Below are 57671 nucleotides of genomic sequence, written 5' to 3' on the forward strand. Positions count from 1 at the left end.
CCTGATACTTCGATATCGCTTATATTCCCCTGTACTGAAAACCCGCTCACAAAGACAGGAGAAGCCGGATCATTTATATTGAGGAGAATTACTTGCATGCCGCAACCGATCACAACATAATCGTTTCCGCCGATGTTGGCAACTGCCACAGCCTGGCAATTCCCGCTGGAAAGGTAGCTGCCCACCGTTCGCACGTTGGAACTGTCCTGGGCGGCCGCCAGGCCCCACAAACCCAGCAACAGAACCGACCCAACCAGCATTTTTTTGAACATGGCCGCCTCTTAAATAATCGTTTACCGCACCACCACCATTTTGGCAGTAGCCGCCTGCTCCCCGGCCTGGAGGCGCACCAGATAAACCCCGCTGGATACCCTGCGGTTGCCGGCATTGCGCCCGTCCCACTTGATCTGGTAACTGCCCTGCTGTTTGTTATCGTGCATTAGATTCCGCACCTCCTGCCCCAGCAGGTTGTATACCTTCAAAGTAGCCCGTCCGCTTTGCGGGAGAGCGTATTTTATGGTATTTCCGTGAACCCGCAACGCTAAATTCTGAATTAATAATTCTGAATTCTGAATTTGGTCATTAGTCACCCCGGCCGGACCGTAGCCCTGCAGTATCCTAAGGCCAAACTTATTTCCGGCCAAATAAATATAATCATTAACAGCCACGACTTCCTCGGATGGGAATGGGGGGATAAAATAACCGACTTCAGTCGGAGCAGCGGGGTTGCTGATGTTTATTACCCGAAGACCCGAAGCACTATCGGAAACGTAAACATTATTCCTTGATACCGCAACATTAATGGCATTGCCGGGGGTATCGTATGAACCAACCCCGATCGGAGCGGCGGGATTGCTGATATCAATCATCCGCAGGCCAGACGTTCCATCAGCCACAAAAGCGTAATTGCCGGATACCGTCACATCCTTGGCCAGACCCGGGGTGTCAAAATAACCTACCTCACTGGTGCTGGCGGGATCGCTGACGTCAATTATCCTTAATCCTGCATCCCAATCAGCAATATAGACATAATTACCGGCCACCGCTACGTCAGCAGCCAAACTTGGCGTTATATACTCGCCAACTTTCACCGGATTAGTTGGATTGGTTATATCGATTATTTGCAGGCAACCGTTCCAATCTGCCAGGTAGGCATAGCTCCCGGAAACGGCAACGCCCCGGGCAGAGCCGGAGGAATTATAGGTGCTGACCAAAACCGGCAGAAAGGGCATGCTGATGTCAAAAATACACAGGCCTATATCCCAATTGGCCAAATAGGCATAATTACCGGAAACAGCGATATTATCAGAAGAGGCGTTTATGGTATCAAAAGCTCCCACCCAGGCCGGATTTGCAGGGTCGCTTACATTGATAACGCAAAACCTGTCCTTCCAGGTCACGTAGGCATAACCGCCATCTACCGCCAGCCCCCGGCAGTCATATCCGTCGTAAGGATGCGTCGGCGGGATTTCATATTGCCCGGATAATGTCGGCGTTTGGCTTTGCGTGACTCTGAGCTTGACTATGTGCAATCCATCCCCGCTATCGGCCAGGTAGGCATAATCATTTAGAATTGCCAGGCCTGAAGCATAGGCTGTGGTATCGGTGAAATAGAACACCGTTGGGTTGGAGGGATTGCTGATATTTATGACCCGTAGCCCCCCGTCGCCGTCGGCCACATAGGCGTAGCTGCCATCTACCATCACATCATTGGCTGACCCTGGCGTATCCAGGTTGCCGGCCAGGGTGGGGCTGGCCGGGTTGCTTATATTTATCACCTGCAGTCCATAATATTCATCCGCTACATAGGCATAACTACCCGAAACCGCCACGCTGCGGGCGCTTCCGGCGGTATTATAGCTTCCCGCCTGTATCGGGTTGGCTGGGTCGGTAAGGTTGATTATTACCAACCCCGAGGCGCCATCCGCCACATAGGCATAATTGCCCGATACTGTCACATTGAATCCGTCTCCGGGGGTATTGATGCTTCCGGTCCCGACCGGGTTTGAGGGGTCGGTTATATCAATGATCCGCAGGCCGGCGCTGCCGTCCGCCACATAAGCATAATTCCCGGAAACAGCCACGCCCAGTGCCGCGCCGGGCGTGTCATAAAAGCCGACCTCTACCGGGCTGCCGGGATCGCTGACGTTCATTATCCGCAGGCCGTAGCCGTATTCCACGATGTAGGCCAGGCTGTCCGACACGGCAACATCATAGGCGTTGCCCGGGGTGTTGATGAAACCAACCTCGCTGAAGTTTGCCGTATCGCTGACATCTATTATCCTTATGCCGGAAGTGTCATCGGCCACATAGGCATAATTGCCGGAGACGGCCACATTGCGGGCGTTACCCGGTGTGTCATACGGCCATATTTCGTCGGTAGGGGCCGGGGTATTATTGCACTTTATAACATACATACCATTAACACCTGCCGTATAAGCATATCCATCGGTTGCCGTAACGCAGCGTACTTGCCCGACTCCGCTGTATACTCCTATTCGTGTTACATTTGCCGGATTGCTAATATCGTATATATTCAAATAATCCAACTCGAAAGCCGAGCCCAATCCCGTAAGGTATGCATAATTACCCGATAGCGAAATCGCCCAAGGGTATCCCGATGCCTTGCTGGAGTCTACAAAAACCGGATTTGAATGGTTGCTGACATTTAGCACAAAGATATAACCCATTCCGTCAATATAGGCATAATTATCTTGAACAGCAACAGCAAAACAAGTACCAGCAGCCGTATAACTGCCGGTATTGGCCGGACTGGCCGGGTTGCTGACATCAAAGATCTGCAAACCATTTGAGCCGTCCGCCACATAGGCATAACTGCCTGAAACTGCCAGGGCATAACTGGTCCCTGATGTATTGTAGTATCCGGCTTCGAGGGGGGATGCCGGGTTGCTGATGTCTATGATACGCAAACCGGAAGACCCATCCGCCACATAGGCGTAATTACCTGATACCGCCACACCATAGGCCGTTCCCGGAGTGTCATATGACCCGGTCAGCAAGGGATTGGTCGGATCAGTCATATCAATTATAACAAAACCGGCCATGTTGTCCGCCACAAATATGTAATTGCCTGATATGGTCAAACCCATTACCGTACCCGAGGTGGATCTTTCCCCCACCTTGACCGGTGCGGTTTTATTGCTTACATTGATGATCATCACCCGGTTGGCATTGCCGATGACAGCATAATCAATGCTGTCTTTTTGGGTATATGCCACCGCACGGCACGGGCCGGTGGTAAAATATCCCACCATTTGCACGTTGGAACTGTCCTGGGCGGCCGCCAGGCCGCACAGGCCCAGCAACAGAACCGACCCAACCAGCATTCTTTTGAACATGGCTCCCTTTCAGATCACTACTTTTTGGGGCTCTTCTTTTTAATGACCGGTGTAGCTGTCACCTTTACGGTATCGATTATGCTTGAGTCCGGCCGGACCGCCGCATGGCCGGAATTCCCTGCCTGGCCCATGCCCAGCAGCGAATGGATCTTCATCCTGATGCTGTCGCCGTAGGCCGGGACGAACCCGGTGTGGTATTCTTTGAGTATGCCGTCCTTGTCTATCATCACCAGGGTGGGCAGTTCCTTGACCTGGTATTTCTTGGAGGCCACCTCGTACTGGTCCATCAGCACCGGCAGGGAGACCACGTTGTTGAAGACGTAATTCTCCACGGTGTCGCGGGACTGCCCGACGTTGACCAGGTAGAACTTTACCGGAAACCCGGCCATCTCCGAGGCCAATTGCTGGAGCACCGGGATCTCGGTCTTGCAGTTCTTGCACCAGGAGGTAAAAAAACTGAGGACCACCGCTTCCCGTTCCTGCTTGTGGCGCGGCCCCCGGACCTGCCCGCAATGGTCCCGCAGGTAGAAATCCTTTCCGTCCAGCGTTTTCAGGACCACGATCGGGGCCGGCTGGCCGCACAGGCCGGGGTCGGCCGTCCCGGCCGGCAGGGACGATGCCATGATAACCGTCAATAAAAGACCGCAGGCTGCAATGCGCGTCATTTGGAATGATCCTCCTCGTATTTTGTGATCTTGTCCAGGCGTCGCTGGTGGCGGCCCCCCTCGTACTCGGTCTCCAGCCACACCTTGACCATCTTGGGGACCATCTGGAGGTCCACGAAATCGGCCGGCAGCACCAGGATGTTGGCGTTGTTGTGCTGGCGCGACAGCCGGGCCATATCGGGGGTGAGGGCCAGCGCCGCCCGGATGCCCTTGACCTTGTTGGCCGCCATGGCCATGCCGTTGCCGGTGCTGCATATCAGGATGCCCTTGTCGGCCTGGCCGCTGGCCACCGCTTGGGCCACCGGGAAGGCGTGATCGGGAAAATCGCACGATTCCGCGCTCTTGGTGCCCAAATCGGAGAACTCTATATTATCGGGGGAAAAGGTGCTCTTGATCTGTTCCTTCAAGAGATAGCCCCGATGGTCGGACCCGATGGCAACTTTCATATAAACGCCTTCTTTAGATTAACAATAAATTATCGCTGCTGCATTGTCAAGGGAATGTTTAAAAACGTCCGACTGAGCGGCAGACAGTGCTTGAGAAGTTGCGCAAGGCTGCCAAACAATGTTTGAACTGTTTGAAACCGTTTCAAACGATTTAAACATTGCCCTGCTTTTATCATTGCTTCTCCAACGCCCCGGAGCATTGCTTCATGCGGATCATTTGGCCATCAGCACCGAAAGGATTATCGACATGAACTTGGTGTCGTCGGAGTCGGTGCGCGAGGTCAGGACCACCGGAGCGCTGGTGCCGATCACCATGGCCGCCAGTTCGGCCTTGGCCAGCTGGGTCAGGGTCTTGTACAGGATGTTGCCGGCCTGGATATCGGGGGTCAGCAGAATATCGGCATACCCGGCCACCGGGGATTTAAGCCCCTTGCCGGCCGCGCACTCCGGGCTGACCGCCGCGTCCATGGACAGCGGGCCGTCCACTATGCAGCCCTTGATCTGGCCCCGGTCGGCCATCTTGGCCAGCTGGGCCGCCTCCAGGCTGCAGGGCCATTTGGGATTGACCTTCTCGGTGGCCGTCAGCACCGCCACCTTGGGGGTTTCGACCCCCAATTTTTTGGCCACCGCCACGGCGTGGTTGATCATGTCCACCTTCTGGCCGAAATCAGGATACGGTATCTGGGCGGCGTCGGTAAGTATCAGCAGACGGGGGTAGTTGGGTACCTCGAACACTGCCACGTGGGAGACCGTGGCCCCGGTGGTCAGGCCGGTTTCCTTGTTCAGGTAGGCCCGGGCGTAGATCGCAGTGTCTATCAGCCCCTTCATCAGCACGTCGGCCTCCCCATTCTTGACCATCTCCACCGCCTGGGTGGCCGCTTTTTTATAATCGGTCTGGTCGATCAGGGTGAATATCCTGGGATCGATGTTGTTCTCTTTGGCCAAAGCCTCGGTCTTCTTCCGGTCGCCGATCAGGATGGCCTGAGCCAGCTTCTGGTTGACCGCCCGGGCCAGGGCCCCGATGATGTCCGGGTCCTGCCCGCAGGCCACCGCCACTTTCTTGAGGGGTCCGCCTTTTACCAGTTCCGCCATCTGCTTCAATGATGTCACTTGTGCCACTTTTTACTCTCCGATTTTTATATTTTATGTATTTTGGTTGTTTTTAACTCAAGTAAACCGCGTTGCGGCCGCCCTGCTTGGCCCGGTACAGGGCCTTGTCGGCCCGGTCTATCAGTGACACCATCGATTCGTCCCGGTTCAGCTCGGCCACCCCCAGGCTGATGGTGACCTTGAAGGGCCACAGCTTCTCCTGATGGATCAGCCTCCATCTTTCGATGGAGAGGCGCAGCCTCTCGGCTATCTCCACCGCGATCTCGGCCTTGGTCTGGGGCAGCATGATCAGGAACTCCTCACCGCCGTAGCGGGCCGCCCGGTCGTACTCCCGGATCCCGGCCTGCAGGTGCCGGGAGACCCCTTTTAAGACCTCGTCCCCCACCGGATGGCCGTACTGGTCGTTGATGTTCTTGAAATAATCCAGGTCGCAGAAGATCAGCGACAGCGGCAGGCCCAGCCGCCGGGATTTTTTCAGCTCCAGGTCCAGCTCCATCTCTATCTTGCGGCGGTTCAGCAGCTCGGTCAGGGGGTCCATGGCCGCCAGCCTGGACAGCAGCTCCGAGGCCTTGGCCTCCTCCTCGTAGATGCTGGCGTCCCGGAATATCTGCGCCGCCCCCAGGCGCCGGCCGCTGACATCGCTGATGGGCGAGGAGACCACATCCACCGGCACCCGGTGTCCGTCCTTGTGCTTCAGGTAGACCCGGGTCTGTCCGGTGGCCTGCCCGTGGTTGACCGCCCGGCTCAAGGGGCACAGCGGGCCGCACATCCCCCGGCCCCCGGTGTCGATGTGGCACAACAGATCATCGGAACAGCGAAAATTCAACACGTCCTTCAACTGGTATCCGGAGATGTTTTCGGCCCCCTTGTTCCAATAGGTGATCCGCCGGTCGTTGTCCACAAAATAGACCCCGTCATAGGTCTGGTCCAGAATGGCCTGATAGGTCTGGCAGGGCAGTCCCGGGGGATTATTTTCGGCTGGGGCGGCCATCAGCAGCTGACCACTCCCAGGGCGATGGAGTTCAGCTTCTGCTGCTTGGAGTCGGCCCGGGAGAGCATCACCACCGGCTTGGCCGCCCCGGCGATGATCCCGGCGGCCTGGGCCCCGCCCAGGTAGATCAGGCCTTTGACCAGCATGTTGCCGGAGGCGATCTCCGGCGTCAGAAAGATGTCCGCCTCGCCGGCCACCTGGCTCTTGATCTTTTTGTGGACGGCGGCCTCGGCCGAGACCGCCAGGTCCAGGGCCAGCGGCCCGTCCACCAGGCAGCCCTTGATCTGCCCCCGGTCGGCCATCTTGACCAGGTGCGAGGCGTCCATGGTTTCCGGCATCTCCGGGTTGAGCACTTCCACCGCCGCCAGCACCGCCACCCTGGGATTCTCCACTCCCAGCTTGTGGGCTATGGCCACCGCATTGTTGATGATGTCCACCTTGGCCATCAGGTCGGGCTTGACATTCATCCCGCCGTCGCTGACCAGGATCAGCTTGGGGTAGGACGAAGATTCCATCAGCGCCACGTGGGACAGCAGGCGCCCGGTGCGCAGGCCCACTTCCTTGTCCAAGACGGCCTTGAGGAAGGTGGCGGTGGCCACCAGGCCCTTCATCAAAAAGTCGGCCTTCCCGCTGGAGACGGCAGCCACCGCGGCCCGGCTGGCCTCGGCCATGTCCTTGATGTCGTGTAGCTCCCAGTCCTTGATGTCCACGCCAGCCTTCTGGGCGGCCTGTTCGATGGCCTTCTGGTCGCCGAACAGTATGGGGGTGGCGATCTTCTCTTTTAAAGCGTCATTTAAGGCCTCAAGGACCACCTCGTCCTGGGCCACCGCCACCGCCACCTTCTTGGGGCCGCTGGCCTGGGCCTGTTTCATCAGATCGGAAAATGATTTGATCATGTGCCAACCTTCGTATGATTATATGTAAATGTTTATATTATCTGGCCCACCCGCCCTCGTGATAAAGCGACCTTATTTCATCCAATGATAGAACACGGGAATATATTTTTACGTCGTCAATATTGCCCTCATAATACCAGGCGACATCATTGGGATGATACCTGGAACCGATGCTCAAGAGCAGATCGTTGTCCAACGAGATCGAAGGGTAATTTTGAACGATCCCGTTATTCTCTCCATCAACATAGGTTATCAGATTTGTATCCGATCTCAATAATACAACATGATGCCATTTGCCGTCGTTGAGCTTTCCTTTGCCGTTAAGCTGAATATGGCTTCCCAGCACGGTCTGGTTAATCTGGGCATTTACATAGCTGGGGGCATCGTAACCGCAAATTGAATTAACGTAGAAAGAGAAACCTGTCCAAGATGACCCCCAGCAGCCTTGTTGTATTATGGTGCCGGGGCGTGTTGTAGCAAATCTGATAAAAGCCGATACGGTAAAATATTTGCTTTGCAAAAACTCCTGCGAATAATTGCCGCATAAAATATAAGAATTTCGTCCGTTGAAATAGTACGACCGTTCAGGGTTACCGAACCTATCCCTGTCCAGAACGGCATTAACCACTTTGCCTTTTCTTTTATTGCCGCTTTCATCATCGGCGTTTCCATTGAAAGGGAAAAAGGCAACCATTTCTTTTTTTAGGTCAACCGGGCCGCGGGGCAATTCATATTTGGGGGAATTCTCGGATTTTTGAATAACCGGGCTGTTTCCAATCGTCTCCGGCGGTACCGCGTCTTCACCCGAAAACTTTATATCCGAAAAAGAGAACGAGGCTTCCTTCATCAGCCCCAGCAATTGAGACGGATCTCCGGAGCATTGACTGGAATAGACTTTTTCAACCTTGCCGGAAAGTACGTCCACCATTTGCAGCTCGACGGAATAAACAGAACCTATTTTACCAATACTGCCGCCGATTATCTTTTCCACTCCCAGTAATTTACCGGCCTCTACCAGACAGGATGTGGCATCACAGGCCCCGCTTTGTTGAAACCCTTGCTCCTTTAAAATTTCATCGCGCTTTTCGATATCAACCACATCGTATGAATTCCGTAAAACCAGTTCGTTGAGAAGCTTTTTGCTTAACTGCAAGGCTTCGGGCTCGGTAATTCCTGATGTGGTAGCAATATTCATTACTGAAATTACCCGCCGTTCCTGGCCGCTGTTCGCTTGGCCTAAACACATTAATACAACAGCAATGACAACGAAATAAGATATTTTCTTAATTTTACTCACGCGGTTTCAACATCGGTCAATGATTTGGTCATGTATGCTCCTGCATTTGTTCTCTCGTGTCATTCCTGCACTTCTTTGCTTCAGCGTAAACTCCAGCAGGTATCAAGAGTTTATAGGTTTTCGCCCCTCAATTATTACTAAAAGTTATTGGATACATCACCCAAACCCTTATCGGCTTATTATCTGTTCCAATTGCCGGATTAAACATCAAAGAATACCCCGATTTCATGGCTTCATAATCCAGGCAAAAAGCCCCGCTGCTTTTCGCCACAACTCCATCCATAATAGAACCATCAAGATCTATCAATAATTGCAAATAGACTTTTCCTTCCACGCCGTTTGCCTTTGCCAAACTGGGATAGAAGGCGTTCGATTTATCTTTGATCTCTGGCGGAACTTTTACTTCCACGAACTCATTCCGCCGGGGAATATCCCTTGATCCCTCGGCAATAGGATCTGTATTCAGTGAATCATTCTTAGCCTGGAGGGCGATCTTTCCCACCAGCCGCTTTCCGCTTTCAACCGTCATTTCAGTCAGCAGCGAGTCATACCCCTGATGTTTAAGCTTCAATTTATAGGTGCCCGGAACGATCATGACCGGCTTGAAAGGCGTTTTGCCAAAATGATAGCCGTCGACATACACATCGGCACTGTCGGGCACAGAGTTGATCACCGCCGATCCGAAATCCTGTCCGAAAACCGGAGAGATAAATAGACCCGTAAGCCAAAAATAGACCAGTACTTTATTCATATATATTATCACTTTACCGAGCGATTCGTGAATCGCCCCTACAATATCGTTTTATGATTTTTCCCCTCTCCCTTTGGGGGAGGGGCTGGGGAGGGGTCATTTGTACTCCCGGGCCTGCTCCTCGCCCTTCAGTATCCTCATCCCGGCCTCGGCCAGGGCCGTCATCTCGTCCTCCCCGGGGTACACCAAAACCTTGGCGATCCAGGCCACCCGCTCCTTGATCCAGTCGATGAATTCCGGGAAGTAGGCGAAGGAACCCGTCAGCACGATGGCGTCCACCTTGCCGTTCACCACCGTGGCCATCTCGCCGATGCACTTGGAGACCTGGTAGGCCATGGCCTGGATGATCAGGGTGGTCTTGGCATCGCCTTCCTTGACCCGCTTCTCCATTTCCCTTCCGTCGTTGGTGTCCAGATGTGAAACACAGCCGCCCTTGCCGGCCAGTTTTTTCATCATCTCGGCCTGGGTGTATTTGCCGGAGAAGCACATCTTCACCAGGTCACCGGTGGGCAGGCCGCCGGAGCGCTCCGGGGCGAACGGCCCGTCGCCGGTCAGGGCGTTGTTGACGTCCACCACTTTCCCCTTTTCATGGATGCCCACCGAAATGCCCCCGCCCAGGTGCACCATCACCAGGTTCAGCTCCTCATATCTTTTGCCCAGGTCCTTCGAGGCCCGGCGGGCCACCGCCTTCTGGTTGAGGGCATGGAAAATGCTGACCCGGGGGATCTCCGGCAGGCCGGAATAGCGGGCCAGGGGGTTCATCTCATCCACCACCACCGGGTCGACGATATAGGCCTTGACCCCGGCATCGCGGGCGATGTCATCGGCGATCAGGCAGCCCAGGTTGGAGGCATGGTCGCCTCCGGTGCCGGCCAGGATATAATCCTTCATGGTCTGGCTGACGGCATAGGTGCCCGAGGGAATGGGTTTGAAAAGCCCGCCCCGCCCGATGACGGCATGGAGTTCTTTGACATTGATGCCGGCCTTGCCCAGCACATCCTCTATGACCTTCTTGCGGAAATCGTACTGGTCGGTGATGCGCCTGAAGGGGGCCAGCTCCTCGGCGGAATGGCTCAGGGTCTGTTTGAAGGTCGGCTTGTCGTCCTCAAAGACCGCTATCTTGGTCGAGGTCGAGCCGGGATTGATGGCCAAAACTTTGAAGGGCAATGATGGTTCCTCCGGAAATTTTAATATTTGATATTAATATTTTACCTTCCCTATCCCAGCAGCCACTGCTCGGCCTCGCCCTGGTCCTCGAACACCCTCAGCAGGAACCCCCGGTTAAGGCTGACCGTCTCCACGAACTGATGGTCCTGTTTCTTGGGGTCGTCCTTGGTTATCAGGGTGGCTATCTTGGTGCGGCTGGTGAAATACTTGTTGTGCGACTGGGCGAACTCGAACCGCTCCATGGTGGTGGTGGTCAGATCGATGTTCCGCATGTCCACCAGGATCCTGGGCGATTCGTTATCCTGTATTATTTTCAGAGCTGCCAGACGGGCGTTCCACAGATCATCCTTGTCCACACGATCGGAATGTTTGATCACCACCAGTTTCTTTTCCAGGTCCTGCTTGACATCGTGAGCCATGTTGAAGAGTCCCCCTTTTGAGTTAATGTTTTTAAGCCTACTGCTGCCATTATGAACCCTGTGTTGTGACCTCCCCTTGTTCCCCTCCTTGATCAAGGAGGGGATGACAGGGGTGGTCTAATATTCCCTGGCCCTCTCCTCGCCCTTCAAAACCCTTAAGGCCCCGGCGGCCAGGGCCGGCATCTCGTCCTCGCCGGGATAGACCAGGAACCTGGGGCTGATGAACGACACCCGTTCCTTTATCCAGTCGGTGAAGATCTCATTGAAGGCCACTCCTCCGGTGACCACGATGGCGTCAACCCGCCCTTTAAGCACCGTGGCGCAGGCCCCGATCTCCTTGGCGATCTGATAGGCCATGGCCCTGAAGACCTCCTCGGCCTGCCTGTCCCCGGCCAGCACCCGGTCCTTGACCTGGTTGGCCATGTTGGTCCCCAGATAGGCCGACAGGCCCCCGCTGCGGGTCAGCTTTTTCTTGATCTCGTCAACGGTGTATTTGCCGGAGAAACACAGCTTGACCAGGGCCCCGGTGGGCACCCCGCCGGCCCTCTCCGGGGAGAACGGTCCGCCCTCGTTGGCATTATTGACGTCCACGAATTTACCATGATCCAGCGGGGAGATGGATATCCCTCCCCCCAGATGGGCCACTATCAGGTTCACTTCGGACAATTTTTTATTGAGCTCCTGGCAGGCCTGCAGGGCGGCCATCCGCATATTCAGGGCGTGCAATAGGGATTTCCGCTCGATCTCGGCCAGGCCGGAGATCCGGGCCAGCGGAGAGAACTCGTCCACCGAGACGGCGTCCACTATGAAGGCCTTGCATCCGGCGGCATCGGCCAGCTTCTTGGCGATGAAGGCCCCCACGTTGGAGATGTGCTCGCCGCGTTTGGCCTCCTTGAGGTCGTCCAGCATGGCCTGGCTGATCAAATAGGTGCCCGAGGAGATGGGCTTTAACAGCCCGCCCCGGTCCACCACCGCCGACAGCGACTTCAAATCGATTTTATTGCGGGACAGAAAATCAAGCACCACCGCCTGGCGCATGGGATACTGGTCCACTATCCTATCGAATTTTTCGATCTGGGCCTTGTCGTGCCCGATGGATTCGGCCACCAGCTGTTTTGGGCCCCGGTAAACCGCCACCTTGGTGGAGGTGGAGCCCGGGTTGAGCACCAGTATCAAAAAATCTTTTGCGGCCCTATCTGACTTAGGGACCTTTTTTACCGCCGGTGATTTTTTTATTGCCTTACTGGCGACGGTTGCCTTCTTTTTTGTTTTTTTCCGCGGAGCCGCCTGGGCCTTAAGCGGTTTTCTGACGGCCTTCCTTTTGGGAGGGGATTTTTTTACCGCTTTGACCTGAACTTTTTTCTTTTTGGCTATGGTCTTTTTGACAGCCTTCTTTTTGCCCGGCTTTTTCTTGGTCATGGATCTTCTCCTTAACAATGACCGGATATTTTATTCAGTGAAATTTTATTTGGCAATATTATAAAATTAAAATATGTATAAATAGGAACCATGCCTCAACTCTTATTTGTTTTCCTCCGCTTTCTCTTTAAAGAGAAAGCTACAAAGTCACGCCAAAGGCGGATCCGCCTATATGGATTTACCTGCGGTGGCGGAAGAACTGTCGCTGCACCGCTGCCCGAAGACCTATAACCAACCGCCTAAATGTCTTGATCACGAAACAAGGCAAACGCAGGCAAAACATTCTTAACGGCGGCTTTTTGCCAGGCAGCAGCGCTGATGCGACCCAACCAATCCCTGCCTGGCGGCCTCCCTACCCGCAACGGGGAGAGCCTGCACTAAAAAAGACAACTAATATCGCAAACGAAGTGGGCAGGGGTAAAATCCGGACCCCGCCTTCAGTGGAGCGGCTCACGCTTCAGCCCCGATCAAGCAGTCATTGCGTCATGTGCATCTTGCGTGTTCTGGTTCAATGAATGCCGGGGCGTAGGCCTTGCTATCCGTGGAACTGGGCAGTGAAGACTTCTTTGGTTACTTTCTTGGTCACAAGAAAGTAACGTTTAAGACATTTAAGATCTACTTTTGGGTAAAGCCGAGTACTGCTTCGTGATTTAGATATCTTACCATGAATTTCATTCCGGACGGCGATCTATACCAACAGCTTCTTAAGTTCGGGATTCTCCCACAATGCTTTGAAATCCTCGTCCTGGGTGACGTTCTCCTTGTAATCCTCGTCGTTCTCGATGGCCTTGGCCAGGCTCTGCAGGGAAGCATTGACATCCCCCTTGAACAGCTGGACCCGGGCCAGCTCGTACCAGGCATCGGCGTCGTCGGAGTATATCACCAGCGATTTTTTAAGGGCGATCAGGGCCTCGTCGTATTTCTGCATCAGACGCAAAGTGACGCCCTTGCTGTACCAGGCGTCGTTGAACTCGGCATCCAGCTTGATGGCCTGGTCGAACATCTTGATGGCCTCCTCGTAGCGCGCCAGGTCGCGCAGGGCCAGGCCCTTGTTGTACCAGGCGGCTATCATCTTGGGGTCCAGAGTTATGGCCTTGTCCAGGGCCGCCACCGCCTCCTGATCGCTGTCCAGCACCCCCAGCACGATGCCCTTGTTGCACCAGGCCTTGGCGAAATCGGGCTTTAGGGCGATGGCCTGGTCGTAGGCCTTGATGGCCTGGTCAAAGCTCTCCATCCGGCTCAGGATGCGGGCCTTGCTGAACCAGGCGTCGGCGTTGTCCGGCTCGGCCTGCAGGGCGCTCTCGAAGGCGTTCAGGGCCTGGTCCAGATGGCCGTGCTTCTCCAGCTTGTTCCCCAGATCGATGTAATCTTCCATATCTGATTCCGTTTATCGTTGTAAACTTATTTTCTCTCTGCAAACCGGCAGGACCAAATCCCTGATGATCTAAAATCAGCTGACTGGTATCTTGAACCTCATTCCCACTCGATGGTGGCCGGCGGCTTGTTGGAGATGTCGTAGACCACCCGGTTGATGCCCTTGACCTCGTTGACGATCCGGTTGGAGACCCGGGCCAGAAGATCCTCCGGCAGCCGGGTCCATTCGGCGGTCATGAAGTCGGTGGTGTTGACCGCCCGCAGGGCCAGCACGTTCTGGTAGGTCCGTTCGTCGCCCATCACCCCCACCGCCCGGATCGGCAGCAGCACCGCCAGGGCCTGGGAGATGCGGTCGTACCATCCGGCGTTCCTGATCTCCTCGATGAAGATGCGGTCGGCCGCCCGCAGGGTGTCGCAGCGTTCCTTGTTTACCTCCCCCAGCACCCGCACCGCCAGGCCGGGTCCCGGGAAGGGGTGGCGCATCACCATCTCCCGGGGCAGCCCCAGGGACAGCCCCACCTGCCTGACCTCGTCCTTGAACAGTTCCCGCAGGGGCTCGATCAGCTTAAGGCTGCGCATGTTCTTGGGAAGCCCGCCCACATTGTGATGGCTCTTGATGGTGGCCGAGGGCCCCTTGAAGGAGACCGACTCGATCACGTCCGGATAGATGGTGCCCTGGGCCAGAAACTCCACCTTCCCAATCCTCCGGGCCGACCCGGCGAAAACCTCTATGAATTCCCTTCCGATTATCTTGCGTTTTCTCTCGGGATCATGCACCCCCTTCAATTTGGCGTAGAAGATCCTGGAGGCATCCACCGTCATCAGCGGGATCCGGAACTGCTTTTTAAACACCTTCTCCACCTCCTGCCGCTCGTTCATCCTCAGCAGGCCGTTGTCCACGAAGATGCAGTGAAGCTGTTTCCCCAGGGCCCGGGAGATCAGCACCGCCGCCACCGAGGAATCCACCCCGCCGGAAAGGCCCAGCACCACTTTGGACTTGCCGGCCCGCTCCTGGATGCTTTGGACCGATTGTTCGATGATGGAGTCCATGGTCCAGTCGCCCTTGCAGCCGCAGACCTTGAACAGGAAGCCGGACAGCATCTTGTGGCCGTTCAGGGTGTGGGCCACTTCGGGATGGAACTGAAGCCCGTAGATCCGCCGCTGCTTGTCGGCCATGGCCGCTATCCGGCAGCTGTCGGTGGAGGCGATGATCTCGAAGCCCGGCGGGGCCTTGAGCACGCTGTCCCCGTGGCTCATCCACACCTGGGTGGCGTCCGGCATCCCGGAGAACAGCCAGCCGGCCGAATCATTGCGGGCCAGTTTTAAGATGGCGTGGCCGTATTCCCGCTCCCGGCTTCGCTGCACCTTCCCCCCCAGCAGCAGGGCGGTCAGCTGCATGCCGTAGCAGATGCCCAGGATGGGAACGCCGGCGGAGAATATTCCGGCGTCGATGGTGGGGGCGTTCTTGTCGAACAGGCTGGAGGGCCCGCCGGACAGGATCAGCCCGCGGGGACCCCCGGCCAGGATTTTTTCGGTCCCGGCATTGCAGGGGATGATCTGGCAATAGACCTTCTGCTCCCTGACCTTGCGGGCGATCAGCTGGGTATACTGCGAGCCGAAATCTATGATGTTTATCCTGTCCAAAAGGCCCTCCGATAATTTACGGTTGCGGTTTCATTTTTTTGAGCAGCCCCGCCAGGGCGGCCTGGGCGGTCCGGGCCAGATCCGGGTCGCGGTCCTTGGACACCTTCATCAGGAAACCGGCCGAGCTCTTCAGCTCTATCTGCCCCAGGGAGGCCAGGATCTGTCTTTTGACCTCCGGCGTCTCCCCCCGGCTCAGCAGGTCGCGTTTGGCATACAGCTCGGTCATGGCGTCCACCGAGGCCTCGTCCCCCACCTTGGCCAGGTGCTCGATGGCCAGCTTTTTGACCTCGGGCTCCTTGTCGCCCAGGGCCCGGATCAGCCAGGCCTCGGAATCCTTGCCGCTGATCTTGTAGATGGCCTTCAGGGCCTCGAGCCGCACCCTGACATCCTTGTCGTTGAGAGTCTCTCCCAGATGGGGGACGGAGTCTTCGGTGCCCATCAGGGCCAGCAGCACCGCCATGTTGCGGCGCACGAACCAGCGGTCCTCCCCCAAGGCCTTGATGGCCAGGGATTCCACGCCCTGCCCGATCTTGTTGAGCACATACATGCACTTGAACCGCATGTTGCTGTCCTCGCTCTCCTTGACCGTATCCATAAGATAGGGCAGGGCCTTTTCCTTGATGCCGGCCAGGGCGCTGGCGGCGGCCTCCAGAATGGGGTCCTTCAAAAGGCCCAGTATCAGGGAACGGATGGCCGCCTCGTCTCCGATCAGCGCCAGGATCTGTATCATGTCCCTGGCCACCGGCTTGTCGGCCATCAGCAGCATGATGTCCGAGATGTCCTTGCTGATGCGGGAGACCAGGGACAGGTGACGAGTACTCTTGATCTGGTCAGCCATCAGCTTGATCACCTCGATGGCCTGCTGGTAGATCCGGGCTTCGCTCTCCTGGCGCAGCCGGCTGGTGATATTGTCTATCACCAGCTCCACCAGGTCGAAGCGCTCGATGGCCAGCAGGTCGTTCTCCAGCGTCATCATTTTTGCCAGAGCACTTTCCCTGACCCCGGGGTCGGCCCCGCCCAGCAGTTTCAAAAAACCCTCCAGGGCCGGTCTGCAGTTCTCGTCGCGCCTTATTATCCAGCGCAGGGTTTTCACCTCGTCCTCCGAGGCCATCTCCGCCGCCGGGCGGGAGGACAGGTCGGCCAGATATCTCTCCAACACCGGCTGGGTGGATGATATCTGTCCGAAGACGAAGGCGCAATCCTCGGTGCTCAATCCGTAATGCTGCAGTTTGGCCTGGACCAGCGGCAAAAGGGTCTGCTTGCGGGAATTGTCGGCCGGAATGGAGGCCACCATCCCCCGCAGTTTTTCGGCCAGCACCACCGGATCGTTCTTGGTCTCCAGGGCCAGCACCTCGGTCTTGTCGATGATCAGCTTGGCCAGCTCCTGGTCGGAATACTTGGTCAGCAGCTCCCGCACCACGTCGGACCACTCCGGATTGTCCAGCTTTACCTGGGCCACCATCTGGCTGCTGCGCTGGTCCAGGCCCCCTATGACATTGGCCATCATCGAGGCATATTCTCCGCCGCCCTGGGTCTTGGCCATCAGGGCCAGCCGGTCCAGGTCGCTCACCAGTTTCTCCTGGCCCTCCGGGGTGTCGGCCATGGCCAGGGCCCCCTTCAAGAGCATCTCGGTCACCATGGAGGGGTCGCTTTTGAGCATGGCTATTACCTGCTCCGGCAGCAGGCTTTCCAGGGCGGCCCCGCCGCCCGGGCTGCCGCCGGACCCCGAACCTCCGCCGTAGGAGATCCCGGTGGCGACAATATTGGAGATGCCCCGCAGGGCCAGGGCCGCCGCCAGCCCGCCCTTGGCCTTTACCTGATCCACATCCATGGCCATGGTCTCAAAAAAACCCTGCAGCTGGTCGCGGTCGATGCCCTGCTTGAAGGTCAGCTGGCCCACGCTCCTCTTTCCCAGCTCGGAGATGAAATTGGCGAACACCTCCTTGCGGGAATCGGGCACCGGATTGTCGTTCAGCAGCAGGATGTTCCCGGCCAGGCTGAAGCTCAAAAAGCTGTCGGTGCCCATGGCCTCCTTGATCAGCTGGAGGCTGGCCTCGAAAAGTTTCTGGGAGGTGGGATGGCTGGCCGGATACATCTTCAGATTGCGCAGGGAGCCGGTCAACTGGCCCACCAGCCGGGTCATCAGCATGGGAGATATGTTGGCCATGATTATCTATATACCTTTTTTATAATGAATCCAGGAAATATCGTCAATCTAAGGCCCTCGGGAATTTTCATGGGTTCATGGTTTCCTTGTGAAATCTTCTAGTGCCGGAAATGCCGGTGGCCGGTGAGCAACATGGTGATATTCAGCTCCTGGGCCTTCTGGATGACGTCCGGGTCCTTGACCGAGCCGCCCGGCTGGATGATGGCCGCGATCCCTCCGGCCGCCGCCAGCTCGATGTTGTCGTGGAATGGGAAGAAGCCGTCGGAGGCCAGCACCGCCCCTGTGGCCCGGTCCCCGGCCTGCCTCAGGGCCAGCCGGACCGAGGCCAGCCGGTTCATCTGCCCGGCCCCGGCCCCTATCAGCTGCTGGTCCTTGGCTATGACGATGGCATTGGATTTAAGATGCTTGACCAGCCGGCAGGCGAAGGCCAGGTCCGTCATCAGGTCTTCGGTGGGGGCCGGGCCGGAGACATGCTGCAGGATCTTCTCGTCCAGCACCATATCATCGGGCCGCTGGATAAGGTATCCCCCGGCCGCCGATCTGGCCAGCCACCCCGTTTTGACCGCCTCCTTGTCCATCTTGACCAGCCGGACATTCTGGCCCCAGCCCTTGCGGCCGGCGAAGATGTCCCTGACCCCGGGGGCGAAGTCCGGCGCGGCGATCACCTCGTAGAAACTGCCCGGGGCCACGATCTGCATGGCGGTCTCGGCATCCAGCGGCCGGTTGAAGCTGATGATCCCGCCGAACCGCGAGATGGGCTCGGGCGGCAGCTCGCCCTGGCTGGCCAGCACATAGGCCTGGACCAGGGTCCCGGCGGTGGCGCAGCCGCAGGGGTTGGTGTGCTTGATGATGGCGCAGGACGGTTTTTTGAATTCCTGGATCAGCTCCCAGGCCGCCGACAGGTCCAGGATATTGTTGTACGAGATCTCCTTGCCGTGGATCTGCTGGAAAGGAATTTGGGCTCCGGAAGGGATGTAGAACCCGGCGCTCTGATGGGGATTCTCCCCGTATCTGAGCCCGATGGCCTTGTCGAGGGAAAGATTGATGCCGCCGGGCAGTTCCTGGCCGCCCGGTATGCGCCCGGAGAAATGATTATTTATGGCCAGGTCGTACCGGCCGGTCAGTTCGAAGGCCGAGACCGCCAGCTTTTTCCTGGTCTCCGGCGACACTTCCTTGTTTTGCCTGATCTCGTCCAGCACCGGCTGGTACTGCTCCGGCGAGGTCAGCACCGCCACCGCCTGGTAGTTCTTGGCCGCCGCCCTGATCAGCGAGGGCCCGCCGATGTCGATGTTCTCGATAGCCTGCTCCTCGGTGGCGCCGGGTTTGGCCACCGTCTGTTCGAAGGGGTACAGGTTGACCGCCACCAGGTCGATGGGGGCGATGTCGTTCTGCCTGAGCTTCTCCATGTGGGCCGGGATGTGGCGGCAGGCCAGGATCCCGGCATGGATCCGGGGATGGAGGGTCTTGACCCGGCCGTCCAGCATCTCGGGGAAGCCGGTGACGTCGGAGACGTCGATCACGGGGAGGCCCTTCTCCCGCAGGTGCCTGGCGGTCCCGCCGCTGGAGACTATCTCGTAGCCCAGGGCGGCCAGCTCCCGGGCGAACTTTTCCACCCCGGTCTTGTCGTAGACGCTTATCAGTGCGCGTTTGGTCGGTTTCAATACTATAATTCCTTCCGAATTATTTCAAGGTCAATATCACCAGTTTATTTTTCGCTGCCACTGCGGCCCGGGAGCCGGAACAGGATATTTGATAAGGCTCATCCACCTGGGTAGATTTAAAATGTTGTAAAGAGGTTATTGCGTTAATATTGCTGCCATCTCCAACACGGAAACCGTTAAAAGTGCTGGCAAATAATATCTTTGTGCCGTACCGGGCAACGTCTCTGCCTCCATTGCCGCCCGGCACCCATTGTGAAACATGTTGGGGATTATTGGATTGCAAATAAGAAATGATCTCAACCCCGTCATCGCATGCCAGATAGGCCCTGCTGTTGGTCGGATCAAGCACGGCATGCAATGGAAGCAAGGTACTGCCCATTTGACCTATCCTGGCGGGATTAGAGGGATCGCTATAATCGACAATTATTATTCCCGAATTCAAGCAACACCCTATCGCCAGCTTTCGACCGGTGTCCAAAGCAATCCCAAAACACCCTTGCCCGATGCCATCAATGGGGCTGGCCACCGCACCCAATCGACCGGGTGCGGCAGGGGCGGAAATATCCAGGAAAATAATCGAATCATTGGTCGATACCGCAAGGATATTGCCGTCGATGGCAAGGTCATTTGATCCGCCGCCTACCGTGACGCTAGTATCGACAAAAGGAGCGCTCATATTAGATGCGTCTATCACGGCAATTTTGCTTCCGTTGGTGGCGACATAGACAGTAGTGCCTTTTATTTTCACATCCTTGGGGACGCCGCTCACGGAAATCTGCCCTATTAGTCTATAACTGGCTTGGCTGGCGACGTTGAAGATCTGCAGTCCTTGGGCATCGCCTAAATAGACTATGGAGTCCTGCAGAATCACGCCATATGCTTCACCCGGTGTGCTGTAAATCGCAGCCACAGCTACCGTATCCCCGCTTATCGGTGCCGTCGGCTCATCCTTGCTGCATCCTTCAATAATTATCAAAGTAACCGACAAGGTCACCAAGCAGGCATGAAAGAACTTTTTATCCATTGTTGTTCCTTGTCCGAATGGATTTTATTAAAAAATTATTTTCTTGAAGTTTCAGGCTGATCTGTTTGCTTTTTTCAGGCATGGTCTTCATAAGAAATTCGTTGATCTTTTCCAGCATTTCCATCCTTTGGCCGTAACTCAGCTTTTGGGCGGATCGCAGATCGTCAAGGTTGTAATACTGGTCATCTTTGTTTATTTTATTTCTCATTTTTCCGGGCTTTCCTGGTACAGCATTTAGCCTTTTAAGTTTCCACCGTGACAACCAGGACCACTTTAATCGCTTTAAGCTCACCCGCCACCGGTCCGATTAATTGTCACGCTGAAAGCGTGTAGGCACATAGCCTGTGGCTTCAGTCACAGGTACCCGATGTAGGCCCCGACCCGCGCCCTGAAGGGGCGCAGAAAATCTAATCCCAAATGTAACGCTCGTCATATGTGATCCCCCGTTCTTTCAAAAACAATAGATATTCTTCCTTAAAACCTTTTACCCTGTGGTGTTCCTCCTGGTTTTCAATATAACGCGAGACCGTTTCAATCATGGATTCGCCCAGGGTGAAAGCGCCGTAGCCCCTCTGCCATTCAAAATGGATTTTTATGTTGCCGTTTTCGTTCACCCATTTGGAGGAGTTTCCCTTGATGCGACGCAGGGCTTCGGAAACAGACAGGGTTGGGGGCAGGGAAGCAAGAATATGAACGTGGTCGGCTGCCCCGCCGATTTTGAGCATCGCTCCCTTTTCACCGCGGATTATGCCGCCTATGTAAGGATACAAGATTTCTCGCAAGGCCGGGGCGACGATATTCTGTCGGCCCTTGGTCGAAAACACAATGTGATAGATCAGATGCGTCAAGGTGCTGCCCATCCAACCTCTTTTCCACCGCCCCTTCTGGGCGGATGATCCATTTATTCCAAGATCTGCGGCTAAAGCCGCAGTCTTGGCCCCTCCGCCCCTTAGGGCGAGTTATGGATGAATTCACATCCCCTTCCGGATCACCTTGCCCTCGGCCATCACGCAGTTGGGGTAGGCCGCCATCTGCAGCGGGTTCCGGTCCCACACCGTCAGGCTGGCCAGCTTGCCCGGCTCGACGCTGCCCAGGATGTCGTCGATCCCCAGGATCGCGGCATTCTTGTAGCTGATCAGCGAGACGGCCTCCTCCTCCTTCATCCCGAAGATCAGGAAGAACTTCAGGCTGTCCCTCAGGGTCGGGGTGGTTATCACCGGGTGGTCGGTCATCAGCCCGTACTGGGCCCTGGACTTGATCAGCAGTTCGGTGTTCCTGTAGCTCTCGTTCTTCAGTTCCACCTTGTAGGGCAGGGCCCCCAGCGGGCCGTAGACCACCGGTATGTCGTTGTTGGCCAGCTGGTCGAAGATCTCCCTGTGGTGCACGTCGCCCAGGTGGTCGGCGGTGACCTTGATCCTGTATTTCTTCGCCAGCTCGATCAGGTACAGCACGTCGTCCTCCTTGTGGACGTGGACCTTGGCGGTCTTCCTGCCCTCCAGCAGCTCCAGCAGGGCCCTCTCCTCGCAGTCGAATTCCAGCAGGTATTCCTTCTCGATGGTCTTCTTCTCGAACTCCACGTCCTCCCGGTTCATCTTCTTCTCGCCGCTCCGAACCTTGATGTCCAGCTCCTTGAGCTTTTTGTCCCGGGCCAGCTCGGTCTTCTGTTTCTTCAGCAGCACCGTGTCGAACTTCTTCTCCAGCATCCCGTAGATGCCCATCCGGGTGTTGGGCCTGGCCCCCTTCCAGTCGTGGGTGGAACGGGGGTTGTAGCCCAGGGCCATCTTGTAGCCGTAGTCCTTAAGCAGGGCCTCCTGGCGGTGGCGGGCATAATTCTTGATGATCATGGCCCGGCCCCCCAGCAGATTGCCGCTGCCGGGGACGATGCAGCTGTACAGCACCCCGAAATCCACCGCCTCCCGGAAGGCCAGATCGTCGAAGTAGACGCTGTTCAGTGGGTCGTTGATGGGCAGGAACTGGTCGGTGATGTCGTTGGCCTCGTCCTCGGCCCCCGGCTCGCCGAAGCGGGCCATCCCGATGTGGGAGTGGGCGTCGATGAAGGCCGGGGTGACCACCCCGGTGAAATCGGCCTTCTGCCTCTTCTTGCCGATCTCAATTATTTTGTCGTTCTCGATGACCACCGAGACGTTGTTCAGCTTCCTCTTTCCGTCGAACAGGGTCTCGGCGTTGATGATGATGTTCTTGGCCATGGTTCGATCCTTTTTCTGCAGTGGTTTGAGGATAGGTGAAACCCCGGTCCGCCCCGTCATTTTTTATAATGCTTCACGGCCTCCGGCAGCAGTTCCTTGATCTTGGCTATGCGGGACTCATCCGAGGGATGGGTGCTCAGGAATTCCGGGGGCTTGGCCCCGCCGGCCTGGCTCATCCTCTGCCAAAAGTCCAGGGCGGCATTGGGGTCGTAGCCGGCCAGGGCCATGAAGATCATGCCCAGCCGGTCGGCCTCGTATTCTTGCTGGCGGCTGTAGGGCAGCATCACCCCCAGCTGCGAGCCCAGCCCGAAGGCGGTCATCCACAGGGCCTGGGTCTCCTGCGGCTTGTCCTCCAGCGCCTTCTGCAGGGCCATGCCGCCCATCTGCTGCAGGAGGCCCTGGCTCATCCTCTCGCTGCCGTGCTTGGCCACCGCATGGGCCACCTCGTGGCCCATCACCACCGCCAGTCCGGCCTGGTCCCTGGTCAGCGGCAGGATCCCGGTGTAAAAGACCACCTTGCCGCCCGGCAGGCACCAGGCGTTTGCCTCCTGGCTCTCCACCAGGTTGAACTCCCAGGCGAAGCCGGCCAGGTCGGAGCTCATCTTATGCTGGGCAAAGTAACCCTCCACCGCCCGCTGGATGTTCAGCCCCACCCTGCGGACCAGCTCGGTCTGCCGCTGGTCGGAGCTGAGCCGGTTCTGCTTGATGAACTGGTCGTACTGCCGGAAGCTCATGGACATCATCTCTCCGGACGGGACCAGATTTAGCTGCTGGCGCCCGGTGATGGGCACCGTGGCGCAGGAAATAAACATGACCGCGCACAACAGCAGGGCAGCGGCAAAGGGGCGTACCATGTATATACCTCCTTGTATTTATTTAGATCTGTTTGATCCTGTATCCCACCGTGAACGACAGCACCCGGTTGCGGTGGTCCACATAGCGGTTGATGTCGTCGATCTCCGGTCTTACGATCCTGGGGAAACCCAGGCTGAAGCTGCCGCCCAGCTCCATCCGGCCCAGGGGGATGTTCCCGCCCATCACCAGTCCGTAATCATCCTTCCTGAAGGCGGACTCCGAAATAATGTAAACGCTGTCCATCTGGATGATGCCGGCCGAAGCGCTGGCGGTGGTGACCTGCCGGCCGGAGACAAGCCTAGCTCCGTAAACCCCGAAATACAAATTGAGCAGCGGCTGATGCGACCTCGCCAGGCTGAAGCACATCACCACCGGAACCTCGGCATAGTTCAGCCTGGTATCCGAGGTATTGTAATGATCGTAGGTGATGCCGGTGGTGGTATCGGTCTGCCGGAAGGCCTGCACCACCTCGGCCCCCTTCTGGTTGAACAGGATCCCGGACCGGAAGGAGACCAGCCGGTTGATCCGGTAATTCACATACCCGCCGCCGCCCAGCCCGATCTTCTCGTTGATCGAGGCGTTGGTGTTGGGGTTCCGGACGAACTTGGCCCCGTTCAAATTTCCCCACAGGCCCAAGGACAGGGATTGGGCCGCTGCGGGCCGGGGGAGCAATGCCAGTCCGGCGATCATAACGGCCAGATATGTCGAAATCTTTTTGGGAAGCATCGGTGTTAAATTGCTAGGCCCCGAATTTGCCCAGCTTCAGGGCGTTGGCCAGCATCAGGGGCATGGCCTCCACCGCCGGGAAGCAGCCCAGGCTGCCGTAGGCGCAGTTCCGCTCGTTGAAGCTGTCCAGGCCGTCCGGCCGGACATAGGGCGAGTGCAGCATGAAGGGGTTGGGGTGCCAGCTGTGGCCCTTCATCCGGGCCGGGGTGGAATGGTCCCCGGTTATCACCAGCACCTCCGGGTTCAGCTTGCTGACCATCGGCATGGCGTCGTCCAGTTCGGTGATCACCTGAACCTTGGCGTTGAAATTGCCGTCCTCGCCGTAGGAATCGGTCTTCTTGATGTGGATGTAGAAGAAATCGAAATCGTTGTAATACAGCCGCAGGGTCTCGAACTCGTCCTCGATGGTCTGGCCGGTGTCCAGCTCGGTCATCCCCACCAGCTTGGCCAGCCCCTTATACATGGGATAGGCGGCGATGGCCGCGGCTTTGAGGCCGAACCTCCTGTTAAGGGAGGGGATGTCGGGATGCTTGGCAAAGCCCCGCAACAAAAGGGTGTTGGCCGGGTGCTGGTCCTTGAGCACCTGGTTGGCCCGGGCGATGAATTTGGCCGCCACCCCGGCCAGCTTGAGGTCCTCCTCGAAGAAGGCCTTGGGCTCTATGGCCGGCAAACCCTCCCGCTGGGGATCGGTGTCGTGCAGGTTGCCGGAGAGCCCGTCGCCCCGGAACAGCACCACCAAGCGGTGCTCCTTGCCGTGCCGGATCACCACCTCCACCCCGTCGATGGCCGGGATGGCCGCCTGCAGTTTGGCGCACAGCTCCCTGTTCTTCTCGGTGGGGATCCGGCCGGCCCGGCGGTCGGTGATCAGCCCCTGGGGATCCATGGTGGCGAAGTTGGCCCGGGCCGCCACGTCCCGCGGGGTCATCTCCAGGCCGATGCCCAGGGCCTCCAGCACCCCCCGGCCGATCTGGTATTTGACCGGATCGTACCCGAACAGCGCCAGGTGGGCCGGGCCGCTGCCGGGGGTGATGCCGTGGGAAACGGGGACCGTCAGCCCGCAGACCGATTTGATGGCCAGGGCGTCGATATGCGGCTTGGCGGCCGCCTCCAGTTCGGTCTGGCCGTCCCTCTCCCGGGGCAGGCCGCCCAGGCCGTCGGCCACGATCAGCACTATCTTCTTATCATTGCTGACCAGCAGTTCCTGCAACAACGAATCGTCCAGCATATACCGCTCCCTTGGCTAGGCTTGCTTTTGTTTTTTATTGGCCAGATGCCGTTTCATCTCCTCCACCACGCTGTAGGGGACCTTTACCGAGCCGCCGCCGTTGTTCATCAGGTTGTCGCTGTGGCAGTCGGAGCCGCCGCAGACCAGAAGGTTCTTTTGCCGGGCGAGGTCCAGGTAGTTCTTCACCTGGCTGTTGGAGTGCTTGGAGTGCCACACCTCCAGCCCGTCCAGTCCCTGGGAGACGAACCGGTCTATCAGCCCGTCCCGGTTCTCGATCCCGGGGTGGGCGAAGAAGGCCAGCCCTCCCACCGAATGGACCAGGTCGAAGGACTCCCGGGGGGTCAGAAAATTCTTGGGCACATAGGCCGGGCATCCGTTGCCCAGATATCTGGTGAAGGCCTCGTCGGTGCCGCCTACGTAGCCCTCCTCGGCCAGGGCCCGGGCCACATGGGGCCGGCCCACCGAGCCCGAACCGGCGATCTCCAGCACCCGGGCGATCTCCAGGCGCACCCCCAGCTCGGCCAGCTTCTCCACCATCCGGTGGGCCCGTTCGATCCGGGCGTTCTTGAAATGCAGCACCCTCTCCTGGAATTGGCTCTGGGTGTAATCGATGAAATATCCCAGAATGTGGATCTCGGCCCCCTCGATGTTGGTGGACAGCTCTATCCCGGGGATGACCTCGATCCCCACCCTGAAGGCCAGGCTGGAGATCGGCTCGATGGCGTCCCAGGCGTCGTGGTCGGTGATGGCGATGGCCTTGAGCCCTTTCAGGGAGGCCTGCTTCACCAGCTCCTGCGGGGTGAATATTCCGTCGGAGGCCGCGGTATGGATATGCAGATCTACAAAATATTGCTGGCTGGTCATGGATCAAAACACCGGCTGTTTGTTCTTGCCGCCCGTCTCGTCGGCCTCGCTCTTGAGGCCCAGGTCGCTGACCACCGTCTCGATCAGCGATTCGTCTATCTGCTGGATGCCGCTCATGGAGCCCTCCAGCAGGGCGTTGTCGCAGATGGTGTTTATCAGGCGGGGCTTTCCGTCGGAGTAGAAATGGATGAACTCGTAGGCCGAATCGGTGAACAGCTCGTGCTGGCAGCCCACCACCGCCAGGCGGTACTGGATGTAGCCCCGGGTGGACTCCGAGGTCAGCGGCTCCAGCTTGTGCTTGACCGCGATCCGCTCCCTCAAGGGGGGATCCAAAGCCAGGCACTGCTCCAGATCGGGCAGCCCGAACAGCAGGAAGGTTATCAGCATGCTGCCGGAGACCTCCATGTTCAGCAGGCCCCGCATCTCCTCCATGATCTCCTTGTTCTTGAGCATGTTGGCCTCGTCGATGATGATCACCGCCTTGCGGCCCTCGTTGTAGATCTTCATCAGCTGTTCGTAAAGCTGTCCCACCATCCCGGCCTTGGTGTCGGCCGGCTTCTCCACCCCCATCTGCAGGGCGATCTTGGAGATCAGCCAGCCGGGGGTGACCTCGGAGTGAACGATCACCAGCAGGCCGGTCTCGAACTGGTCGTCCGGCAGGATCTCCAGCATCCGCCGGGAGATGGTGGTCTTTCCGGTGCCGATGTCGCCCAGCACCACCGCCAAACCCTTCATCATCTCGGCGGCATGGGACAACTTGAGAATGGCCTTGGAATGCTGGGGGCTGTCGTAGTAGAATCGGTTGTCGGGCGCGTTGGAGAACGGCTGGTCGGTCATCCCATAAAATTTTAGGTAGTCCATTATATTAACTCCTTGAAAAATAATCCAATTAGACTATAATATTAACTGAAAAAAAAGATATTTGCAAGCTTAAAATTAAGCATTTTTAAAGAAAAAAGGGCGGTTAAACACCGCCCTGATAATTCTGGATAAATATGGATAATGTTCTTATTTTATCAGCACCATTTTTTGTATTATTTGACCATTGTTTGATTCTAATTTACAGAAATAGGCCCCTTGGGTTGCTTTGCGGTTGTTTTTATCGTTTCCGTCCCAAATTGCTTTATATTTTCCGGCCATTTTATCTTCATTTACCAGGGTTCTTACCAATTGCCCGGCAACGTTGTAAATAGATAAGTTGACATGCCCCGATACCGGCAACTGATAACTGATGCTCGTATAATGACTGAAAGGATTGGGGAAATTCGGGGATAGACTTAAGATCGTTTTGAAGTCGTTGTTCTCCGGCTTTCCCGTAACGCCGGTTATCCTGCTGGATTTGTAAATATAGCTTATCCGTTCGGTATTGAACGGGTCATAAGTGACATAAATATTTTGCCCATCCCAGCTTATACAAGGAAATTCATACTCATAAGATCCATAATGAGGATACGGCACATAGTGCCCATAAAATATACATTCCCCCTGTTCTCCTGAGCCGATCTTATAATACCATACATTGCAGGTATCTGAGTCGTTTTGCGATCGGCTGAAAACAAAATCCGAATCGTTGGCCGCTATTGACGGTTCCTTTTCATCGAATGGTGTGTTGATCTCCGGTCCCATGTTGACCGGCTCCTGCCAGGCTCCCCCTGTTTTCTGGGACATCCAGATATCGTAACCGCCGTAACCACCCGGGCGGTTTGAATGAAAATATAGTCTTTGGCCATCCTGGGAAATAGCCGGACCACCGGCAGGCAACTTATTTATAGCGCTGTCCAACGGTTGCGGTGGCAACCAGTCCCCATTGGTATAATATGTCACCCAGAGACTGTCATTAAAATAGCCTCTGGTAAAATAGAGCGTGGTGTCGTCATACCCAATGCAGGGGGACGATTCGACATGTCCCGGTATCGTGTCGTTTACAATATTTCCCAGGAAGATAGGCTGACTCCATCCGCTGTCGGTAGATAATGAATAAAATATATAACCCGGGCCACCACCGATTGTACCAGTGTCGGAAGAAAAAAATAATTTCGTTCCATCATGATTTATCGACGGCATATCATGCGCATAAAAAGTAGAGTTGATGTTGACCCCTGTTGGCGTTGTCCAGCTATCGGCAAATGCCGCATTTGCCGTCAATGCTAATAAAACCGACATTGCTAGATTTCTCATACAACCTCCAAAAATAAAAAGCCCGGCAACCGCAAATTATCTGCGGTCGGGCTTGGTTTTATTTTTTTCGCCACTCCAAATAATGACATTAATAACTGCCATTTGAAATGACTCCTCACACTATTTACTTAGTTAGTATAGCACAGAATTAACACTTGTCAAGGACTATTTCCAAAGTGGGCAAGATCAATATACCCTCTCTATCTCCACCCCTTTGTAATAATGTTTTAAAATGCTCTTATAGCTTTTGCCGGCCCGGGCCATGCCGATGGCCCCCCACTGGCACAGGCCCACCCCGTGCCCGAAGCCCCGGCCGGTCAAAATTATCCTTTCGATATGCCCCTGGGCATTCCTCCGGTTCTCGATCTCGAACCAGGCGCTGAGCAGGGCGTTATCCTTCAGGCCATTGCGGATGGCCGCCTTGGTCAGAACCGTATCCCCGGCGCCGGTGGAGACCAGCAAAGAAATTATCCTTCCCGACCTTCCGACCTTCAGAACCTTTACCTCCTTTATAACCTCCTGTTTCCCCGGTAAAAGCCTTTCCGCCAGCTCCTCCGCCAGGATGGTGTCGCTCCAGGCGTATCTGGGCGAGATGCCGCACCACTTATCCTCCACCGGTTCCAGATAGGGAAAATCCTGGTCTTTGGCGTTCCAGACCTCGGAGGGCCGGGCGGTCCTGCCCCCGCAGGTGGAATGGAAATTGGGCGAGATCACCCGGCCCCGGAAGGTCAGCGCCTTACCTTTGGTATCGGCCACCGCCCGTTTGACGGCGGGTGAGGCCAGGTTGTCCAGGTCAAAGCACTGGTGCGAGGTCCCGGCTTCGATGTCATAATAGCTCTGGGGATTGGCGCCGATCCTGGCCCAGGCGTAGCTGCGGGAGATTATGGCCTGGGCCATGGCCGCCTGCGGCGTTTTGTCGGCCAAACCCCCGATCTCGCCGGCCAGCACCCCCGGCAGGTATTCCTCCAGCGGCATCTCGGCGATTATCAGCAGTCCCTGGTCGTTGTCGCGGCGGATCTCGATGGCCCCCTTCACCCGCTTGTGGTTGATGAAATATTCATCGGCCGACCACAGCCTGATCCGTCCCTCGATGTTTTCTATGGCCGTGCCCCGGTTGGTTCCGGCCGTCAACCCCGAACCGGCCGGCTGGATGCTCCAGCTTTCGCCCGGCAGGATGGTTCCTTTATGGCTCTGGTCCCAGACCGAGATATTGTATGACCCGAAAATCACCGCTTGGGGCTGCCGCCTCTGCAGGGCGATCCTTATCAGCACCACGCCCTCCGGCGGTTTCCGGCTGAGGTAGACCGGGGCGCAGCCCAATAAAATTATGGCCCAAAAATATAACAGAATATATGATCTGACGCGCTGCTGCAACTCTCTAGTTGTCCTTCATTTTCTTTTCGGCCTGGAGCATCACCTCCTGGGCCCGGCGCCGCTCGTTCACCAGCCGGCCGGCGGTCTCCTGGTCCAGCGGATAGCTGACGGCCTGCTGGGCGGCGCGGTAGGCGCTGTGGTATTTCCCGTTCTCCAAAAGACATTTGGCCAGCTTATAGGAGGCCACCACCTTGTTGTAATTGTTCAGGGCATTCTGACCTTCCAGCAGGTTCAGCAGTCTGCCGTAGGCGGCCTCGGCCTCCGGCCATCTTTTCTGCCGCCACAATACCTCCGGCACCGCCCAGTGGAAGAAGGGATTGTGGGGATACTGCTTTTCCAAAAGCCGGCCCAGCTCCAGGGCCTTTTTATCCCGGCCGTAATCGGTGTAGATCCACAGTAGGGCGTTCTGTCCCATCACCCGGGAGTAGCGCCCCTGCTCGACGGCGGTGATTATCTCCGAGACCCCCTGTTCCCGGGCATCCCCGATGAAGGGCAGCCACTTTAAAAGGCTGGTGGCCTTGGTCCGGAAATAATGATAGGAGCCTATTCCTATGTATGCATCATATAGCGTTGAGTCTATCTCCCGGGCCTTTTTGAAATCCGACACCGCCTTCAGCCCGTTCCGGAAGGCCGCCAGGTATTTGCCCTGCCGGGCGTCCCAGGCCGCGATGTAGGAAAAGCTTCCGCCCCTGACAAAATAGGCCCAGGCATCCCGGGGATCGTCATCCAGGGCCAGGTCGCAGAGCATGATGGCGCTGTCCACGGAATTCCGGTAGTACCGATGCCAGAAATCGCTCTCATAGGCCGACATCCTGGTCTGGTACAGCCCGGCCTTGAAGAAATACCCGGCCGGGTTCCGGGGGTGGTTCCGGATGAAGCCGTCGAATATCACCACCGCGCTGTCGTAGTCGCCCTGGTAAAGGATCTCCAGCCCCTGGTCTATCCGGCCGTCGAAGTCTTGGGAGATGCCGGCCCTCAGCTCCGCCGCCGGCGACAACAGACCGGCCAGGAATGCAATGATTATGATCTTGATCTTGCTCACAGCAGGTGCCTTCCCAATAATAAGATCCCCGGATCGGAGCTGATGACCGTCCGGGCCACGTGAATGGGATCGATCCGGGCCGGGTCCTTTCCGGCCAGGAGGTTCACCAGCAGCCGGGCGATCCGGTCCATCTCGGCATCGGACAGTTTCAAAAACACCTCCCGGACCTTGTGGTGGAATTTGAGGTCCTTCCAGGGCCCGGACCACCATTCTTTGGGATATTTTTTTAGCTGCGAGATGTCGTTGGTCTTAAGGTATTCGGCGGTCAGCCTTCCGGCCAGGGTCCCCGAGGCCATGGCGATGGCGATGCCGGCCCCCGACAGGGGATCGGTCAGCCGGGCGGCATCCCCGGCCAGCAGGATATTGCCTTTGACCATGGGGTGATCGGAGCCCAGGGCCGGAGTGCCTCCCGCCATTTTTTCGATGATCTTGGCCCCGGGCAGATTTTTGGCGATGAATTCATCCAGGTATTGCACCGGCTTTTTCTCCCCGGCCAGTGAGGCCACTATCCCCAGCCCCACGTTGGCCAGTCCGCCGCCCTTGGGAAAGATCCACAGATAGCCGCCCGGCGCGATATCCCGCCCCACCCAGAAGCGGACCATGTCCGGCGGGCCGTCCACCTTGGACATCAGGTACTGGGCGCAGCTGTGAAATTGTTCCGGCTCCAGCCGGGTGTCCATCCCGGCCCAGGCCCCCACCAGGGACTCCACCCCGTCGGCCCCGATGATCGCCCGGCATTTTATCTGCCTGGTCTCACGGCCGGATATCAATGTCACCGATTCGGCCAATTCGCCGTTCATTTTGACCGACACCGCCTCGGTGTTCACCATCACCTCGGCCCCGGCGGCTCCGGCCAGCCCGGCCAGGTGGCGGTCGAAGATCTTGCGCTCCAGCACCACCCCCACCCCGGCCCAGGGCACCGCCACCTCGGTCCCGTCCGGGGAATAGAGGACCGCCCCGTTGATGGGGGCCGCCACCCACTTGGGGTCGGGCTCCATGAACAGCCCCAGGCTCCGCAGGCTGGTGGCCTCGGCACAGCACAGGGGGACGCCGATCTCCCGGTGCTTTTCGGCCAGCAGGACGGAATGCCCGGCCCGGGCGATCTCCCTGGCGGCCAGGGACCCGGCCGGCCCCCCGCCCACCACTATCACGTCGTAAGAATCTGATCTGAACATAGCATTGTTATGTTATCACAAGTATGTTTTGATTTGCAATAGATAAAAGAAGCCGCCCCGCCTTTCGGCGGGGCGGGAACGGCCGGCTTGGCTTGGGAAAGGGGTATGACCACTGCCACACCATCGCCATGGTCCTACATCAGCCTTTCTGATCGCCCACACCAATATTGGTGTGCTCTTTTATCTGTTTTAACACCCAATCGCTTTTATTGACCACTTCTTCATTAGTAAAGCGAATGACTTTTATACCGTATCGATTTATTATCATATCCCGCAGGGTATCATAATCCTTTTGTTCCTCGTGAATCCCGCCGTCGATCTCCACCACCAGGTTAAGCTCTTCGCAATAGAAGTCAGCGATGAAGCCATGGATAATCTGCTGCCGTCTAAAATGGAGCCCCATGAATTTATCTGTTTTAACCTCATTCCAGAAGCATTTCTCGGCCAAAGTCATATTTCTTCGCATCCATTTGGCCAATTCTAATTTATTGGACTTAACCTTTTGTAAACGTATCAACCCGCTGGGCATTCTAACGCCTTTCGTTTTGACCTAACCCTAAATCCCTTCCCCACAAAGGAAGGGACTTCTAACACCCCTTCCCTATGGGGAAGGGGCAGGGGTTAGGTCATAACCGCCACGGGAAGGGAGGAACGTATTTTCATTTTTCATAACGCAAATAATACCAACCAACAAACCCTCTCTCCGTTGCGGGGAGAGGTAGGAGAGGGGTCAAAGGCACAGCATTACAAAAGCCTTTCGTGAGCGGTGGGCGCTGGTCAAACCTGGCGGCCAGGGACCCGGCCGGCCCCCCGCCCACCACTATCACGTCGTAAGAATCTGATTTGAACATAGCATCGTTATGTTATCACAAGTATGTTTTGATTTGCAATAGATAAAAGAAGAAGCCCCGCCTTTCGGCGGGGCGATTAGGCCTTAAAATGTTATCTGTTTTGCATAATTGTACGATATCTTATGCCCCGATGAAGTTTCCTTGTATCCCTTTTCTTCATGAGACCTTTTGGTCAACTCCGAAGCAGTTAGATGGCCCATTATTTTAAGGATATGATCAATATGCTTCTTCTCTTTGGCGCTTATCAGTTTAATTTCACTTTTGGCCTTAGCCTTGATAAATTCACCGGCAATATCTTTTTTATCATCAAAAGTTACTTCCTGGCTGCCGATCAATTTGTTTTGGTGCATCAGGCATAATAGGTATTCATACTTGTCAGGCACGGGGCCATATTGCAGATGCACGTAAACACAGCCGTTTATTGATTTTTCGCAAACCTTGAAATTGTAAAAATCAATATACCATAATAATTTATTAAGTTTGGTTTTAAAGGTGCCGCCCAGTTCGGATAAAACATACAGTACTACTTCGTTAAAGACATCTATGTTAAATGATTTATACCCGGTAAACTCATTTTCTTCATGCGCGATAGGAACAAAGGGCGTCCAGTTCTTTTCATCCAAAAGCAAAAACTCGTTTAGTTTTAATTCCAGTTTTTTGGCTATAGCTGGTTTGAGCTTGCTTTTATTTCTTTCAAACAATTCCATAACATTTGCCGGCCGGTCCAATAGCGCCAACAGGCCATTGTGCGCCTCGTCCGGCAGCATCCCTGTTTCGTAACGGTGAATGGTGATCTCTCCCCAACCCAGCAGAGCGCCCAAAGAGCGCTGGCTTAAACCGTATTTTTCGCGCAAAGCGATAATATCCTGGGGTGAAACCAAACCGTGTTTGCGGCGGTAAATATCATAAGCCTGTTCAAGGTTTTGACCGTCAAGTTTTTCGTCAAACAGGTCATTGCCGCAGCCAGTACAAACCATGACATTTGACGTTATGGTGACCGGGTCCTTTTTTACAGAAAATGTTTCCTGGCGGCGTTCAACTTTCAATTTTGTTGTTGTGCCGCAATAAGCGCAATATTTGTTCATTTTAAAGCCTCCATCTACCGATAGGGATAAACCATTTTTCCTCCGGCCTTATGAAACGATATGCAACGCGCCGTTCCGCCGGTGAAGTCATCGAATAGTTTAACGTATATTTCGTTTCCGTCCAATTCGAGGCCGAAAACCCAAACGTGATGGTGTTTAAAGGTGTGGTCGGTGGACGGGCCGGATACATAGTCGCTAATCGTAAGCTCCATAATGGTTTCATGGACGCGTTTGAATGACAAACCGTGCTCCATTATGGTTGCCAAGTTCTCCCGGCGCGGGATCAGTTCCCAGTTTTTGGCCCAGTGGGCTAAAAAAGTATCAAGGAAGGTTTTAACTTGTGCTCGTGTGGCCATGGCGGCTGAAAATTGATGTTATCATATGATAGCACTTTTGTCAAGGGGTGCTGAATATTTTTGTCTTTTTACCCCACCCACTTAACGCCCCTGGTGGCATACCACCAGGCCAGATCATAAACCTGGTCGCATTTGGTTTTGAATATCAGCCGGGCATGGTTCTCCGGCAGGGTTTTATTTAGGTTGTCCTCTATGGCGGTTTTTACCCGCTCCTTGGTCTAAGTTTCCTTGTGCCGATCAAACACCAATACTCGCGGCCGGCCGGCCTTCTGGGCAAGACCTTACGACCGGCCGCTTAAGGTGCTTTTTCTTAACCCCCCGGCCTACATCATCCCCCTGTCTTTTTGTTACCTGTCCATTTTCTTGTATACGAGCAGGATGAACCCGGGCAGGTTCTCCCGGCAGTGAAGGCAGAATAACACGGCCTGCAAACCGTCAATGCCGGCCGCCTCGGCCTCCGGAGTTCTGGTACTCCGGGCGGTGCTTTTTGATCTGGGCCCGGGTGACCGGGACCTTGCTTGACAGCAGCAGGGCTATCAGGTCTATGAGGCGTTCGTTTTATGTGCGGTCATGCGTTATGTTTATAAATTATTTTCCTACTTAGCGCCAAGCTTACCTAATAGAGGCTTTTTCTGGCGCCATAGGGTATTCTCCATTAACTGTACGGTTTCCCTGGAAACTGAATCATCAAATGAATAATATTCTATATGTATGTTTGTGTCGCATTTTATTATCCATGATTTTAAATGCATGGCATATGTTCTTGTATTGTCAGTTCCAATATGTTGCTTAATGCGTCCTCTTATCCCCGTAATTTTGCTGCCAACGTATAGGCAGGTTGAATTGCTGTTGTTGATCTGGCTAAAATGTATTTCACCTTTTTTGCTCCTATATTTTTGGGCTGCATTTTTTACGCACTCTACCTTACCCTTATCAATATAGAATACATAGATCACGTTCGTATTTTTATTATCTATGAGTTTTAACAATGATTCTACTTCCATGGGTTTTGTCAAGTTCTTGGATGATATATTCAGTTTATTGCAAGCTGGCATTTTAATATTTTCCAACATATTGATGCTTGTTTTTAAATCTTTTATACATTTTGCAATTATATCCACAGAAAACATATTACCTCCTTATATTTTAAAAGCATTGTATTCTTTCTCCGAAAGTGCAAAGCCCGGGTCAACTATTTTAACCTCGACATGAGTAAGACCATAAAGCTTATACACCATTATATTTATTTGATTCTGGTACTCTTCAATCTTATCTTGTTTCTGTTTGTTTTGTAGATAATCGCTTGTGTTTGCGATAGCCATAATTTTATCAACGAGTTCAATAAATAGATTTTGTGTTTCATTTGTTTTTAAAAGTATGGGCAAACCTTCTACTTCATAAGCGTTGACATTACTATTTGTGCTAAATATTTTAAAATACCAATTTATTAATTTTGAATTCAATAACGCCAATAAATATTTATCCTTAATGTTTTTATTGTTTACAAGTACATAATTAGTTGAATTCCCACAAAATACTTGGGGACCAACCATTGTCATTTTTAATCTGTTTTTTTCATCCACGCCTGTAATGCCCTGCATAACTATTCTCTTGTTTTTATAATGCATGGATTTGGGGCCATGATTATTTTTTAAATACGAATTCATGTTTAAATATTCCACTTCACCCTGGCTCATTTCCTCTTTTATAAACCACTTCTGTATGGCGGCACCCTTAACCATTTTATAATTGTTTGCGCTTTCATTGCTTCTTAAATATTTTTTATGGAAGGTTAAGTTAATTTCACCTTCATAGCATTTCGCATATTGTATTAACCTTTCCGTTTCAGCTATTTTTTTTAAAACTTTATACTCATATTGATTAATTGATGGTATTGTATAGTTAAAAGGATCAAAACTAATAATATCTTGATTGTTTAATGTTACTTTTTTTCCATTTTGCATATATTTGCTATCCCAAACATTCAAAACAAATTCATATCTAATTTGCTTTATCTTGAAACACTGTATAATGCAGACACTCATCTTAGCATCTTCAAAAACCCTAAGCTTTATGTTATCTCTTTCTGGGAAAGAATCAATTTTTACAATATTCATATTCTCTAAAAAATGTTTCCGTAATTTTGTAGCTGAAATATCAGCTAAAAAAGAATTTTGAAATATTTCACACAAAAAACCATTTTTCTTAAGCAATTCTAAAGATTTTGCAAGAAATAACTTATACGCATTTAATTTTCCACCACAAGCTTTATCATAAATGCGATATTTTTTAAAAGCAGCAATTTCATCTTTTTTATCTCCTTGATAAACATCATAAGGTGGATTTGCAACAACAACATCAAAACCGCCACTAACGCGAAATACTTCAGAAAATGATAACTGATAATCAAAATCAACTTTGTAACCCAATAACTTTATAGAGGATAAATATATATTCGTTATTATTTTATCAATATCTTTTTTTAATTTACTCTTTTCTTGTGGCGCTGTAGCATTAATATATTTATTTTTAAGTTCTTCAACCATATCAAGATTTCTATGCTGGTACCCATAACCTTTGAGTGAATCCCCCCGAACAATTTTATAATCCAAATTTGGCAAAGGTTTAATATTCTCAATATCCATTTCATCAACCACCAGAGATAGCCAAAGTCTTAACTTAGCTATCTCCACAGCCCCACTGTCAATATCCACGCCATAAAGCGAATTTTCTATGCACTGCCTTTTATAATCATAAGCTGCTGACTTTTTCCTTTTATCCAGCACGCTGCGTATCTTTACGATCTCGCTCATCATGCCTACGGGGAATGCCCCTGAGCCTACCGCCGGGTCGCAAACTTTTATGCCGGCCAGCAAATCGTCAATCCTTTTAGCATTATCCCTTATGGTCTGCGGCATTTTATGTGGGTATGCTCTGCTCGCCCCGCCTTTTTCGTTGATATGATCCTCGTGCTCCTTTATGCCCTCGCCATGCAAAATAAGCGTTTCAATATCCCCTTTAGATATTTCAGGATTAGCTTTATGCTCAACGGTTATATCCAATTGCCCCCTTTTGCCCTGGTTACCCAATAGGTTTAAATTCTTTTCGCCCATGATTTCATAACAAGCTGGTTCGCTATTTAATCCTGTGAAAAGATAATTTATCAAGCTTTGCTGGCACATATAGTGAACTATCTCGCGCGGAGTATAATAAACCCCAAACTGCTTATTGAATTTACCTTCTTCACCGGTTTTTAAGGCCTTTTTATATTCGCTGAAGTTATCCGGCCTGATGGCATTAAATTTCTCATAGGCCTTGCCCAATAACTCCGGATCAATGGCCACTTCCTTATCCAAGGGCTCATCCTCTTTTACCGTAAAATTATACCTGTCAAATATATCCAATATTCCATCACCTGCGTCCCCTTCGGGCGTTCGGTGATTGTTGGAAAAAAGATCATCCGGCAGTAAGATATCTGTCTTGGACCAGTCATAGTTGAAAATTGGGTCGAACAAACCACCATTAAGAAACGGTATCTTACACTTAAATTGACTGTAATAATGGTCTTCGTGGCTCCGGTCAAGCCGCAGCGCCTCATAGAACAGCGGTTCTAAGATATCATTAAAGAAATTTGTGTACGATCCATGCTTCTTTTCAAATAACTCCCTAAGAAACTGCTTGGAACCGCACCCCCAAGCACCGTTCTTGGGAACACCAAACCATCCTTTTTTCTGCAAAAAATATAAGAAAACTATCTGGCCTAAAAGTTTTTTGGCAAAGTCAACGGTATTGACGCCTTTACCCTCAAAGTCTTTTTCAATGGCCGGATCATTTTTAACCGTTTTATCCAACGCCTCTTTTGTATCAAGAAAAAGATTGCGATACTTAGTGAAAAATTCCTTGGTCACGCTCTCAATATTAAAAGCTTCTTCAAGTTTACCCAGAGTGGGGTTCTTTTCGTCTTCAGCTAAAATGGGAACCAAGCGGCTTTGGGCAGTATGGCTTCTCTCATTCACACCTACCAGAAACGACCAACGCCGGGCCGGAGTAAACTCATCTACCGGCTTTGGCCGGCCGCTTGATTTATCAAACACAGTATCCATCTTAACCAACGAAAAACGCCAGTCTGCGGAGTTGGGCGAGACAAATGCCACCAAGGCCGCATCCTTGGAGCTGGTTCTTCCATAGTCGCCCTTTAAATAACCAGCCACAAAATTTCTCTGCATGGTCCGGGCATGGCCCACCGAATGATCTTTTTTTAGATGTACTATTAGGATATCAAGCCGTTTATTATCAGCATCCTTGTATTTGCCCAAACGCTCAAAGGAATCAACCTGTTCGCTGAATGACTGGCGAACATTGACACCTTTTAATGTAAACGGTGCATCCTCATACCCGTTCAGCAATTCTCTGGTAAAACGGGCATATTTATCTTTATCAAACTGCTGTTCAAAAGTACTTTTGATAAGACTGACGGCTTGTTGGTTATCCATTTTATCCTTAAATATTTACTGTTTTATTTAGCTTCCAGGAACATGGAAAGAATAACCTCGCGTTTGCCCGAGGAAATGTAATTTTGTTCCGCATAGTGGCCTTCCAACAGCCTGGCCGGTATAGTTGTCTGTAAAACGGACAACACTTTAAGCGGGTTTTCTATCCCGTTATTAAGCTTTTTAAGGGCTTTGTTAGTTTCCTTGGCCGTCTGTTTGGGCAACCCGCCATGCTCCAAAGCGGTTTGGACCTTTTTAATGTACAGCTCCTGGTCATCCGTAAGCTGTTTGGTATTCTTGAACACCGCCCTTAATATCTGCAATACCTGATAGGCGCTGTCGCGGCCGCGGCGGATGCTTTCCTGCACGGCATCTTCGGTGGTTGAATAAACAAAGGCTTCCTTGTTCTTGTCCAGCAGTTCGTATATATTGCCTGGCAGATGCTGCTTATCCTCTTTGTCGCTGCTTTCCATCAGTCCGGCCGCTGTCATAAAATCAAGCTCACTTGGGGCTTTATTACTTTCGGCAATGAAAAACTTCTGCAATTTACCATGGCGGAAATATGTAACAAGCCCTATATTGCCGGTCTTCCCCTTTTTGGCGCTGCGGGCCTTTTTGGGCAGCTGCTTGATCTGGTTAAACAGGTCTTGGTTGTTATCCCGCACATCTTTTATGACCTTAAGGTATTTCAATTCGCTTTCCCCGTTCTCATCCTCACCCATAAGGGCGGTCTTTGAACAAAGACGGTTGAACAGCTCATGGGAACCTATCGGCTCGCCGTCAGTCAAAAGGGCGGCATCGCCCCCCAATAGGCTTAAAAAGGCGTGGATTTTAGCCTCGGCAGCCTCCTTCAATTTAATTTGCTGGTTGGCCTGCCTGGTGGGAAAGAAATTAAAGGTGTGGATGGCATCAAATTTTGTATCAATGCGGTTTACCCGGCCAACCCGCTGCATCATCCTGGTGGGATTCCAGGGTATGTCGTAATTTATAACGATATTGGAACGGTGCAGGTTAACGCCCTCGGAAAGGACTTCGGTGGAAACCAATATCCTGTATTCATCTTTTCTATGCCTGGCTTTGGCGTCAAAATTTTCTATCACCTTGTCCCGGATCAGCTCGCTTGATCCCCCGGTGTAGCAAAGCACGGAATTAGGTTCGTATTCCGCCATGTTTTTAGCCAGGTATTCCGCAGTTTCCTTGGATTCGGTGAAGATTATCAGTTTTTTACCTTTTAGGATCTTATTACTTTTCAACACGTGAAGAAAAGACAGATATTTCGGATCACGCTCAATGTTCTTCCATGACCGCTCGATCTGCTTCAATACCTGCAGATCGTTTTTAAGGTCCTTGATGAAATTATCCTTAAATTCGCGGCTTTTAAATTCTACCGCCCGCTCCTCTTCTATAAGCCTCTGTATGGCTTCATCATCGTCGTCTTCAATGTACTCAAATATTTTATCGGTATACTTTTTACTTACAAATACCCGGCCTTTTTCGTATTGTTCAATGAACATTTTATAAGAATAGATGAATCTATCCACCGTCTTTTTAAAGGCGTAAAAGCTGCTTTCCAGCCTTTTCACCAAAAGGATCTTTATGAATTTACCCATGTTTTTCTGGGACTGCGCTTCCAGTTGGTCAACGCCTTCCTTTAGGTAGAGCATAGGCATATAACGGGCATAGGTAAACTTTCCCGATATCAATTCAATGGTTTCATTGAATATCTCATCCTCTTGCTTATTCAATATGTAGTACAGCGGTTCGGGTTTCTTGACATCCGGGAATTTTATTTTTTGTTTATCAAGATCATTCTTGAAGTATTTTTCGATCTCTGTTCTGGTTCTGCGAACGATCAGGTATTTGAGGGCTTTTTCCCTTATCAACCGGGCATTTTCCTTCACCACTCTAATATACTCATCATAATCACTCTGGCGGTCAAGATCCTTGAGTTTTTTATCCAGACCAAGGAAAAACGATTCCAGGTCTTCCCGGCCGGGTATGGTGCTTTTCTTGGCATTCTGAAACAACTTGATCTGGCTCAGGATGTCCCTGGGCGAATTGTTGTATGGTGTAGCCGTCACCAATATAACCCGTTTGCCCCGGCAGACCTCGGCTAATTTTTCATAAGTTTGATTTGTTTCGGTTCTAAAACGGTGCGCTTCATCAATTATTATGTTCTTATATTTTTCGACATTTCCTTCGGTAAGGCTGTCTAACTTGCCGATGGATTCGAAATCTGCATGGGTTCTAAAATCAGAGAACGCATTCCTCCATGAACCTGGGTTCTCCTTTTTCAACAGAATGGGAGGGGCCAAAACCAGCGTTCTGCCGTCCAGTTGACCGGCCAGCATTGTGGCAATATAGGTCTTCCCCAACCCAACCACATCCGATATGAACACCCCGCCGTATTCCTCAAGTATCTTCTTGGCGTTCAATACCGCCTGTTCCTGGTATTCCAGCTTCATGAATTCCTGGGGCAGATACTGGGCAAAGACCTCATCCATCTGGTTCAGTTCATCCTTGAAATATTCATATAAAAACTTCAAGTAGAGCTGATTGGGCGTGATATTGGGATTAAGCCAGGTTTTAGTTTCCAAGGTTTGAATGTATTTATCGCTGACATCAACCGAATCCTTCCACAACTCCTCAAACTTTCCCTTAGCAAATCTGAAATCTTCACTGTTTTTTAGTTCAACATTAAACTCCAGGTTGTCGACCAGACCAGCCTGGGTCAAGTTACTGGAACCGGTTATAACCCGTCCCTGGTCTCTGTCCCCATCTTTAAAACTGACGATGTAAAGCTTGGCGTGAATGTCCTGCGATGGATAAGCCCGTATCTCCAGTTTTTTGTTGTGTACCCATTCTATGAACTTGATGATGCCTTGCTCCACATCCTTTTTATCCTGTGATTCTTCAAATTCCCGTTCCAATGGTTCCTCTATCGACCTTTTAGACTCGGCATGTGAAAAGCTCATGGTCTGCTGAACATCCTGGTGAAGCAAATCGTATGTCCGCCTATCGGTGCTTATGCCGATAAGTATCCGTATTTTATCGGTATTCTCAAGCGCTTTATAAATGGCATAAAAACCGCTGGTGTAAAAATAACCAACCAGGCAGTCAAAATACTTTGCATCCTTAATTAAAGTATTAAAACGGTCTTTTAAATGTTTACCATCTTCGTTGGTTATAAATGTAATATCATTTAGCATTATATTTAACTCTTTATTATTATTTTTTCAATGAATGTTAAAGTAAAATTCATCTTGTTCAAGTATTAATATTAAGGGTTAAATAACAAAAAAACACTCCCTCCGGCCCTCGACGATATCGTTGGTGATGCCGTTATCGTCAAAGCGGAAATACCGCTGGGGCTCTAAAAAAGGAGAGTTTATTATCGGATCTGTTATTACAACTTGTGCCATTATTTTATAACTTATATTTTTATACAGCTTGATAAATATAATACTATTAAACGCAAGTTAATGTCAAACGAAATATTCCCGGTTTCCTATTCACATTTCACAATTCACACTTTACCCTTTACCGTTCCCCGCATCACCTTCCGCCCCATATTCCTGATAACTAATAACCAACAACTATCAACTAAGTTCTTGCCACACTTCCATTTTCCCTTCAAAAACGTCCCCTTTTGGCTCTAAATCGGCCCCGTTCGACCCCTTATCGGTCCCGTTTACCCACTTATCAGTCCCGTTCGGCCCCTGATCGGTCCCGTTCGACCCTAGATCGGTCCCGTTCGACCCCCAATCGGTCCCGTTCGACCCCTGATCGGTCCCGTTGGGGCAGAGATCGGTCCCGTTCGACCTCTGATCGGGCCCGTTTGCCCCCAGATCGGTCCCGTTAATACCCACATCGGACCCGTTGTATCGCCCATTCGGCCCGCCTGCCGGGCAGGCAGGCAGGGACACGATGCATCGTGTCCCTACGGTATTTCGTGGGGCATGGTCCCCTGGATCCCCGATCAGGTAGGGGAGGGTTTAAAACCCTACCCTACGATATTGGGCCATCATGCGGGTTTGGTCAACCGGCCAACCGGTGCCCCTACGAAAAATATCTTTGCGTCTTTGCGGTGAAAGGACGGGGGACCAATGGCACACAGATACACACGGATCTATACGCTTGCCCGCCTATATGGACCACTTGCTAATGGCGGGGATGCACACGGATCTTTTCTTATGCTGGGTTGCGGGGACGGGGGGCAGTCGGCGGCTTCGGACATCGGACAAAAAGAACTGCGATGAATATCAGATCCTGGTATTCCGTATTCATGTCGTTACACATTAGCTGGACCGCCCCCGGGACTTCTGACCTCACCCTTCCCTCTCCTAACGCTTTAGGAGAGGGGCAGGGGAGAGGTGTCACAAGAGAAAGTAAGGGCCGTTCCCGGGACACCCCTCTGTATCTCCACTTATTAGGGGATGACAATATGGGATTGCTTCATCTGGCCGACAGGGAGTGTTATCGCAATGACTGTAATGGTCCAAGTATCTTGGTGTCTTTGTGTCTTAGTGGCAAAAAAGCCTTTGCGCCTCTGCGGTTCAAAGGCCCCCCTCCTGCCGCATTTATGCATTGACTTTGCCCGCCCACTTAAGGTAATATTCATTTATGAAAAAGATCTGCCTTTACCTATCATCCCTGCTTATCCTCCCCCTGACGTCCCAGGCCCAGCAGTGGACCAGCCATACCAATTTCAACCATATCTCCCAGCTGGCCTTCCAGCCGGGGGGCGATATCCTCTGGGGGGCCACCCCCGGCGGGCTGTTCTCCTTCTCGTCCAGCGATACTGTCTTGATCAGACACTACAGCAACGTGGACGGCCTGCCGTATATAGAGGCCTCCTCGGTGGCTTTGGACCAGCACCACCACAAGTGGATCGGCACCCTAGGCGGCGGGCTGGCCAAACTGGATTCGGCCGGCAATGCCTGGACCGTGTTCACCCGGAACGACGGCCTGGCCTCGGACACGGTCCTGTGCGCCGCGGCCGGCGGGCAGAACGTTTTTGCCGGAGGGTACGGCTCGCTGTCCTATTATGACGGCTACAACTGGTTCTCCCTGCTGGCCCAGCAGGGATACCAATTGGGCGGTCAGACCCAGGCCCTGGCGGTCCGAAACGATTCGCTGTGGATCGCCACCGATCAGGGATTATGCATTGTAAAAGTTTCGCCCTTAAATTCCATCCGTGATACCAGCAACTGGGAAACCTTCGCCGGCTATGACGGCTTGTCAGCGGACATCAGATGCCTGCTGCTGACCGACACGTTATCAATGATCGGCGCCGCCAACGGGGCGGCCCGGCTGGTGGGCGGGGCCTGGCAGAGGATCCCGGGATTGGGCGACCAGGTGAGAAGCCTGGCCCGGGTCGGTGATTCGCTGTTCCTGGCCACCAACAACGGGGTAAAACTCTGGCATCAGAATGTGCTGAGCGACATCAGCCCCGGGCTGTTGAGCTATAATGTGTTTTCACTATCGGTTGACGAAGATCAAAAGCTGTGGGCCGGATGCGACCAGGGGCTTTGCCGTTATGCCGCCGGAAGCTGGGATAATTATGTTTTTCCCGGAATTGCCAAAAATTATGTCCAGCACGTTTCGGTCTCCAAAACCAAAACCGTTTGGACCACCGACGGCAATACCTTGATATCTAATTATAAAAATAATTCCTGGAGCGCTTTTACCAACCCCATTCCGGGGATCCCCCTGACCGCTTTAACGGTGGATCAAGATAACAATGCCTGGATCGGCCTGGGCTGGTGGGACGGATCCAATAATTCTTATCTCCTGAAATACAGCCCGGACAGCCTGGCCAATATCTTCTCCACGCCCCGGGTGCCTGCCGGCTGCGGGGTCTGGACCGGCATGGTCGACCGGGACAACACCAAATATTTCACCGCCTATAATTTTGCCGTCTTCTCCGTCTCCCCGGACGATTCGGTCTGGACCAGCTACGTCGATCCCTCGCCCCGCGGGGCCTATAACAATGCCATGTGGATCATCTCCATCGCCAAAGATCTGGCCGGCGGCTTATGGCTGGGATCATATTATAACGATCTCACCTACTTTAAACCGCAGGAAAACACCTGGGAGCATTTCGGCGTCGAGTCCGGCCTTCCGGACATCAATATCCGCCAGATCGCCGTTGACAACAGCAACATCATTTGGCTGGCCACCGGGAACGGCCTTTGCCGTTCGGAATATGATCCGGTTGCCCATACCCTGAGATCGACGGTCTTTCAAACCAGCAGTTCTCCGATTTTGGGGAATGATATCCGGTCGATAGTCATCGACCGCTCTGACAACAAGTGGATCGGGACCGAGCGGGGCCTGTCCCTGCTGACCTGGGACGGGAAGTGGGTGAATTATGACCGGCGCTTCAGCCCTTTGATCAGCAACGATATCCGGCAATTGGCCGCCTGTCCCCATGACCGGTCCGGCGACGACATCTACATCGCCACCGCCCAGGGCCTGAGCGTATTAAGATATGATGCTGTCGCACAAAGGCCAGTTGATCAGCCCTTTGTCGCCCCCAATCCGTTCAACATGACCAAGGATGGCTACCTCTATTTCAGCAACCTGCCTACCGAGGCCCGGATAGACATCTACACCCTGGACGGTCGGCCCGTCGGCACTTTTTACGGCCCGCCGGCCCCGGCCCACACCCTAAGCATCCGGCCGGATACGGATTTTTCCCGGCGGCCGGCCGCCGGCCTCTACCTCTGCCGCATCTCCTCATCCGGACAAAAGCCGGTAATCTGCAAACTGGTGATGATAAGATGAAGTTTTTAACCGTCATCGGGGCCCGCCCCCAGTTCATCAAGGCCGCCCCGCTCTCCCGGGCCCTCAGGGAAAAGCACCGGGAGATCCTGGTGCACACCGGCCAGCATTACGATTACGGCATGTCCCAGCAGTTCTTCAGGGAGCTGCACATTCCCCGGCCGGATTATAACCTGGAGGTGGGCTCCGGCCTGCACGGGGCCCAGACCGCCGCCATGCTGGCCAAGCTGGAGCCGGTGGTCGTCAGACAAAGACCCGATGCCATCATAATCTTCGGCGACACCAATTCCACCCTGGCCGGGGCGCTGATCGCCGCCAAGCTGCATATCCCGTTGGCCCATATCGAGGCCGGCATGCGCAGCTTCAACCGGATGATGCCGGAGGAGGTCAACCGGGTGGTGGCCGATCACCTGTCGAATATGCATTTCTGCTCCACCAACACTGCGGTGAAGAACCTAAAGAAAGAGGGGATCACCAGCGGCCTCCATATGGTGGGCGACATCATGTACGATGCCATGAAGGATATTCTCCCCACCAAAGCCCGGACTGCAAAAATAATCGAGAAACTGTCGCTGGTGCCGGGAGATTACCTGCTGGTGACCATCCACCGGGCGGAGAATACCGATAACCCCGATAACCTGTCGGCCATCATGGAGGCCCTGCTCTCATCCGGCAAAAAGGCGGTCTTCCCGGTCCATCCCCGCACCGAGAAAAAGCTGAAGGAATTTTTGCTGTGGGATAAGTTAAAAGGATCGGATAACATCCTGCTGATCCCGCCCCAGGGATACCGGGAGTCCCTGGCCCTGCAGTCGGCCGCCCATGCGGTGATCACCGATTCAGGAGGCATCCAGAAGGAGGCCTACCTGCTGAAAACCCCCTGTTTGACGGTGCGCCGCGAGACCGAATGGGTGGAGACGGTCAAGACCGGCTGGAACCAGCTGGTGGGGCCGGACAAAAAACGCATCTTAAAAGCCCTGGCCGGATTGAAGCCGCCGGCCGCCCATCCCGATCTTTACGGCCGGGGCCGGGCCGCCCGGCTGATAGTGGGGCATCTGGAAAGGCACCTGGACAGATGAAGCGCCTGCTGGTCCTCAATTATTATCACCCTCCCCAAGGCGGCGTTCACCGGGTGGTGAAATTCATAAAATACCTGCCCCAGAACGGCTGGCAGCCGGTGGTGATAGCCCCCCATCCCCGGGGCATCTACCGGTATGATGATTCCCTGTCCAAGGATCTGCGCCAGGCCCAGGTATTCCGCACCGGTTCTTTGGACCCCATGCATCTTTCCTCTTCCAGGATCGATCCCGAAACCGTCAGCCGCCATCGCGGCTTCATCGAACTGATCAACAACTTCTTTATCCCCGATAATAAGATCGGCTGGGTGCCTTTCGCCGTTCAGGCCGCCCTTAAGATCTTCCGGCAGGAACCTTTCGACGCCATCTTCTCGTCCGCCCCGCCTTTTTCCTCGCACCTGGCCGGCCTGTCCATCAAACGACTGGTCTCCCGGCCTCTGGTCTGTGACTTTCGGGACGCCTGGTCCCAGCCCAACACCCTTAACCGGGGATATTCTTCACTCCGGCTGCATCTTAACCGCCGCCTGGAGGGCCTGGTCGTCAGGCAGGCCGATATGATAACAGCCATCAATGCCCCGATCCTGGAGGGCCTGCAAAACATCGGCCTGAAAAAAGCCAGTGCTAAGGTCGTCCTGCCCCAGGGGTTCGATCCCCTGGATTTCCTGCCGGAGGATAGCCGGCCCGGATCGGACAGCTTTATCATAGCCTACACCGGCTCTTTGACCAAATATCGGCGGATAGATGTTTTGGCCCGGGCCCTTCGCGAACTGCTGCAAAGAAGACCGCCCCTGGCCAAAAAGATCAAAATAATCCTGGCCGGGGTATATAAACCGGAAGATCTGGCGATCGCCCGGCAGTTGGGCCTCTCCGAATATTTTGAATTCCGGGGGCATCTGGCCCACGACCGGATAATCGAAATACTGGAAGCGGCCACCGTCCTGTGGTTCACGATCGGACGGGAGGAGGGACCGACCGTCTCCACCAGCAAGGTTTACGAATATCTGGGGGCCCGAAAACCGATCCTGGCCTCGATCCCGGATTCCAGCCCCGCCGCCCAATTGATCAGAGAAACCGGCACCGGCACGGTATTGGACCCCGATGATCATCTGGGACTGGCAGATCAGATCGGGCAGCTTTTCCATCAGTGGCAGAACCAGCGGCCCGTCTTTCACCCCGATGACAAGGCCCGGCAGAAATATGACCGGCGCCTGATAACCCAACAGCTGGCGGCCCGCCTCAACCGGCTGGTCTAAAAAAAGCCCCGGCCCAAACTTATGATTTTTTAAATTGTGCCTCCATGACAAGAAATCCGCCGCAGTCCGTCCTGTTTCTGCTGCCGTCCGTCAAGATCGGCGGCGGCAATAGGGTTGTTTTCGAACTGGCCAATGGCTTGATTGAAAAATACCCGGTAGAAATATGGTACCCCAGGGGGTCCGGTGAATGTTATTACAAGACTGCCCCCGGGGTGCAGCTCAGAGCCATTGGCCTGGCCGGTGATGATCTTATCATTCGGGCTGTAAATATAATATTGCTGTTTTTGGGGGTCAACCTGTCGGCCAACAGGTTCAAGCATATAATCTCCACCGGCCAGATCCTGGGTCCTCTTCTGGTATTCATCCCCGGGGCAACTGTTTATAACTTCATTCAGGCGGACGATCTTCTGATATTCAGCGATCTGGCCCTGTTGCGCAATAAATTCATCTATGGCATCTACAAGCTTTTTACCCGCTTAAGCTACCGGTATCCCACCGTCCGTTTTATCTTCAACTCCGGTTACAGCCACCGCCGGTTCCTGGAAAATTCCGGCCGTTCTAATGCGCCCCGGTCGCTGGTCCGCCCCGGGGTGGATCCCGCTGTTTTCAATCATGACCGCCGGCAAAAAACGGGGGGCGGGAAGAAGCTCCGCCTGGCATACCTGGGCAGGTTCCATCCCGTAAAAGGCCTCCGGACAATGATAACGGCCTTCGGTCTTCTGCCGGAGGATACAAAACAAAAATTGACCGTCACCCTGGTCAGCCCCGACGATCTTACGGCTTACGACATCCCCCGGGAATGGCGGGTGGAAAGCCCCCTGAACGACACGGCCCTGGCTACAATACTTAGATCCAGCGATCTGTTCGTATCCACCAGCCTTAGCGAGGGGTTTGGGCTTCCGGCCCTGGAGGCCATGGCCTGCGGCTGCTCCGTCATCCTGAGCCAGAACGGCGGAAGCACGGAATATGCCCGCCCCGGACAAAACTGCCTGGCCTACCATCCCCGGGACGGCCGGGCCCTGGCCAGGCACATCATCCGGCTGGTGGATGACGAAAAACTCCGCAAGCAAATTTCCCATCAGGCGGTCATGACCGCAGGACATTTCACCTGGCGGCGTTCGTTGGCAGAATTATCGCGGATACTGGACCATGAATAAATTTGATCTCTCCCATTTATTATCAGACTCGCCTTTCTTAAGGCCCCTGGCTTACCGGGTTCTCTCATCGGGCCGGCTGGGCCGGAATCCCTGGTACCGGCGTCTCTATTCCCGGCGGATAAATGAGGTGCAGCAAAGAGGGCTGCCCTATCCCGCGACGGTGGCCATCGAGGGCACCAATGCCTGCAATGCGGCCTGCCTCATGTGCGGCCACAAGGGTATGAAACGGGCCCCGGGGGTGATGTCGCTGGAGCTGTATCAGAGGGTCCTGGAGCAGCTGCAGGGCTGGCCCATCCGGAGTCTTCTGCTGTCCGGCTTCGGGGAGCCGCTGCTGGATCCCCATCTGGAGGAACGCATCTCCCTGGCAAGATCGAAGGGCTTTGAAAATATCGGCCTGGTCAGCAACGCCTCCCTGCTCTCCCCGGAAAAGGCCGAAAAGCTGATCTGGGCCGGGCTGGATTTCATGCACATCAGCCTGGACGGAGCTTCCCCGGAAACCTATCATAAACTGCGCCCCGGGCTCGATTACCATGAAGTGGTTAAGAATATCGGCCATATCCTGTCGCTTTCACCCCGGCCCCAGATCCATCTCCAGGTGGTCACCCTCAGCGATAATCAAGCAGAGATAACCGACCTGCGGCGTTTATGGAAGGGCAAAGCCGACCGCCTGATATTCCGGCAGGCCCAGGACTGGGCCGGCCAGGTGCCCCTTCCGGACCGGGAGCACAGCCCGCACCTGGTGGAACGGGAGCATTGGCCGCCCTGCCGTTACCTCTGGGAGCAGCTGAACATCTACTGGGACGGGACCGTGCCGGCCTGCTGCCTGGATTACGAGGCCCGGCAGACCGTAGGGAACGCCCAAAGGGATGCTTTGGCCTCCATCTGGCAGGGAGCTGCTTTGGAAGGCCTGCGGCAAAAACATAATGCCGGCCAAAGGGACCAGCTGTCCCTCTGCCGGCACTGCCGTTATTTTTCGGTCTGGTGGTGAGGCTATCCCCGGAACCTCCCCTTGTTGGTGCCCCTCATCTCCCGGTCCACGTCCCGCTTCTTGATGTCCTCCCGCCGGTCATACTGTTTCTTGCCTTTGGCCAGGGCCAGATCGATCTTCACCTTTCCCTTTACAAAATACAGCGACAGCGGGATCAGGGACAGGCTCTTCTCTTTTTGCTGGGCGGTCAGTTTCCGGATCTGCTCCCGGTGCAGCAGCAGCTTTCTGGGCCGGGTGGCCTCCAGGTTGTAGCGGTTGCCGTGATCATAGGGGGAAACATGCATGTTGAACAGGAACAGCTCCCGGCCCTTGACCATGGCAAAACTGTCCTTGAGGTTGGCCTGCCCCTGGCGGATGGACTTGACCTCGGTGCCCCGCAGGACGATCCCGGTCTCCAGCCGGTCGATTATCTCGTAATCGTACCGGGCTTTTTTATTTAATATGCTTTCGATCATCATACCATCTTGACAGTGGAGCGTATTTTATATTATAATGACACCTGATGGCAAGGCCGTGGTGGCGGAACTGGTAGACGCGCTAGGCTCAGAACTTAGTGTTCGCAAGGACATGGGGGTTCGACTCCCCCCCTCGGCACCATTTTACCGGCATTTTTAAGCCGCAAACTTAGGTTTGCGGCTTTTTCTATGCCGGCGGGGGTTCGTCTTCGGCCAGGGCCTCCCCGGACAGGTATTCATCTATCAGCTCCCGGGCCTTTTGATACTGGTGTTCCAGTACCATCACCCGGCCCCAGCGGGGAAACAGCATCCTGGCCACCCCGTCGTACATGGGTATCTGTTCCGATTTGACGATGTTCCGGATGCCGTGGTCATTCAAAAGGGACGACAGGGCCAGGGCCGACATCTGGTCCGGGGCATCATAGACCGCCAGCAGGTTAGAATCCAGCTCCTCCCGGTTGTCGGCCTCCGGCGGCAGGGCCGCCACCAGGTGGGATCCGCAATCCGAGCAGTTCTTGAATCCTTCGCGGTATTCGGTCCGGCAGTTGGGGCAGAAAGGCGTCATGGCATCATATCCCTTGGATCATTTATCGTACAGTTTGACCCGGTTCTTTCCCGATTCCTTGACCTGGTACATGGCCTGGTCGGCCTTGGAGAACAGCTCGTCGGTGCTTCCGGCCTGCTCCGGATAATTGGCGATGCCGATGCTGGCCGTTATCCGGCACGACAGTTTGTGATCGGTCAGGAACGGCTGGGCCTCGATCTTCCTCCTGATGGTCTCGGCCAGTTCCATGGCCTGCCGGGAATCCTTGCCGGGCAGGACGATCACGTATTCGTCGCCGCCGTAGCGCGAGGCCATGTCCGGCGGGTTGACCTCCCCGGCTATCCGGTCGGCCACCTCCTTCAGGGCGTGCCCGCCCATCAGGTGGCCGTAGGTATCGTCCACCTCCTTCATGTGGTCCAGGTCTATGAATATCAGGGACAGCGGCTGGCCCTTTTTTACCGCCTCATCCAGGGCCTTCTTCAGGAACATGTCGCAGTGCCGGGAATTATACAGCCCGGTCAGGTCGTCGGTGATGGCCAGCCTCCGGGCCTTTTCGTACAGCCGGGCGTTCTCAATGGCTATGGCGGCATGGTCGGTCAGGGTCTGCAGCAGGTCCAGGTCCTTCTGTTCAAAAGAGGCGTCGCCCAGTTTGTTTATTATCTCCACCACTCCGATCAGCCGGCCCCGCGACATCAGGGGGGTGGCGATGATGGACCGGGTGCGGAATCCGGTCTTCTGGTCCAGGCCCTTGAAGAAACGCTGATCCTGGGCGGTATCCGGCACGATCACCGGCCGCTGGTTCTGGGCCACCCAGCCGGCCACCCCCTGCCCCATGCCCAGCCTCATCTCCTTCACCTGCTGGCCCTTCTCCCCGGTGGCCACCTCGAACACCAGTTCGTTGGTCTTTTCGTCCAGCATCAAAATGGACCAGGCCTCGGCCTTGATCAGCTCCTTGACCTTGCCCATCACTATGTCCAGCACCTCTTTGAGATTGAGGGTGGAGTTGAGTGTCTTGGCGATGGTGTTGAAGGTGGACAACTCCCGGATCCGCTGCTTGAGATCGGCCAGCAGCTGGCGGTTCTCGTTCTGGAGGCGCCGCCTTTCCAGGCCCCGTTCCACCGCCAGCAGCAGTTCCTCGTGCCCGAACGGCTTGTTGATGTAGTCGTACAGTCCGCTCCTGAGCTGCTCCCGGTCGTCCTTGTCGACCTTCTTGGATATCGAAAGCACCACCGGAATATCGGGGTTGGCCTGCCTCAAATACTTCAGCAGATGGAGGTTCTTGCGGCTGGCCAGCTCGGCATCCACCAGGATCAGGTCGATGTTGCGGTCCCGGATGATGCTCACCACCTCCTTTTCGTCGGAGGCCAGCACCGATTGGTGGTGATGACCGCTCAGGACATGGACCAGGGTCAGGGCAAAGAGCCGGTCCTGGTCGACGATCAGTATCTCCGCCATGATTACTTACCCCCCTTCTCCTGGGGTTGAACTTCGTATACGAATTTTATCTCGGTCCTGGTCTGGGGATCCATGAACCGGCCGTCATCCTGCATGGCCGCCTCCTTGTCCCCGGGCTCCATCCGCAGGCTGGCCTCCTTGGAGGTGTTCGACAGCCCCAAGATCTGGTATCCGGCCCTCCTGACCGAATAATTCCTGCCCGGGAGATAGTAGCTGCCCTCATCGGCAACCGAATCGCATATCTTGAGGCTCTCCCGGAGCTTGCTTTCCCAGCCATCGGTCCCGGTGGTCCTGGTGCACCACAATTTCTCCTGATGCAGGGAGGTGAACCTCTCGGTGTTGAGCATCATATTGGCAAAAGAGACGTGGTCCAGCATTATCACCGAACGGCCGGGGTCCTTGCCGGTGGCATACAGGCTGGCATTGTTGACCGCCGCCCCGCACAGGTCGGTGTCGCCGAACGAATTGAGCGACAGGTTGATCTCTTTGCCGGAGGTGCCGGAGGATATCCCCACCCCTATCCGGAACAGCGATTTGAAGGCCGGCGGCAGGACCGCGTAGTTTATCCCTTCGTAGAGTATCTCCCTTTCCTTGGCGTCCCGGAACCAGTCCCGGTAATTGCTGAAATTCTCCTGGATGAACTTCTCGGCCACATTGAGCATCTCGACTGCGCAGTCCACCGCCTGTTTGGTGGATTCGGCGGCCGGCAGGATGTTCAATTCGGTCCCCGAGCTGATGGAATGCCTCAGTTTGAGACCCTTGCCGGTGAAGACCTCCTTGTAGCATTTTTCGTAGGTTTCGTGGGCATTGTCCCCGAACCAGGCCAGTCCGCCATCCCCGGTGTCCTTGACTATGAATCCGCCGTGCTGCCTGATCACCTGGGCGATCATATAGCCCAGTTTGTTCTTGATCTCCCTCTCCTTGTCGGCGTTCATCAGCTTGGAGCTCATGAAGCTTGATCCCCGGATGTCGTAGACCATCACCGCCACCACCCGGGAGAAATGCTTGTACACCCTTTCCCTCACCTCGCCGTCGTTCTTCAGGGCGGCCGACGACTGGGGCAGGACCGCCCCCTGGGCCACGAAAGAATAGCAGCGGTTGTATCTCTTGAGCCTTTCCGAAAGATAAAAGACTTCGTCGCATAATTCCTGCTGCCTCAAAACAGGGGGGTCCTTCGCCATCAGGGGCGGCCACAGCCGGACCAGCGAGGCCAGCCGGCGGAAATTCATGATCGGCTCGGCCACCTCCTTGAGGAACTTCCGGTAGTTCTCGATCAGCAGCTCCACGTGGAAGGCCCGGTTCCCCCCCTGTTCCTCTATCAGCCCGGAGATGGCCCGGCCGTCGGCCTGGGCCTGCTCCATCTCCAGCAGGACGGCGGCGGCATGGGGGTCGTTGGGGTTGCGCCTGGCCGCCTCCCGATCCAGGGTTTTCACCTTGATGTTGGCCTGCTCCAGCCCCTGCCGGATCATCTCCACCAGGGTCTTGGCCAGGCCCTTGGTAAGCCCCTCCCAATCATGTTTTATCGACTGGTCAAGGTTGTTGAAAAATTCCAGATGCTTCAGCAGGTCGGTGCCGATCTCGCCGGACTGGGAGGTGAGCATTGCCGTCAGGTCCTTCAGGGGCATCCGCTGCAGCGCTTGGCACCTTTCGATGGAGGTCTGGAGGGTTTTCTCCTTGCGTTCCAGGTCCTGCAGGTACCACAGCTGGCCGGTAAGGTTTCTCTGGAACTGCATCAGGGAATCGGTGACCTTGGCCGCCAGGTTCAGCAGGTTTTCGGAGTAGAGTTTGGCGTCCACCACCTTGGACATGTCGCTGTTGTTCAGCATCACCAGTTCCTGGGTCTGCTTTTTGACCCGGCTGGTGTATTTCTGAAGGTCGGCCAGCTCCTGGCTGAGCTTGACCTCCAGCTCGGAGGCTCTCTTGATCAGGACCTTCTGGATCTCCCGGGCGGCCAGCTCGGTGATCTGGGCCAGGCTGCCGGAGATCGTATTGGTTATCTCTTCGGGCTTGGCAAAGCTGCTGCTGCCCAGCTTCTCCCACAGCGCCTCTTCGTTGGCCTTCAATTGCTCGGTGTACAGCAGGTGGAACAGCTCCGAGATCATCCATTGGGAAAGATTCAGTTCCCTGAGCAGCGGGGCAAAATCACCGGCCTGGGGATTCTCCAGGTCGAAGCTTACGTTCCAGCCCTGGTCCAGCAGCTTCTCGAAAAGCTCGGTGTCGATGGAATGCTGCTGCAGCACCTTGTCCCTGATGGGGCGCAGCAGGGCGGTCAGCTCCAGGTTGAACCTCCGCATCACCTGGGGCTCCCGGCCCCTGACCGCCTCCGGCTGCTGGTCCCACCATAGCGTCGAAGACTCGGACATCAGCTGGCGGTAGGCCAGTTCGAATATCAGGGCCAGCTCCGGCTGGGCCGAAGTGAAGTTGAGGTAGATCTCCTCCACCGTGCCGTAATAGATGTTCCTCCCGAAATCGCGCCACCGGTCCCAGGCCCTTTCGTTGGGCTGGCCGTCGGCGTCGTACAGGCAGCATTCCAACAGCATCTGGGCCGCCTGCCCGTGGAACTCCCGGGTGCCCTGGGGCAGCTCCACATAGACCAGCCCCGGGTTCTTGGCCTCCCCGAACACCGAGAGGATCTCGCCGCCCAGCCTTCTCTCTTTAAGGAACCGGGACACCAGGCTTATCTTCTCCCGGGCCTGTTCCGGCTGTCCCAGCGTTTCATCGGTCCGGGAGATGTAGCGGCTGCTGGTCTTGATGATCTTTTCGAACTCCGATATCTTGAAACTGGCGTTTTCCATCAGATGATCTTCTCCCAGCCGGCCAATATCTGTTTGATGTCCGAGGTTAATTTCACCACCACCGCCTCCATATATTTCTTGGCCCGGGCGGAATTGAACACCGGATAGCCCTTGCCCGGCTGGTTCAATATCATGCTCCGGTAGAAGGGGTGCATGCTGATGCCCTCAAAACGGTGCCCGGCCTCCTCCCGGCGGTAGTCGGCCTTGGAGACCAGGGTCGGATCGATGGCCATCAGGGCCGCCAGCTCGTCGGCCCCGGCATGGCCCGAGCCGTCGAAATATTTGGCCGATGCCTCTTCGGCCGCCATCCACCAGTGGATCACCAGGCAGCCGGCCTTTTTATCCCTCCACAGCCCGGCCCCCAGATCGTCCAGGCTGTCGATGTTTCCGCCGTGGCCGTTGAGCACGATGATCTTTCTGAAGCCGGCGTCGGCCAGGCTGAAGGCCGCCTCCCGGACATAGGCCCTGAGGGTCTGGGGGCTGACGGTCAGCGACCCCGGAAAGCCGATCAGGGAATTGGTGACGCCGTAGTTGATGGCCGGGGCCACCAGGGCGTTGAGCGGGCGGGAAAGCCGGTCGGCCAGGTAGCCGGGGATGATGGCATCGGTGCCCAAAACCCCGGGTCCGTGGGCCTCGATGGTCCCCACCGGCAGCAGGACGATGTCGGTCTTGCCGGGGACCGTCTTTTGGAACTGCTTCCAGTTCAATCTCTCCATTCGGTGTTCCATCGCTAGTTCCTTGATATGATGTAAGATAGGGGTTGACCGCAGGTCTGAATTTTAATTATGTCAGAAACCGGGCCCTTTTGCAACATTTTTTTAAACAAAAGACCCTTTATTTCTCCGGCGGACAAACGGGCCGGCCAGCAGCATCCCGGCAAAGAAGCCGCCGATATGGGCGAACCAGGCGATGCCGCCGGACTGCTCGCCCGGCAATGGCAGGCTGATCAGCCCGAACAGCAGCTGCAGCACTATCCAGAACCCCAGCACCAGGACGGCCGGGACCCTGACTATCCGGATGAAGATGCCCAGGGGTATAACCGTCAGCACCCCGGCCCGGGGATACAGCAGCAGATAGGCCCCCAGCACCCCGGCCACCGCCCCCGAGGCCCCCACCGTGGGGATGGCCGAATGGGGATTGAACAATATATGCCCCCAGGCGGCGGCCAGGCCGCACAGCAGATAAAAGAACAGATATTTGACATGGCCCAAGGCATCCTCCACGTTGTCGCCGAAGATGAAAAGATACAGCATGTTGCCGATGATGTGCTCCCAGCCGCCGTGGATGAACATGGAGGAAAAGATGCTCCCCCATCCGGCAATGCCCAGGCTCAGCGCGCTGGCGGGGACCAGACCGAAGCGCTGGATGAATTGCGAGACCTCCTGGCCCAACCCGACCTCATAGAGAAAGACCAGCCCGTTGAGGGCGATCAGTAGGGTGTTGACCGCCGGAAAACGGGATGAGGGTATGTCGTCCTTGAGGGGTATCATGGTCTGCCTTTCATGCTCAGCTTAATCCGGAGCGCCGCCGCCAGTACCATTCCCCGGCCAGCAGCAGGGCCATGACCAGCGGAAACAGCCAGGGGACCAAAGGTCTTTCTGCCTCCGCCGGTTGCGGTTCGACCTGATCCAGCCAGTCATCATTGCCGGCCACCGAATCGATATCCCAGTATCTTCCCCGGGTGACCCGGGATATCTCCCTTAACAATCCCCGGTTCTGGAAACGCTCCCTTTCCTGATAGGGGAAGGGCTCCACCCAGAATCGGCCGGAGAGATCGTTTAGTTTTTTGTCCTCCGACGAAAGGATGGATTCATAGCGGTACTCTCCCGGCGGCAGGGCCCCGGCATCGAATATATAAAGCCCCGGTCCCCACTGTGACAATTTACTTCTTTGCCGGAGGCCGTTTCTGCCCTTGATCTCAACCGACCACTCCAGACCCTGGGCCCGGCTGTTTTCCGCCGGCATGGTTCCCTGGAAAATGACCTTTTCGTCGGGATAATAAAAGCTTCGATCGGTGTACAGGGTTATGTTCTGATCCTCCATCCCGGCCAGCCAGCGAAAACTCCCGGTGATCAAGGCGGGATAGACCAGGCTGTCTCCCAGCATCCCCCGGGCGGTCAATTTCCAGGGCCACAGCGACGATGCTGCTATCTGCATCACCCGTCCCCGGCCGAAGTAGCGCCAGGCCCAAAAGGGCAGGTTCTCTTTCTTGTTTTCAAGGCTGGCCAATAGCACCGCATCGGCAGCCAACTGTTTGACCTTCCCCCTGATGTTCAAGGGAGGATATTTTACCATCCGTTTGGCGACCTGTTCGGCCAGGGATCGATCGAACAGGCCGGAGGCCGGG

At 54.7% G+C, this 57671-nt stretch carries 47 protein-coding genes and 1 tRNA gene (2 of these 48 cut by a window edge); 6 read left to right on the forward strand and 42 right to left on the reverse strand.

The window, feature by feature from the left end:
- From RDU76_02340 to RDU76_02510, 35 genes are all read right to left on the reverse strand, one after another.
- Nucleotides 1-272 carry the start of a FlgD immunoglobulin-like domain containing protein gene (locus tag RDU76_02340; GenBank protein ID MDQ7797769.1) on the reverse strand. It extends 2776 nt beyond the left edge of the window, so only the first 272 of its 3048 coding nucleotides appear in the window; it begins with the start codon at nucleotides 270-272; the stop codon falls past the left edge of the window.
- A 21-nt stretch (nucleotides 273-293) separates the two neighbouring features.
- Nucleotides 294-3359, reverse strand: coding sequence for a FlgD immunoglobulin-like domain containing protein (locus RDU76_02345; protein MDQ7797770.1), 3066 nt, complete (start codon nucleotides 3357-3359; stop codon nucleotides 294-296).
- A 17-nt stretch (nucleotides 3360-3376) separates the two neighbouring features.
- Nucleotides 3377-4024, reverse strand: a complete 648-nt coding sequence (locus RDU76_02350) for a TlpA disulfide reductase family protein (GenBank protein ID MDQ7797771.1) — start codon at nucleotides 4022-4024, stop codon at nucleotides 3377-3379.
- Nucleotides 4021-4470 carry a ribose 5-phosphate isomerase B gene (rpiB, locus tag RDU76_02355; protein MDQ7797772.1) on the reverse strand — a complete coding sequence of 150 codons (450 nt, stop codon included), beginning with the start codon at nucleotides 4468-4470 and terminating at the stop codon, nucleotides 4021-4023. Before rpiB ends, RDU76_02350 begins: the two co-directional genes overlap by 4 nt.
- Before the next feature lie 213 nt (nucleotides 4471-4683).
- Nucleotides 4684-5580, reverse strand: a complete 897-nt coding sequence (locus tag RDU76_02360) for a bifunctional enoyl-CoA hydratase/phosphate acetyltransferase (protein ID MDQ7797773.1) — start codon at nucleotides 5578-5580, stop codon at nucleotides 4684-4686.
- Nucleotides 5581-5632: 52 nt separating this feature from the next.
- Entirely contained in the window at nucleotides 5633-6571 is a 939-nt protein-coding gene (locus RDU76_02365; GenBank protein MDQ7797774.1) for a sensor domain-containing diguanylate cyclase, read from the reverse strand.
- Entirely contained in the window at nucleotides 6571-7467 is an 897-nt protein-coding gene (locus tag RDU76_02370) for a phosphate butyryltransferase (GenBank protein MDQ7797775.1), read from the reverse strand. Before RDU76_02370 ends, RDU76_02365 begins: the two co-directional genes overlap by 1 nt.
- A 37-nt stretch (nucleotides 7468-7504) precedes the next feature.
- Nucleotides 7505-8764 (reverse strand): LamG domain-containing protein, encoded by a 1260-nt coding sequence (locus RDU76_02375; GenBank protein ID MDQ7797776.1) that lies wholly within the window; start codon nucleotides 8762-8764, stop codon nucleotides 7505-7507.
- 127 nt (nucleotides 8765-8891) lie between these two features.
- The gene (locus RDU76_02380) at nucleotides 8892-9515 is read right to left on the reverse strand and encodes a TonB family protein (GenBank protein ID MDQ7797777.1); all 624 of its coding nucleotides are present in this window, start codon (nucleotides 9513-9515) and stop codon (nucleotides 8892-8894) included.
- Between the two features lie 96 nt (nucleotides 9516-9611).
- Complete coding sequence (buk, locus tag RDU76_02385; GenBank protein MDQ7797778.1) at nucleotides 9612-10682, reverse strand: butyrate kinase; 1071 nt, start codon at nucleotides 10680-10682, stop codon at nucleotides 9612-9614.
- Nucleotides 10683-10732: 50 nt separating this feature from the next.
- Entirely contained in the window at nucleotides 10733-11101 is a 369-nt protein-coding gene (locus RDU76_02390; GenBank protein ID MDQ7797779.1) for a hypothetical protein, read from the reverse strand.
- Between the two features lie 117 nt (nucleotides 11102-11218).
- Complete coding sequence (gene buk / locus RDU76_02395; protein MDQ7797780.1) at nucleotides 11219-12520, reverse strand: butyrate kinase; 1302 nt, start codon at nucleotides 12518-12520, stop codon at nucleotides 11219-11221.
- A 688-nt stretch (nucleotides 12521-13208) separates the two neighbouring features.
- Nucleotides 13209-13895, reverse strand: a complete 687-nt coding sequence (locus RDU76_02400; protein ID MDQ7797781.1) for a tetratricopeptide repeat protein — start codon at nucleotides 13893-13895, stop codon at nucleotides 13209-13211.
- Nucleotides 13896-13993: 98 nt separating this feature from the next.
- Nucleotides 13994-15538 carry a glutamine-hydrolyzing GMP synthase gene (guaA, locus tag RDU76_02405; protein ID MDQ7797782.1) on the reverse strand — a complete coding sequence of 515 codons (1545 nt, stop codon included), beginning with the start codon at nucleotides 15536-15538 and terminating at the stop codon, nucleotides 13994-13996.
- 16 nt (nucleotides 15539-15554) lie between these two features.
- Nucleotides 15555-17705, reverse strand: coding sequence for a HEAT repeat domain-containing protein (locus RDU76_02410; protein ID MDQ7797783.1), 2151 nt, complete (start codon nucleotides 17703-17705; stop codon nucleotides 15555-15557).
- 98 nt (nucleotides 17706-17803) lie between these two features.
- Complete coding sequence (gene purH, locus RDU76_02415; GenBank protein MDQ7797784.1) at nucleotides 17804-19366, reverse strand: bifunctional phosphoribosylaminoimidazolecarboxamide formyltransferase/IMP cyclohydrolase; 1563 nt, start codon at nucleotides 19364-19366, stop codon at nucleotides 17804-17806.
- A 19-nt stretch (nucleotides 19367-19385) separates the two neighbouring features.
- A complete protein-coding gene (locus RDU76_02420) occupies nucleotides 19386-20390 on the reverse strand; it encodes a hypothetical protein (GenBank protein ID MDQ7797785.1) in 1005 nt (334 codons plus the stop codon).
- Complete coding sequence (locus RDU76_02425) at nucleotides 20383-20598, reverse strand: hypothetical protein (GenBank protein ID MDQ7797786.1); 216 nt, start codon at nucleotides 20596-20598, stop codon at nucleotides 20383-20385. Before RDU76_02425 ends, RDU76_02420 begins: the two co-directional genes overlap by 8 nt.
- Nucleotides 20599-20797: 199 nt before the next feature.
- The gene (tnpA, locus tag RDU76_02430; protein ID MDQ7797787.1) at nucleotides 20798-21250 is read right to left on the reverse strand and encodes an IS200/IS605 family transposase; all 453 of its coding nucleotides are present in this window, start codon (nucleotides 21248-21250) and stop codon (nucleotides 20798-20800) included.
- A 111-nt stretch (nucleotides 21251-21361) separates the two neighbouring features.
- On the reverse strand, nucleotides 21362-22597 hold the full coding sequence (locus RDU76_02435) for an amidohydrolase family protein (protein ID MDQ7797788.1): 1236 nt from the start codon (nucleotides 22595-22597) through the stop codon (nucleotides 21362-21364).
- Between the two features lie 56 nt (nucleotides 22598-22653).
- Nucleotides 22654-23451: a M48 family metallopeptidase gene (locus RDU76_02440; protein MDQ7797789.1), complete on the reverse strand. Its 798-nt coding sequence runs from the start codon at nucleotides 23449-23451 to the stop codon at nucleotides 22654-22656.
- Between the two features lie 22 nt (nucleotides 23452-23473).
- Nucleotides 23474-24178 (reverse strand): porin family protein, encoded by a 705-nt coding sequence (locus tag RDU76_02445; GenBank protein MDQ7797790.1) that lies wholly within the window; start codon nucleotides 24176-24178, stop codon nucleotides 23474-23476.
- 13 nt (nucleotides 24179-24191) lie between these two features.
- Nucleotides 24192-25403 (reverse strand): 2,3-bisphosphoglycerate-independent phosphoglycerate mutase, encoded by a 1212-nt coding sequence (locus tag RDU76_02450; protein MDQ7797791.1) that lies wholly within the window; start codon nucleotides 25401-25403, stop codon nucleotides 24192-24194.
- 15 nt (nucleotides 25404-25418) lie between these two features.
- On the reverse strand, nucleotides 25419-26267 hold the full coding sequence (locus RDU76_02455; protein ID MDQ7797792.1) for a PHP domain-containing protein: 849 nt from the start codon (nucleotides 26265-26267) through the stop codon (nucleotides 25419-25421).
- A 3-nt stretch (nucleotides 26268-26270) separates the two neighbouring features.
- Nucleotides 26271-27128 (reverse strand): AAA family ATPase, encoded by an 858-nt coding sequence (locus tag RDU76_02460; GenBank protein MDQ7797793.1) that lies wholly within the window; start codon nucleotides 27126-27128, stop codon nucleotides 26271-26273.
- 147 nt (nucleotides 27129-27275) lie between these two features.
- The gene (locus RDU76_02465) at nucleotides 27276-28445 is read right to left on the reverse strand and encodes a FlgD immunoglobulin-like domain containing protein (GenBank protein ID MDQ7797794.1); all 1170 of its coding nucleotides are present in this window, start codon (nucleotides 28443-28445) and stop codon (nucleotides 27276-27278) included.
- Nucleotides 28446-28631: 186 nt separating this feature from the next.
- Nucleotides 28632-29819 carry a SpoIID/LytB domain-containing protein gene (locus RDU76_02470; protein MDQ7797795.1) on the reverse strand — a complete coding sequence of 396 codons (1188 nt, stop codon included), beginning with the start codon at nucleotides 29817-29819 and terminating at the stop codon, nucleotides 28632-28634.
- A gap of 4 nt (nucleotides 29820-29823) precedes the next feature.
- A complete protein-coding gene (locus tag RDU76_02475; GenBank protein ID MDQ7797796.1) occupies nucleotides 29824-30861 on the reverse strand; it encodes a hypothetical protein in 1038 nt (345 codons plus the stop codon).
- Complete coding sequence (locus tag RDU76_02480; GenBank protein ID MDQ7797797.1) at nucleotides 30858-32036, reverse strand: NAD(P)/FAD-dependent oxidoreductase; 1179 nt, start codon at nucleotides 32034-32036, stop codon at nucleotides 30858-30860. The genes RDU76_02475 and RDU76_02480 overlap by 4 nt, the downstream gene beginning before the upstream one ends.
- A 139-nt stretch (nucleotides 32037-32175) precedes the next feature.
- Nucleotides 32176-32565, reverse strand: coding sequence for a DUF559 domain-containing protein (locus tag RDU76_02485; protein MDQ7797798.1), 390 nt, complete (start codon nucleotides 32563-32565; stop codon nucleotides 32176-32178).
- A 405-nt stretch (nucleotides 32566-32970) separates the two neighbouring features.
- Nucleotides 32971-33972 (reverse strand): DUF4065 domain-containing protein, encoded by a 1002-nt coding sequence (locus RDU76_02490; protein MDQ7797799.1) that lies wholly within the window; start codon nucleotides 33970-33972, stop codon nucleotides 32971-32973.
- A 14-nt stretch (nucleotides 33973-33986) separates the two neighbouring features.
- Nucleotides 33987-34328 carry a hypothetical protein gene (locus tag RDU76_02495; protein MDQ7797800.1) on the reverse strand — a complete coding sequence of 114 codons (342 nt, stop codon included), beginning with the start codon at nucleotides 34326-34328 and terminating at the stop codon, nucleotides 33987-33989.
- A gap of 596 nt (nucleotides 34329-34924) precedes the next feature.
- On the reverse strand, nucleotides 34925-35458 hold the full coding sequence (locus tag RDU76_02500; GenBank protein ID MDQ7797801.1) for a hypothetical protein: 534 nt from the start codon (nucleotides 35456-35458) through the stop codon (nucleotides 34925-34927).
- 9 nt (nucleotides 35459-35467) lie between these two features.
- Nucleotides 35468-38821, reverse strand: coding sequence for a TaqI-like C-terminal specificity domain-containing protein (locus RDU76_02505; GenBank protein ID MDQ7797802.1), 3354 nt, complete (start codon nucleotides 38819-38821; stop codon nucleotides 35468-35470).
- Between the two features lie 23 nt (nucleotides 38822-38844).
- On the reverse strand, nucleotides 38845-42027 hold the full coding sequence (locus tag RDU76_02510) for a helicase-related protein (GenBank protein ID MDQ7797803.1): 3183 nt from the start codon (nucleotides 42025-42027) through the stop codon (nucleotides 38845-38847).
- 1414 nt (nucleotides 42028-43441) lie between these two features.
- On the opposite strand from RDU76_02510, the gene RDU76_02515 reads away from it, so the two are divergent.
- From RDU76_02515 to RDU76_02535, 5 genes are read left to right on the forward strand one after another with little or no spacing between them, the layout of a single operon-like run.
- Nucleotides 43442-45607, forward strand: coding sequence for a hypothetical protein (locus tag RDU76_02515; protein ID MDQ7797804.1), 2166 nt, complete (start codon nucleotides 43442-43444; stop codon nucleotides 45605-45607).
- Complete coding sequence (wecB, locus tag RDU76_02520; protein ID MDQ7797805.1) at nucleotides 45604-46680, forward strand: UDP-N-acetylglucosamine 2-epimerase (non-hydrolyzing); 1077 nt, start codon at nucleotides 45604-45606, stop codon at nucleotides 46678-46680. Before RDU76_02515 ends, wecB begins: the two co-directional genes overlap by 4 nt.
- On the forward strand, nucleotides 46677-47930 hold the full coding sequence (locus RDU76_02525; protein ID MDQ7797806.1) for a glycosyltransferase: 1254 nt from the start codon (nucleotides 46677-46679) through the stop codon (nucleotides 47928-47930). Before wecB ends, RDU76_02525 begins: the two co-directional genes overlap by 4 nt.
- Before the next feature lie 44 nt (nucleotides 47931-47974).
- A complete protein-coding gene (locus tag RDU76_02530; protein MDQ7797807.1) occupies nucleotides 47975-49087 on the forward strand; it encodes a glycosyltransferase family 4 protein in 1113 nt (370 codons plus the stop codon).
- Entirely contained in the window at nucleotides 49080-50075 is a 996-nt protein-coding gene (locus RDU76_02535; protein ID MDQ7797808.1) for a radical SAM protein, read from the forward strand. The genes RDU76_02530 and RDU76_02535 overlap by 8 nt, the downstream gene beginning before the upstream one ends.
- 2 nt (nucleotides 50076-50077) lie before the next feature.
- Here RDU76_02535 and smpB read toward each other — a convergent pair whose 3' ends face one another.
- Nucleotides 50078-50533 carry an SsrA-binding protein SmpB gene (gene smpB, locus RDU76_02540; GenBank protein ID MDQ7797809.1) on the reverse strand — a complete coding sequence of 152 codons (456 nt, stop codon included), beginning with the start codon at nucleotides 50531-50533 and terminating at the stop codon, nucleotides 50078-50080.
- Between the two features lie 52 nt (nucleotides 50534-50585).
- On the opposite strand from smpB, the gene RDU76_02545 reads away from it, so the two are divergent.
- Nucleotides 50586-50672, forward strand: a tRNA-Leu gene (locus RDU76_02545).
- A 45-nt stretch (nucleotides 50673-50717) separates the two neighbouring features.
- On the opposite strand, the gene RDU76_02550 is transcribed toward RDU76_02545, so the two are convergent.
- The 6 genes from RDU76_02550 to RDU76_02575 form a co-directional block, all read right to left on the reverse strand.
- A complete protein-coding gene (locus RDU76_02550) occupies nucleotides 50718-51095 on the reverse strand; it encodes a DUF2007 domain-containing protein (protein MDQ7797810.1) in 378 nt (125 codons plus the stop codon).
- An 18-nt stretch (nucleotides 51096-51113) separates the two neighbouring features.
- Complete coding sequence (locus tag RDU76_02555; protein MDQ7797811.1) at nucleotides 51114-52529, reverse strand: diguanylate cyclase; 1416 nt, start codon at nucleotides 52527-52529, stop codon at nucleotides 51114-51116.
- A 2-nt stretch (nucleotides 52530-52531) separates the two neighbouring features.
- Entirely contained in the window at nucleotides 52532-55324 is a 2793-nt protein-coding gene (locus RDU76_02560) for a hypothetical protein (protein MDQ7797812.1), read from the reverse strand.
- Nucleotides 55324-56052 (reverse strand): creatininase family protein, encoded by a 729-nt coding sequence (locus RDU76_02565; protein ID MDQ7797813.1) that lies wholly within the window; start codon nucleotides 56050-56052, stop codon nucleotides 55324-55326. Before RDU76_02565 ends, RDU76_02560 begins: the two co-directional genes overlap by 1 nt.
- Before the next feature lie 90 nt (nucleotides 56053-56142).
- The gene (locus RDU76_02570; GenBank protein MDQ7797814.1) at nucleotides 56143-56814 is read right to left on the reverse strand and encodes a rhomboid family intramembrane serine protease; all 672 of its coding nucleotides are present in this window, start codon (nucleotides 56812-56814) and stop codon (nucleotides 56143-56145) included.
- Nucleotides 56815-56830: 16 nt separating this feature from the next.
- On the reverse strand, nucleotides 56831-57671 hold the 3' end of the coding sequence (locus tag RDU76_02575) for a VWA domain-containing protein (GenBank protein MDQ7797815.1). It continues 1217 nt past the right edge of the window; only the last 841 of its 2058 coding nucleotides appear in the window; its start codon lies beyond the right edge, outside the window — the gene reads right to left on this strand; its stop codon occupies nucleotides 56831-56833.

This window comes from Candidatus Edwardsbacteria bacterium, from assembly GCA_031082425.1.
GTDB lineage: Bacteria > Edwardsbacteria > AC1 > AC1 > EtOH8 > UBA2226.

Excerpts from the sequence above, each read along its gene's own strand:
- RDU76_02345 (MDQ7797770.1), bottom strand. The coding sequence starts at position 3,359 with ATGTTCAAAAGAATGCTGGTTGGGTCGGTTCTGTTGCTGGGCCTGTGC.
- RDU76_02350 (MDQ7797771.1), bottom strand. The coding sequence starts at position 4,024 with ATGACGCGCATTGCAGCCTGCGGTCTTTTATTGACGGTTATCATGGCA.
- rpiB (MDQ7797772.1), bottom strand. The coding sequence starts at position 4,470 with ATGAAAGTTGCCATCGGGTCCGACCATCGGGGCTATCTCTTGAAGGAA.
- RDU76_02365 (MDQ7797774.1), bottom strand. The coding sequence starts at position 6,571 with ATGGCCGCCCCAGCCGAAAATAATCCCCCGGGACTGCCCTGCCAGACC.
- RDU76_02370 (MDQ7797775.1), bottom strand. The coding sequence starts at position 7,467 with ATGATCAAATCATTTTCCGATCTGATGAAACAGGCCCAGGCCAGCGGC.
- RDU76_02380 (MDQ7797777.1), bottom strand. The coding sequence starts at position 9,515 with ATGAATAAAGTACTGGTCTATTTTTGGCTTACGGGTCTATTTATCTCT.
- RDU76_02390 (MDQ7797779.1), bottom strand. The coding sequence starts at position 11,101 with ATGGCTCACGATGTCAAGCAGGACCTGGAAAAGAAACTGGTGGTGATC.
- buk (MDQ7797780.1), bottom strand. The coding sequence starts at position 12,520 with ATGACCAAGAAAAAGCCGGGCAAAAAGAAGGCTGTCAAAAAGACCATA.
- RDU76_02400 (MDQ7797781.1), bottom strand. The coding sequence starts at position 13,895 with ATGGAAGATTACATCGATCTGGGGAACAAGCTGGAGAAGCACGGCCAT.
- RDU76_02410 (MDQ7797783.1), bottom strand. The coding sequence starts at position 17,705 with ATGGCCAACATATCTCCCATGCTGATGACCCGGCTGGTGGGCCAGTTG.
- RDU76_02420 (MDQ7797785.1), bottom strand. The coding sequence starts at position 20,390 with ATGGATAAAAAGTTCTTTCATGCCTGCTTGGTGACCTTGTCGGTTACT.
- RDU76_02425 (MDQ7797786.1), bottom strand. The coding sequence starts at position 20,598 with ATGAGAAATAAAATAAACAAAGATGACCAGTATTACAACCTTGACGAT.
- tnpA (MDQ7797787.1), bottom strand. The coding sequence starts at position 21,250 with ATGGGCAGCACCTTGACGCATCTGATCTATCACATTGTGTTTTCGACC.
- RDU76_02435 (MDQ7797788.1), bottom strand. The coding sequence starts at position 22,597 with ATGGCCAAGAACATCATCATCAACGCCGAGACCCTGTTCGACGGAAAG.
- RDU76_02440 (MDQ7797789.1), bottom strand. The coding sequence starts at position 23,451 with ATGGTACGCCCCTTTGCCGCTGCCCTGCTGTTGTGCGCGGTCATGTTT.
- RDU76_02445 (MDQ7797790.1), bottom strand. The coding sequence starts at position 24,178 with ATGCTTCCCAAAAAGATTTCGACATATCTGGCCGTTATGATCGCCGGA.
- RDU76_02450 (MDQ7797791.1), bottom strand. The coding sequence starts at position 25,403 with ATGCTGGACGATTCGTTGTTGCAGGAACTGCTGGTCAGCAATGATAAG.
- RDU76_02455 (MDQ7797792.1), bottom strand. The coding sequence starts at position 26,267 with ATGACCAGCCAGCAATATTTTGTAGATCTGCATATCCATACCGCGGCC.
- RDU76_02460 (MDQ7797793.1), bottom strand. The coding sequence starts at position 27,128 with ATGGACTACCTAAAATTTTATGGGATGACCGACCAGCCGTTCTCCAAC.
- RDU76_02465 (MDQ7797794.1), bottom strand. The coding sequence starts at position 28,445 with ATGAGAAATCTAGCAATGTCGGTTTTATTAGCATTGACGGCAAATGCG.
- RDU76_02480 (MDQ7797797.1), bottom strand. The coding sequence starts at position 32,036 with ATGTTCAGATCAGATTCTTACGACGTGATAGTGGTGGGCGGGGGGCCG.
- RDU76_02485 (MDQ7797798.1), bottom strand. The coding sequence starts at position 32,565 with ATGCCCAGCGGGTTGATACGTTTACAAAAGGTTAAGTCCAATAAATTA.
- RDU76_02490 (MDQ7797799.1), bottom strand. The coding sequence starts at position 33,972 with ATGAACAAATATTGCGCTTATTGCGGCACAACAACAAAATTGAAAGTT.
- RDU76_02495 (MDQ7797800.1), bottom strand. The coding sequence starts at position 34,328 with ATGGCCACACGAGCACAAGTTAAAACCTTCCTTGATACTTTTTTAGCC.
- RDU76_02500 (MDQ7797801.1), bottom strand. The coding sequence starts at position 35,458 with ATGTTTTCTGTGGATATAATTGCAAAATGTATAAAAGATTTAAAAACA.
- RDU76_02505 (MDQ7797802.1), bottom strand. The coding sequence starts at position 38,821 with ATGGATAACCAACAAGCCGTCAGTCTTATCAAAAGTACTTTTGAACAG.
- RDU76_02510 (MDQ7797803.1), bottom strand. The coding sequence starts at position 42,027 with ATGCTAAATGATATTACATTTATAACCAACGAAGATGGTAAACATTTA.
- RDU76_02515 (MDQ7797804.1), top strand. The coding sequence starts at position 43,442 with ATGAAAAAGATCTGCCTTTACCTATCATCCCTGCTTATCCTCCCCCTG.
- wecB (MDQ7797805.1), top strand. The coding sequence starts at position 45,604 with ATGAAGTTTTTAACCGTCATCGGGGCCCGCCCCCAGTTCATCAAGGCC.
- RDU76_02525 (MDQ7797806.1), top strand. The coding sequence starts at position 46,677 with ATGAAGCGCCTGCTGGTCCTCAATTATTATCACCCTCCCCAAGGCGGC.
- RDU76_02530 (MDQ7797807.1), top strand. The coding sequence starts at position 47,975 with ATGACAAGAAATCCGCCGCAGTCCGTCCTGTTTCTGCTGCCGTCCGTC.
- RDU76_02535 (MDQ7797808.1), top strand. The coding sequence starts at position 49,080 with ATGAATAAATTTGATCTCTCCCATTTATTATCAGACTCGCCTTTCTTA.
- smpB (MDQ7797809.1), bottom strand. The coding sequence starts at position 50,533 with ATGATGATCGAAAGCATATTAAATAAAAAAGCCCGGTACGATTACGAG.
- RDU76_02550 (MDQ7797810.1), bottom strand. The coding sequence starts at position 51,095 with ATGACGCCTTTCTGCCCCAACTGCCGGACCGAATACCGCGAAGGATTC.
- RDU76_02555 (MDQ7797811.1), bottom strand. The coding sequence starts at position 52,529 with ATGGCGGAGATACTGATCGTCGACCAGGACCGGCTCTTTGCCCTGACC.
- RDU76_02560 (MDQ7797812.1), bottom strand. The coding sequence starts at position 55,324 with ATGGAAAACGCCAGTTTCAAGATATCGGAGTTCGAAAAGATCATCAAG.
- RDU76_02565 (MDQ7797813.1), bottom strand. The coding sequence starts at position 56,052 with ATGGAACACCGAATGGAGAGATTGAACTGGAAGCAGTTCCAAAAGACG.
- RDU76_02570 (MDQ7797814.1), bottom strand. The coding sequence starts at position 56,814 with ATGATACCCCTCAAGGACGACATACCCTCATCCCGTTTTCCGGCGGTC.